The organism is Paenibacillus sp. FSL W7-1287, assembly GCF_038004245.1.
GTDB lineage: Bacteria > Bacillota > Bacilli > Paenibacillales > Paenibacillaceae > Pristimantibacillus > Pristimantibacillus camelliae.
This window is the reverse complement of sequence record NZ_JBBORD010000001.1, coordinates 1,777,402-1,834,661: the sequence shown is the minus strand read 5'-3', so window position 1 is coordinate 1,834,661 and position 57,260 is coordinate 1,777,402. Positions and strand designations below refer to the sequence as shown.

Annotated in this window: 66 protein-coding genes, 1 other RNA gene and 1 riboswitch (2 of these 68 only partly in view); of the genes, 18 read left to right on the top strand and 49 right to left on the bottom strand. The window is 43.1% G+C overall.

From position 1 onward, the window contains the following. Together NSQ99_RS08190 and NSQ99_RS08185 are read right to left on the bottom strand one after the other, a co-directional pair. A protein-coding gene (locus NSQ99_RS08190) for a GTP pyrophosphokinase (protein WP_251670497.1) crosses the window boundary here: on the bottom strand, window positions 1-551 show its 5' portion. The gene continues 253 nt to the left of window position 1, outside the view; only the first 551 of its 804 coding nucleotides appear in the window; it begins with the start codon at window positions 549-551; its stop codon lies off the left edge, out of view. Window positions 552-574: 23 nt separating this feature from the next. Continuing rightward, window positions 575-1,672 carry a quinone-dependent dihydroorotate dehydrogenase gene (locus tag NSQ99_RS08185; protein WP_340838763.1) on the bottom strand — a complete coding sequence of 366 codons (1,098 nt, stop codon included), beginning with the start codon at window positions 1,670-1,672 and terminating at the stop codon, window positions 575-577. A 173-nt stretch (window positions 1,673-1,845) separates the two neighbouring features. Between NSQ99_RS08185 and NSQ99_RS08180 the strand changes: the two genes are divergently transcribed. Beyond that, window positions 1,846-1,986, top strand: a complete 141-nt coding sequence (locus NSQ99_RS08180; RefSeq protein WP_251670496.1) for a hypothetical protein — start codon at window positions 1,846-1,848, stop codon at window positions 1,984-1,986. 262 nt (window positions 1,987-2,248) lie between these two features. On the opposite strand, the gene NSQ99_RS08175 is transcribed toward NSQ99_RS08180, so the two are convergent. Then, a complete protein-coding gene (locus NSQ99_RS08175) occupies window positions 2,249-2,488 on the bottom strand; it encodes a ferredoxin (RefSeq protein ID WP_251670492.1) in 240 nt (79 codons plus the stop codon). 113 nt (window positions 2,489-2,601) lie between these two features. Next, window positions 2,602-3,882, bottom strand: a complete 1,281-nt coding sequence (locus tag NSQ99_RS08170; protein WP_251670491.1) for a DNA polymerase IV — start codon at window positions 3,880-3,882, stop codon at window positions 2,602-2,604. Window positions 3,883-4,125: 243 nt separating this feature from the next. Here NSQ99_RS08170 and cimA point away from each other — a divergent pair, with 243 nt between their 5' ends. Beyond that, a complete protein-coding gene (gene cimA / locus NSQ99_RS08165) occupies window positions 4,126-5,745 on the top strand; it encodes a citramalate synthase (protein ID WP_340836115.1) in 1,620 nt (539 codons plus the stop codon). A gap of 111 nt (window positions 5,746-5,856) precedes the next feature. Here cimA and NSQ99_RS08160 read toward each other — a convergent pair whose 3' ends face one another. Further along, window positions 5,857-6,414 (bottom strand): TlpA family protein disulfide reductase, encoded by a 558-nt coding sequence (locus NSQ99_RS08160; protein ID WP_340836113.1) that lies wholly within the window; start codon window positions 6,412-6,414, stop codon window positions 5,857-5,859. Window positions 6,415-6,593: 179 nt separating this feature from the next. On the opposite strand from NSQ99_RS08160, the gene NSQ99_RS08155 reads away from it, so the two are divergent. Beyond that, a complete protein-coding gene (locus NSQ99_RS08155; protein ID WP_340838762.1) occupies window positions 6,594-7,031 on the top strand; it encodes a M67 family metallopeptidase in 438 nt (145 codons plus the stop codon). Here the strand turns inward: NSQ99_RS08155 and NSQ99_RS08150 are convergent. The 3 genes from NSQ99_RS08150 to NSQ99_RS08140 all read right to left on the bottom strand — a co-directional run bounded on the left by NSQ99_RS08150 (window position 7,017) and on the right by NSQ99_RS08140 (window position 10,305). Continuing rightward, window positions 7,017-7,757: an exonuclease domain-containing protein gene (locus NSQ99_RS08150; RefSeq protein WP_251670483.1), complete on the bottom strand. Its 741-nt coding sequence runs from the start codon at window positions 7,755-7,757 to the stop codon at window positions 7,017-7,019. The two genes, NSQ99_RS08155 and NSQ99_RS08150, sit on opposite strands and share 15 nt — an antisense overlap. Before the next feature lie 13 nt (window positions 7,758-7,770). Continuing rightward, window positions 7,771-8,877 carry a DUF294 nucleotidyltransferase-like domain-containing protein gene (locus tag NSQ99_RS08145; protein WP_340836112.1) on the bottom strand — a complete coding sequence of 369 codons (1,107 nt, stop codon included), beginning with the start codon at window positions 8,875-8,877 and terminating at the stop codon, window positions 7,771-7,773. 75 nt (window positions 8,878-8,952) lie between these two features. Beyond that, window positions 8,953-10,305, bottom strand: a complete 1,353-nt coding sequence (locus tag NSQ99_RS08140) for an ammonium transporter (protein WP_251670479.1) — start codon at window positions 10,303-10,305, stop codon at window positions 8,953-8,955. A gap of 271 nt (window positions 10,306-10,576) precedes the next feature. Here NSQ99_RS08140 and NSQ99_RS08135 point away from each other — a divergent pair, with 271 nt between their 5' ends. Beyond that, window positions 10,577-11,017 (top strand): MerR family transcriptional regulator, encoded by a 441-nt coding sequence (locus NSQ99_RS08135; RefSeq protein ID WP_251670477.1) that lies wholly within the window; start codon window positions 10,577-10,579, stop codon window positions 11,015-11,017. Window positions 11,018-11,092: 75 nt separating this feature from the next. Continuing rightward, a complete protein-coding gene (locus tag NSQ99_RS08130) occupies window positions 11,093-11,761 on the top strand; it encodes a zinc metallopeptidase (protein ID WP_251670469.1) in 669 nt (222 codons plus the stop codon). A 48-nt stretch (window positions 11,762-11,809) separates the two neighbouring features. On the opposite strand, the gene NSQ99_RS08125 is transcribed toward NSQ99_RS08130, so the two are convergent. Together NSQ99_RS08125 and NSQ99_RS08120 are read right to left on the bottom strand one after the other, a co-directional pair. Further along, on the bottom strand, window positions 11,810-12,709 hold the full coding sequence (locus NSQ99_RS08125; protein WP_251670467.1) for a LysR family transcriptional regulator: 900 nt from the start codon (window positions 12,707-12,709) through the stop codon (window positions 11,810-11,812). A 28-nt stretch (window positions 12,710-12,737) separates the two neighbouring features. Continuing rightward, a complete protein-coding gene (locus NSQ99_RS08120; RefSeq protein WP_251670465.1) occupies window positions 12,738-13,370 on the bottom strand; it encodes a rhomboid family intramembrane serine protease in 633 nt (210 codons plus the stop codon). A gap of 87 nt (window positions 13,371-13,457) precedes the next feature. Here NSQ99_RS08120 and tpx point away from each other — a divergent pair, with 87 nt between their 5' ends. Further along, window positions 13,458-13,976, top strand: coding sequence for a thiol peroxidase (gene tpx / locus NSQ99_RS08115; protein WP_251670464.1), 519 nt, complete (start codon window positions 13,458-13,460; stop codon window positions 13,974-13,976). Between the two features lie 44 nt (window positions 13,977-14,020). Here the strand turns inward: tpx and NSQ99_RS08110 are convergent, their stop codons facing one another. From NSQ99_RS08110 to NSQ99_RS08100, 3 genes are all read right to left on the bottom strand, one after another. Continuing rightward, complete coding sequence (locus NSQ99_RS08110) at window positions 14,021-14,413, bottom strand: DUF1499 domain-containing protein (protein ID WP_251670455.1); 393 nt, start codon at window positions 14,411-14,413, stop codon at window positions 14,021-14,023. 107 nt (window positions 14,414-14,520) lie between these two features. Then, window positions 14,521-14,702: non-coding RNA, 6S RNA (gene ssrS / locus NSQ99_RS08105), on the bottom strand. 51 nt (window positions 14,703-14,753) lie between these two features. Further along, entirely contained in the window at window positions 14,754-15,563 is an 810-nt protein-coding gene (locus NSQ99_RS08100; protein WP_340836107.1) for a YesL family protein, read from the bottom strand. A 144-nt stretch (window positions 15,564-15,707) separates the two neighbouring features. Between NSQ99_RS08100 and NSQ99_RS08095 the strand changes: the two genes are divergently transcribed. Further along, window positions 15,708-15,833, top strand: coding sequence for a sporulation protein YjcZ (locus NSQ99_RS08095; RefSeq protein ID WP_251670451.1), 126 nt, complete (start codon window positions 15,708-15,710; stop codon window positions 15,831-15,833). A 78-nt stretch (window positions 15,834-15,911) separates the two neighbouring features. On the opposite strand, the gene NSQ99_RS08090 is transcribed toward NSQ99_RS08095, so the two are convergent. Then, on the bottom strand, window positions 15,912-17,468 hold the full coding sequence (locus NSQ99_RS08090; protein WP_340836105.1) for a DEAD/DEAH box helicase: 1,557 nt from the start codon (window positions 17,466-17,468) through the stop codon (window positions 15,912-15,914). A 150-nt stretch (window positions 17,469-17,618) separates the two neighbouring features. On the opposite strand from NSQ99_RS08090, the gene NSQ99_RS08085 reads away from it, so the two are divergent. Then, entirely contained in the window at window positions 17,619-18,464 is an 846-nt protein-coding gene (locus tag NSQ99_RS08085) for a YitT family protein (protein WP_445670493.1), read from the top strand. Window positions 18,465-18,596: 132 nt separating this feature from the next. Continuing rightward, window positions 18,597-18,785: a hypothetical protein gene (locus tag NSQ99_RS08080; protein WP_432806959.1), complete on the top strand. Its 189-nt coding sequence runs from the start codon at window positions 18,597-18,599 to the stop codon at window positions 18,783-18,785. 134 nt (window positions 18,786-18,919) lie between these two features. Here the strand turns inward: NSQ99_RS08080 and pfkA are convergent, their stop codons facing one another. The 3 genes from pfkA to NSQ99_RS08065 form a co-directional block, all read right to left on the bottom strand. After that, on the bottom strand, window positions 18,920-19,888 hold the full coding sequence (gene pfkA / locus NSQ99_RS08075) for a 6-phosphofructokinase (RefSeq protein WP_251670445.1): 969 nt from the start codon (window positions 19,886-19,888) through the stop codon (window positions 18,920-18,922). 36 nt (window positions 19,889-19,924) lie between these two features. Beyond that, window positions 19,925-21,004, bottom strand: coding sequence for a tetraprenyl-beta-curcumene synthase family protein (locus NSQ99_RS08070; RefSeq protein ID WP_340836104.1), 1,080 nt, complete (start codon window positions 21,002-21,004; stop codon window positions 19,925-19,927). 258 nt (window positions 21,005-21,262) lie between these two features. Beyond that, on the bottom strand, window positions 21,263-21,460 hold the full coding sequence (locus NSQ99_RS08065; RefSeq protein WP_251670441.1) for a cold shock domain-containing protein: 198 nt from the start codon (window positions 21,458-21,460) through the stop codon (window positions 21,263-21,265). A 406-nt stretch (window positions 21,461-21,866) separates the two neighbouring features. On the opposite strand from NSQ99_RS08065, the gene NSQ99_RS08060 reads away from it, so the two are divergent. The 3 genes from NSQ99_RS08060 to pepF all read left to right on the top strand — a co-directional run bounded on the left by NSQ99_RS08060 (window position 21,867) and on the right by pepF (window position 24,305). After that, entirely contained in the window at window positions 21,867-22,085 is a 219-nt protein-coding gene (locus tag NSQ99_RS08060; RefSeq protein ID WP_445670492.1) for a hypothetical protein, read from the top strand. 43 nt (window positions 22,086-22,128) lie between these two features. Further along, window positions 22,129-22,308, top strand: coding sequence for a hypothetical protein (locus NSQ99_RS08055; RefSeq protein WP_251670438.1), 180 nt, complete (start codon window positions 22,129-22,131; stop codon window positions 22,306-22,308). A 206-nt stretch (window positions 22,309-22,514) separates the two neighbouring features. After that, window positions 22,515-24,305: an oligoendopeptidase F gene (gene pepF, locus NSQ99_RS08050; protein ID WP_251670436.1), complete on the top strand. Its 1,791-nt coding sequence runs from the start codon at window positions 22,515-22,517 to the stop codon at window positions 24,303-24,305. A 262-nt stretch (window positions 24,306-24,567) separates the two neighbouring features. On the opposite strand, the gene NSQ99_RS08045 is transcribed toward pepF, so the two are convergent. From NSQ99_RS08045 to hemE, 5 genes are all read right to left on the bottom strand, one after another. After that, window positions 24,568-25,389: a DUF92 domain-containing protein gene (locus NSQ99_RS08045; RefSeq protein ID WP_340836098.1), complete on the bottom strand. Its 822-nt coding sequence runs from the start codon at window positions 25,387-25,389 to the stop codon at window positions 24,568-24,570. 49 nt (window positions 25,390-25,438) lie between these two features. Beyond that, entirely contained in the window at window positions 25,439-26,824 is a 1,386-nt protein-coding gene (locus NSQ99_RS08040; protein ID WP_340836096.1) for a CapA family protein, read from the bottom strand. A gap of 227 nt (window positions 26,825-27,051) precedes the next feature. Continuing rightward, window positions 27,052-28,479, bottom strand: a complete 1,428-nt coding sequence (hemY, locus tag NSQ99_RS08035) for a protoporphyrinogen oxidase (RefSeq protein WP_340836094.1) — start codon at window positions 28,477-28,479, stop codon at window positions 27,052-27,054. Between the two features lie 4 nt (window positions 28,480-28,483). Further along, complete coding sequence (gene hemH, locus NSQ99_RS08030) at window positions 28,484-29,428, bottom strand: ferrochelatase (protein WP_340836092.1); 945 nt, start codon at window positions 29,426-29,428, stop codon at window positions 28,484-28,486. Then, window positions 29,428-30,492, bottom strand: coding sequence for a uroporphyrinogen decarboxylase (gene hemE, locus NSQ99_RS08025; protein ID WP_340836091.1), 1,065 nt, complete (start codon window positions 30,490-30,492; stop codon window positions 29,428-29,430). Before hemE ends, hemH begins: the two co-directional genes overlap by 1 nt. A gap of 159 nt (window positions 30,493-30,651) precedes the next feature. On the opposite strand from hemE, the gene NSQ99_RS08020 reads away from it, so the two are divergent. Continuing rightward, entirely contained in the window at window positions 30,652-31,878 is a 1,227-nt protein-coding gene (locus tag NSQ99_RS08020) for an MFS transporter (RefSeq protein ID WP_251670424.1), read from the top strand. A gap of 119 nt (window positions 31,879-31,997) precedes the next feature. Here the strand turns inward: NSQ99_RS08020 and NSQ99_RS08015 are convergent, their stop codons facing one another. Beyond that, on the bottom strand, window positions 31,998-32,627 hold the full coding sequence (locus NSQ99_RS08015; RefSeq protein ID WP_340836088.1) for an O-methyltransferase: 630 nt from the start codon (window positions 32,625-32,627) through the stop codon (window positions 31,998-32,000). Between the two features lie 194 nt (window positions 32,628-32,821). On the opposite strand from NSQ99_RS08015, the gene NSQ99_RS08010 reads away from it, so the two are divergent. Then, the gene (locus NSQ99_RS08010; RefSeq protein WP_251670421.1) at window positions 32,822-33,961 is read left to right on the top strand and encodes a THUMP domain-containing class I SAM-dependent RNA methyltransferase; all 1,140 of its coding nucleotides are present in this window, start codon (window positions 32,822-32,824) and stop codon (window positions 33,959-33,961) included. Between the two features lie 121 nt (window positions 33,962-34,082). Here NSQ99_RS08010 and NSQ99_RS08005 read toward each other — a convergent pair whose 3' ends face one another. The 18 genes from NSQ99_RS08005 to NSQ99_RS07920 all read right to left on the bottom strand — a co-directional run bounded on the left by NSQ99_RS08005 (window position 34,083) and on the right by NSQ99_RS07920 (window position 45,204). Continuing rightward, entirely contained in the window at window positions 34,083-35,447 is a 1,365-nt protein-coding gene (locus NSQ99_RS08005; RefSeq protein ID WP_340836086.1) for a PDZ domain-containing protein, read from the bottom strand. A 72-nt stretch (window positions 35,448-35,519) separates the two neighbouring features. Continuing rightward, on the bottom strand, window positions 35,520-35,747 hold the full coding sequence (locus tag NSQ99_RS08000) for a DUF1450 domain-containing protein (RefSeq protein ID WP_251670417.1): 228 nt from the start codon (window positions 35,745-35,747) through the stop codon (window positions 35,520-35,522). A gap of 35 nt (window positions 35,748-35,782) precedes the next feature. Next, complete coding sequence (locus NSQ99_RS07995) at window positions 35,783-36,085, bottom strand: iron-sulfur cluster assembly accessory protein (protein ID WP_251670415.1); 303 nt, start codon at window positions 36,083-36,085, stop codon at window positions 35,783-35,785. Window positions 36,086-36,116: 31 nt separating this feature from the next. Then, entirely contained in the window at window positions 36,117-36,356 is a 240-nt protein-coding gene (locus NSQ99_RS07990) for a hypothetical protein (RefSeq protein WP_251670413.1), read from the bottom strand. Window positions 36,357-36,505: 149 nt separating this feature from the next. Further along, on the bottom strand, window positions 36,506-37,336 hold the full coding sequence (gene racE, locus NSQ99_RS07985) for a glutamate racemase (protein ID WP_340836085.1): 831 nt from the start codon (window positions 37,334-37,336) through the stop codon (window positions 36,506-36,508). Between the two features lie 88 nt (window positions 37,337-37,424). Next, window positions 37,425-37,913, bottom strand: coding sequence for a YtxH domain-containing protein (locus tag NSQ99_RS07980; protein ID WP_340836084.1), 489 nt, complete (start codon window positions 37,911-37,913; stop codon window positions 37,425-37,427). Between the two features lie 16 nt (window positions 37,914-37,929). After that, window positions 37,930-38,361, bottom strand: coding sequence for a DUF948 domain-containing protein (locus NSQ99_RS07975; protein ID WP_340836083.1), 432 nt, complete (start codon window positions 38,359-38,361; stop codon window positions 37,930-37,932). Between the two features lie 146 nt (window positions 38,362-38,507). Continuing rightward, window positions 38,508-39,140 (bottom strand): helix-turn-helix transcriptional regulator, encoded by a 633-nt coding sequence (locus NSQ99_RS07970; protein ID WP_251670405.1) that lies wholly within the window; start codon window positions 39,138-39,140, stop codon window positions 38,508-38,510. A gap of 17 nt (window positions 39,141-39,157) precedes the next feature. After that, the gene (locus NSQ99_RS07965; protein ID WP_251670403.1) at window positions 39,158-39,580 is read right to left on the bottom strand and encodes a DUF86 domain-containing protein; all 423 of its coding nucleotides are present in this window, start codon (window positions 39,578-39,580) and stop codon (window positions 39,158-39,160) included. 25 nt (window positions 39,581-39,605) lie between these two features. After that, complete coding sequence (locus NSQ99_RS07960; RefSeq protein WP_285855803.1) at window positions 39,606-39,740, bottom strand: hypothetical protein; 135 nt, start codon at window positions 39,738-39,740, stop codon at window positions 39,606-39,608. Window positions 39,741-39,754: 14 nt separating this feature from the next. Then, window positions 39,755-40,042, bottom strand: a complete 288-nt coding sequence (locus NSQ99_RS07955) for a Dabb family protein (RefSeq protein WP_251670401.1) — start codon at window positions 40,040-40,042, stop codon at window positions 39,755-39,757. Between the two features lie 174 nt (window positions 40,043-40,216). Then, window positions 40,217-40,606, bottom strand: a complete 390-nt coding sequence (locus NSQ99_RS07950) for a cytochrome C oxidase subunit II (RefSeq protein WP_251670399.1) — start codon at window positions 40,604-40,606, stop codon at window positions 40,217-40,219. 134 nt (window positions 40,607-40,740) lie between these two features. Further along, window positions 40,741-41,160, bottom strand: a complete 420-nt coding sequence (locus NSQ99_RS07945) for a hypothetical protein (RefSeq protein ID WP_251670397.1) — start codon at window positions 41,158-41,160, stop codon at window positions 40,741-40,743. Window positions 41,161-41,978: 818 nt separating this feature from the next. Next, the gene (queF, locus tag NSQ99_RS07940) at window positions 41,979-42,476 is read right to left on the bottom strand and encodes a preQ(1) synthase (RefSeq protein ID WP_251670395.1); all 498 of its coding nucleotides are present in this window, start codon (window positions 42,474-42,476) and stop codon (window positions 41,979-41,981) included. Window positions 42,477-42,514: 38 nt separating this feature from the next. Further along, entirely contained in the window at window positions 42,515-43,276 is a 762-nt protein-coding gene (queE, locus tag NSQ99_RS07935; RefSeq protein ID WP_340836081.1) for a 7-carboxy-7-deazaguanine synthase QueE, read from the bottom strand. Next, window positions 43,276-43,734: a 6-carboxytetrahydropterin synthase QueD gene (gene queD, locus NSQ99_RS07930; RefSeq protein WP_251670570.1), complete on the bottom strand. Its 459-nt coding sequence runs from the start codon at window positions 43,732-43,734 to the stop codon at window positions 43,276-43,278. Before queD ends, queE begins: the two co-directional genes overlap by 1 nt. A gap of 2 nt (window positions 43,735-43,736) precedes the next feature. Further along, window positions 43,737-44,390 (bottom strand): 7-cyano-7-deazaguanine synthase QueC, encoded by a 654-nt coding sequence (gene queC, locus NSQ99_RS07925; RefSeq protein ID WP_251670568.1) that lies wholly within the window; start codon window positions 44,388-44,390, stop codon window positions 43,737-43,739. 155 nt (window positions 44,391-44,545) lie between these two features. Beyond that, window positions 44,546-44,589: riboswitch (PreQ1 riboswitch) on the bottom strand. 48 nt (window positions 44,590-44,637) lie between these two features. Next, window positions 44,638-45,204 carry a hypothetical protein gene (locus NSQ99_RS07920; protein WP_340836080.1) on the bottom strand — a complete coding sequence of 189 codons (567 nt, stop codon included), beginning with the start codon at window positions 45,202-45,204 and terminating at the stop codon, window positions 44,638-44,640. A 241-nt stretch (window positions 45,205-45,445) separates the two neighbouring features. On the opposite strand from NSQ99_RS07920, the gene NSQ99_RS07915 reads away from it, so the two are divergent. Further along, window positions 45,446-46,372 carry a hypothetical protein gene (locus tag NSQ99_RS07915; protein WP_340836079.1) on the top strand — a complete coding sequence of 309 codons (927 nt, stop codon included), beginning with the start codon at window positions 45,446-45,448 and terminating at the stop codon, window positions 46,370-46,372. A 118-nt stretch (window positions 46,373-46,490) separates the two neighbouring features. On the opposite strand, the gene NSQ99_RS07910 is transcribed toward NSQ99_RS07915, so the two are convergent. From NSQ99_RS07910 to NSQ99_RS07890, 5 genes are all read right to left on the bottom strand, one after another. After that, window positions 46,491-49,781 carry an OmpL47-type beta-barrel domain-containing protein gene (locus NSQ99_RS07910; RefSeq protein WP_445670491.1) on the bottom strand — a complete coding sequence of 1,097 codons (3,291 nt, stop codon included), beginning with the start codon at window positions 49,779-49,781 and terminating at the stop codon, window positions 46,491-46,493. A 286-nt stretch (window positions 49,782-50,067) separates the two neighbouring features. Next, window positions 50,068-50,475 carry a VOC family protein gene (locus tag NSQ99_RS07905; RefSeq protein WP_251670388.1) on the bottom strand — a complete coding sequence of 136 codons (408 nt, stop codon included), beginning with the start codon at window positions 50,473-50,475 and terminating at the stop codon, window positions 50,068-50,070. Between the two features lie 78 nt (window positions 50,476-50,553). Beyond that, a complete protein-coding gene (locus NSQ99_RS07900) occupies window positions 50,554-51,153 on the bottom strand; it encodes a TetR/AcrR family transcriptional regulator (protein ID WP_340836078.1) in 600 nt (199 codons plus the stop codon). 45 nt (window positions 51,154-51,198) lie between these two features. After that, window positions 51,199-51,978, bottom strand: a complete 780-nt coding sequence (locus NSQ99_RS07895) for a DNA alkylation repair protein (protein ID WP_340836077.1) — start codon at window positions 51,976-51,978, stop codon at window positions 51,199-51,201. 10 nt (window positions 51,979-51,988) lie between these two features. Beyond that, window positions 51,989-52,417: a VOC family protein gene (locus tag NSQ99_RS07890; protein WP_340836075.1), complete on the bottom strand. Its 429-nt coding sequence runs from the start codon at window positions 52,415-52,417 to the stop codon at window positions 51,989-51,991. 253 nt (window positions 52,418-52,670) lie between these two features. Between NSQ99_RS07890 and NSQ99_RS07885 the strand changes: the two genes are divergently transcribed. The 3 genes from NSQ99_RS07885 to NSQ99_RS07875 all read left to right on the top strand — a co-directional run bounded on the left by NSQ99_RS07885 (window position 52,671) and on the right by NSQ99_RS07875 (window position 56,268). Then, complete coding sequence (locus NSQ99_RS07885; RefSeq protein ID WP_340836073.1) at window positions 52,671-53,243, top strand: TetR/AcrR family transcriptional regulator; 573 nt, start codon at window positions 52,671-52,673, stop codon at window positions 53,241-53,243. A 2-nt stretch (window positions 53,244-53,245) separates the two neighbouring features. Then, entirely contained in the window at window positions 53,246-54,289 is a 1,044-nt protein-coding gene (locus NSQ99_RS07880) for a serine hydrolase domain-containing protein (protein ID WP_340836072.1), read from the top strand. A gap of 236 nt (window positions 54,290-54,525) precedes the next feature. Further along, complete coding sequence (locus NSQ99_RS07875) at window positions 54,526-56,268, top strand: ABC transporter ATP-binding protein (RefSeq protein ID WP_340836071.1); 1,743 nt, start codon at window positions 54,526-54,528, stop codon at window positions 56,266-56,268. A 39-nt stretch (window positions 56,269-56,307) separates the two neighbouring features. On the opposite strand, the gene NSQ99_RS07870 is transcribed toward NSQ99_RS07875, so the two are convergent. The 3 genes in view from NSQ99_RS07870 to NSQ99_RS07860 are tightly spaced (at most 11 nt apart) and all read right to left on the bottom strand, a layout consistent with a single transcriptional unit that may run on beyond the window. Next, entirely contained in the window at window positions 56,308-56,658 is a 351-nt protein-coding gene (locus tag NSQ99_RS07870) for a DUF1048 domain-containing protein (protein WP_251670373.1), read from the bottom strand. Between the two features lie 11 nt (window positions 56,659-56,669). After that, window positions 56,670-57,017 carry a DUF1048 domain-containing protein gene (locus NSQ99_RS07865; RefSeq protein WP_251670371.1) on the bottom strand — a complete coding sequence of 116 codons (348 nt, stop codon included), beginning with the start codon at window positions 57,015-57,017 and terminating at the stop codon, window positions 56,670-56,672. A 2-nt stretch (window positions 57,018-57,019) separates the two neighbouring features. Continuing rightward, a protein-coding gene (locus NSQ99_RS07860; protein WP_285855802.1) for a PadR family transcriptional regulator crosses the window boundary here: on the bottom strand, window positions 57,020-57,260 show its 3' portion. Its footprint extends 86 nt past the window's final position; only the last 241 of its 327 coding nucleotides appear in the window; its start codon lies beyond the right edge, outside the window; the stop codon is at window positions 57,020-57,022.

The following is a 57,260-nucleotide window of genomic DNA, read 5'->3' as shown; positions in this document are numbered from 1 at the left end:
AACAAATTCGCTGCTTCTGCTGCCTTCTGCAGTCGATCCTTAACATCCTCTGGCAAATCCTTCTTATATTTGTAATTTAACGAATGCTCAATCGTTGCCCAAAAATTCATGGCCAGCGTTCTAATTTGGATCTCTGCTAAAATTAATGTATGACCTAATGCGGTTTGAACAGGATACTCAATAATCATATGATAGCTGCGATAACCGCTTTCCTTATAATTAGTTATATAATCCTTCTCATAAACTAGCTTTAAATCCTTGCGCATACGAATGAGAGATGCCACTCGGTAAATATCATCTACAAACTGACACATAATACGTATACCAGCAATGTCCTCGATCCCTAGATGCAATCGATCGTCGCTGACATTTAATCGTTTTGCTTTATCTAAAATACTTGAAATTCGCTTTACTCGACCGGTAACAAATTCAATCGGCGCATAGTCTTCGCGACTTTTAAGCTCAGTTCGCATTGTCTTGAATTTAACCTTAAGCTCTTCAACTGCCTGTTCGTATGGCTGCAAAAATAGACTCCAATCTCTACCGTCCATTTGGCCGCCTCCTGTATTCATCTTTATTTATGATCTGCACCGATTGCTTCCATAATATTAGAGAAGCCGTCTTTACGCATGCATTCCTTTAGCCCTGAAGTAAGCTCTTGAAGCAATGCTGGTCCCTTATAAATTAATGCAGTATAAACCTCAACCATCGATGCTCCTGCTCGAATTTTATCGTATGCATCTTGAGCAGTAAAGATTCCACCTGAGCCGATGATTGGAAGTTTTCCTTCTGTAAGCTTGTACACGCTGCGGATGACCTCTGTAGAACGCTCTCTCAACGGCACTCCGCTCAGACCACCTGTCTCTCCTTGGTTTGGATGGGATAGTCCTTCCCTTGATAGTGTCGTATTCGTTGCAATAATTCCGTTGATATTACTGTCTTTAATCGTTTGTACGGTATGCTCTAGCTGATCATCCGACATATCAGGAGCAATCTTCACAAAGATTGGCTTTATCTTTGCTTGACGCTGATCTGCTTGGATTTCCATTTCTTCACAAACATGTACGAGCAAATTATGTAGCTCATTCCCATGCTGCAGGTCGCGAAGACCTTGCGTATTGGGAGAGCTTATATTGACGACAAAAAAATCACCATGATCATATAATGTTCTTATGCAAGAGCGATAATCCTCATAGGCAAGCTCATTAGCTGTTATTTTATTTTTTCCGATGTTGACAGCTACTGGAATACTGCGATTCTTTCGACGCTGCAGTGCTTTTGCCATCTCCTCGGCACCATAATTATTAAAGCCCATTCGATTAATCAATGCCTCATCTGGTGGCAAGCGAAATAGCCGCGGCTGCTCATTACCAGGCTGCGGCTTAGGTGTTACTGTACCAGCTTCTACAAATGCAAAGCCAATATTTGAAAATCCATCCGTAGCCACTCCATTCTTATCCAAGCCTGCGGCTAAACCAATCGGATGCATAAACTCCATATCCAATAGCTTGACCTTAAGCTCTGCTGATGGCTTTACTCCATACATCCCATTCATTACTGACAACCCACCGGGAACCTTCCCTGCCATAGATAACCCATCGATAACGAGATGATGTGCTTTCTCTGGATCCATTTTGAAGAAAAATGGCTTTAAAATTTTTCTATATAACAACATGTCCACTCCGTTTCAAGTAAATAATCTCTATCTTTCAGTTTATCGTTTTTGCTCATAAAAAGAAAGTATTGTTCTTCCATTCATGTTAGCGCCTTCATATTGCCAGTCCTATGGAAAACCATTACAATAAGCCTATAGAGACAAATTTGCGATAGAAAGGTTGATTAAATATGAGCGCACCAAAACGCAAGCCAGCAACAATGAAACAAAAGCAACAAGAAGAAGTGAATAAAAAAGCGATATATTGGACAGCGGGCGTAGCTGGAGCTGTCATCGTCATCCTTGCTGCTCTCATTATTATCTTCTCATAATATTAAGCATAAGAAAGCTGCGTGATCAGCCCCTAACAAGAGACAGGTCATGCAGCTTTTTATAACTTATTCCTTTTTGTCATACAAACTAAGCCCAAGCATTATAATAAACGAAATGATGTAGTCTCGCTTGCGAAAATTGCTCATCGTACCACCTCTGATAATCAGGCATACTTCAGCTTACAATAATATCCAATATTTGTAAACAAAAAAACAGCATAGACGTAACATACGCAACATCTACACTGCCTCTTAAGCTTTATTATTCTTCGTTAAACGGTTCGTCCGAAATGTGGATAGAGTCTGTTGGACATCCGTCACAAGCATCCTGCATATCTTCGTACATATCTTCAGGGATTTCTGTAATCCCTCTATTGTTATCTCCATTAAAAATCACTTCGGCTAGCCCTTCATCATCATAGTCATAGATGTCTGGTGCAGTAGCCCCACATGCACCACATGCGATGCAAGTGTCTTTTTCTACCCATGTAAATTTAGCCAACGCTATTCCCTCCTAGTTCTATCACAACAAAAAAACATGTAACCATGAATTCTGTATATATACCAAAAGTTATTATATCACAAAATACAGGCGATTGTGTACTACGTACCAACTTATTCTAAATAATCCCGATCTAATTTTTCCAATGATGTTCCCCGTATTTTTTTATTGCGAATCAGACTGGAAGGGTCATCGCTTAACATTCCAGCCGTTAGAACGGCATGTTCACCAAATTTATCTCTTAGCTGATCCATTACTTTAGTTAGTGCTTCCTTCTTAGGCTCTTCCTCATAATTAAATAAATCAAGCTGAATCGCTGCTTCATACTCAGCCTTTAGGTTCTGCAGCGTAACGCCTAACAATCTGACGGGTTCGCCGATCACCCAATGCTTTTCAAACAGCTGCTGAGCATGCTTATACACTTGTTCTAAATTATGCGTGGGGACAGGCATCGTATAAGAACGGGTAATTGTCGACATATCTGGCCTACGAATCGTAATTTGTACGGTCGAAGCAACTAATCGCTGACGCCTTAATCTGCGAGTTGTTTGATCGGACAGGTTTAGTAATACGCGATTTATATCGTCGATATTCGTTAGATCAACTGGTAAAGTTGTTGTATGTCCGATTGATTTACTTGCTTCTTGTTCAGATTTCACTTCGCTATCGTCGATTCCATTGGCAGCTGCCTTCATCCAGCCACCTATCACCCCAAAGGACTTCAAAAGCAGCTGATCATCAGCGGCAGCAAGCTCTCCTATTGTGTTGATATGAAGCTTTTTAAGCTTCTCAGCCGTCTTCGCACCGATCCCGAAAAGCTCCTGACAAGGCTTATTCCACAGTAGCTTAGGAACATCTCTTTTTCGTAGAACCGTTATACCGTTAGGTTTTTTCATATCAGATGCCATTTTTGCCAGCAGCTTATTCGGTGCAATTCCGATAGAGCATGGCAATGAAAGCTCCTGAGCAATTCTCTGCTGAATTGTATGAGCAATATCTAATGGCGTGCCGAATATCTTAGAGCCAGTTATATCGAGATAGCACTCATCAATGGAAACCTGCTCGATAACTGGTGTATATTGATAAGCAATTTTCATAAATTGCTTCGAGTATTGACGATATAGATCAAAATTAGGTGAGATAAAGATTAAATCAGGCGCAATTCTTTGAGCCTCTCTTACATTCATCCCCGTACGAATACCAAGCTTTCTCGCCTCGTAAGAGCATGTAACGATAATTCCTTTTCTTTTCTCCACGCTACCGGAAACAGCCGTTGCCTTTCCTTTATACTGCTGAGGATCATCAGCACTATGCACGGAACAGTAAAAGGCATTCATATCTATATGCAATATTACCCTTCCGTTCGAAGGATAGTAATCTTGAACGTTTGCCAAGCCGCTCACCTCGTCACCATTTGCAACAATTTATGTCTATACTTTGATGTCTCTTCATATAATTATAGCACAAACGTTCGTATGAACCTATCTCTTGCTATACTTGCATAATTCCCCTATGCATAATTCGTACATTGCTACGTATATTTTTACACGATGCTATCACTTTACAGTTATATAGTGATATAATAAACCAATAATGTTTGTGTACTTGCTATCAGAGAAGGAGGCGTCATTTTTTTTATGTCATCGAACATCTTTATTTTTGACACTACGCTGCGTGACGGCACTCAAGGAGAAGGGATCAGCCTGTCCGCAGATGATAAATTAAAAATCGCCAAAAAGCTAGATCAATTAGGCGTTCACTATATTGAAGGCGGCAATCCAGGCAGTAACGGTAAAGATATCGAATTTTTCCAACGTGTAAAATCATTGAATCTAAACGCTAAGCTAACTGCATTCGGAAGCACACGTCGGAAAAATAGTATTGCTGAGCACGATACGAGCCTCTTAAAAATTGTTGAATCAGGCGTTCCGGCAGCTACCCTTGTAGGTAAGGCATGGGATTTCCATGTACATATCGCTCTCCAAACGACGCTGGAAGAGAATTTAGCGATGATTCAAGATTCATTTGCATTTTTGAAGCGTAACGGAATTGAAGCGATGTACGATGCTGAGCATTTTTTTGACGGCTACAAAAACAATCCCGAGTACGCTCTTGCAGCCTTACATGCAGCCAAGCAAGGCGGTGCGGACTGGCTTGTATTATGTGATACGAATGGCGGTACTATGCCTAATGAAATTGCGGATATTGTGCAGCGCGTCAAGGAAGAACTGGACATGCCTATCGGCATTCATACACACAATGACTGTGAGCTTGCGGTTGCCAATACGCTAGCTGCTGTAAATGCGGGTGCAACACAAGTACAAGGAACGATTAATGGGTATGGCGAGCGTTGTGGTAACGCAAATCTATGCTCGATCATTCCTAACCTTCAATTAAAAATGAACCATAATGTTCTGCCACCAGAAAAACTAGCTATGCTGACGAATACCGCTCGCTATATTAGTGAGGTGGCTAACGTTCATATGCCAGTAGGGCAGCCTTATGTTGGAAATGCGGCATTTGCTCATAAAGGCGGCATCCATGTATCTGCCATCATGAAGGATTCTTCGACGTATGAGCATATTGTTCCTGAGCTGGTCGGTAATAAGCAGCGCGTGCTTGTTTCTGAGCTTGCAGGACAAAGCAACATTATTTCAAAAGCTAGTGCACTTGGACTTAACGTGAATACGAATAACGAAAAAACGAAAAAAATTATGGATCATATTAAACAGTTAGAGCATGAAGGCTATCAGTTTGAAGCTGCAGACGCTTCACTAGAGCTTCTGCTTCGCAAAGCTTTCGGGGATTGGAAGCCGGCATTCCAGGTGGAATCCTATAAAGTCCATACGGAAAGCAAGCAGGATCAGATTATCTCTGAGGCTGTAGTAAAGATCAATATTGATGGCAAGCAAATTTATACGGTTGCTGAAGGAAATGGGCCAGTTAACGCACTTGACACTGCATTACGCAAGGCTTTAGCTCAGCATTATCCAGATATCGAGCATGTTTATCTTACTGACTATAAAGTACGTGTTATCGATGAAACAGATGCTACGGCTGCGAAGGTACGTGTGCTCGTTGAATCAACCGGTAAACAGCATAGCTGGAATACTGTCGGTCTGTCAGGCAACGTGATTGACGCTAGCTGGGATGCTATTGTGGACAGCCTACATTACGCTCTCCTCAGTTTGCAGAAGGTCAATATTGATGCACCTGCACAAGTTTCACAAGATTTTGTTGGATTAACGAACATTTAACTTTGTCGAGCAATACTTGCTTTTCTGCAAAATAATAAGGCGTGTATTACAGATTGCTGTTACCGACTATAGAGTCCGTACAGCTTCCGTAATACACGCCTTTAAACATATTTATAAATTTATTAGATGTGAGTCTATGATCTTTTCCCACTGCTCAAGCGTAATGACTCCATTGATTCTTTCTTTTATTACGCCCTCATCATCGATGATGAAGCTTGTAGGAAATGTATTCACGCGGTACAGCTTCGTAATATCGCCATCGCGATCAAACAGTACCTCGAAGGTGAAGCCAAAATCGTCTACAAATTTTCTCGCTTGTCTTTCATTATCTGTATCCGTCGCATTCACACCGAACATCGCAAGCTTATCACCATACTTCTGATGCAGCTTCTGTAAATCCGGCGCCTCAAGTTCACAAGGACCACACCAGGAAGCCCAGAAATTGATGAGCTGAAGCTTGCCCTCTTGCTCTCCGCCAAAGCTAATTGGAACATCATTAAGATTAGGCAGCTCATTAGTAAATGAAAGCTCCCCTGCCTTCGGCTTAAACGTCTGCATGGCTATCGATTGTGCACTAGTTGAGGATTGCTTGCCTGATTGAACAAACTCGTAAATTGCAAATCCGCCAAGTAGTAATGCAATAACAAGAATAGAAGAAATCTTTTTCATAGTCTGCCCTTTCCTCTGTCTATACTATAGTTAATACTATCATGGAAGCGATAAGCGCTTCAAGCTTCGCTTCGAATCCGTATAGTATTAGTGTATGCAATCGTTAATTTTGCTATACTTGGCTAATAGAGGCCCCCTCTACTGTTCATCAGTTCAATTCTATATGAAGGGAGAGGACTATCATCAGTACGAGCAATAACAGAGTTTCATCTATTACGAAAAGCTGTACAAAGCGAATCATTGACTATTGTGCACAGCAGCTACCATACGAGGCCTGCGGCTTGCTGCTCGCTGCGACTGATAGCGACATGATTATAGATTTCCAGCCGATTGTGAATCGTCACGAAGCCGCTGAACAGGCCTTTCTGTTCGATGCTGAGCAGTGGGTGCATCATTATTTTTCGGCGATACAGTCCGGTCACCATGTCGTTGGCATCTTCCATTCCCATCCAGCTGAAGAAGCTAGTCCATCTCAAGCAGATATCGAAGGCTTTATCGATCACCAATTAATTTATGCGATTGTTAGTTTAAAACAAATAGACAGACCACAGCTTCAATTCTACCGCTTTGATCATGCGGCAAATCGATTCTGGGACTGTCCACTAATGCTGGCTTAAATATGCATACAAATCTCCTAACGTATTGATGTTTGGTTTCTTCTCTTTAATTGCTTGGATATAGTTTAGCCACAGATGGGCAGTCATCCAAGCATCGGAGTACGCATGATGACGATTGTGGATAGGAATTTGGTGCCTTTGTAGTAAGGAATCCAGATCATATTGGGGCAAAGACGGCTCTAACCATTTAGCAAGCATCATCGTATCAATTACGCGGTGATTAAGGCTTGTTTTTGACGTTTTCCACAGCGCTTGATTAAGGAATTTTTTATCATGACCTGATGCATGAGCAACAAGCACCCGTTTGCCAACAAACTGCATAAATGCGCTGAGTACATCAATCAGCTCCTCTGCCTGTTGAGCCATTTCGTTCGTTATCCCTGTCAGCTCCGTTATCGTTGAAGGAATGGATCGTTTAGGATTCACTAATGAATAAAAGCTCTCCTCTTCCCTTATACAACCATCTCTCACTGCAACTGCACCGAACGATATGATGGCATCGCCATTCGTTACACTAAAGCCTGTCGTTTCTAAATCAAAAACAACGATGTCAAGCTCAGTCAGCTTTTTATCCCAAGCGTTTGTCTTCTGCTGCAAACGGTTCAAGCTTCTTATTTGTGCCATCTGCTGAGCATGGTTAGCGCCTAGAACGGAAGCAATGGCGGGTGTAATTCCACCTAGCTTATACAAATTCCACATTTTCCCTATCCCGCTTGGTTCCTTCATCTATAGCACCATCCTACTTATATGCTGCAAATTTCATCAATACGAGCCTCTGCATCTTCTTCCCCAGCTTTAAATTATGCTTCAGTTTTCTTTTTTCTCTTTTATCTATTTTGCTCAGATATAGCTTGCTATTCCCTTTATATTGATTATTCTCGGTGTGAAAGCCCGCCATTAGCCTAAGTGCGAGTATTTGTAGAAAAGCATCACGATACGAGAAGTAATCATTCTCTGTTATAATGCCTTGCTGATACAATTGCTCCAATCTGGATAGCGTTGACGTTTCTCTTATGTTTGCTCTCAATGCTAACCACCGGATTGAATTTACCATTGGAATATAGGCGCCATACTTTACATCAATGCTGCCGGCTGCCTCTCCGTATCGATCGGTAATAAATTGTCCTAGCATCCCTAGAAGCACTTTATGATGTAGCGTATTATCGATCATACGCTCAAGTATAGGAGGATGCTGAATAATCCCTTGTTCATAGCTCGCTCTAACACGTTCTTGCAGCAAGCTGCTTCCAGCAATACTACGGCCATCTGCTACGATCAATAAATAGCGCACTGATTCCCAGCTGGCATCAGAAAACCAATGATTAAGCTGGTCGATCCATTCTGTCTCTGATTGGCACCATAAACGTTGATCACTTTGGACCTTACCTTCACAAGGTGGATAACCAAGCTCAGTCAGCATCGTTACGATTTTTTGAGCGAAAGCTAAAAAATACATCTTCACTTCATCAGCTGATTCATGATCTGCATAGATGAGTGCACTGTCTTGATCACTTGCGAGCGTTTGCTCACTTCGCCCAGCACTGCCAAGCAATAAGTAGCAATAAGAGACAGGAGGAGGACCGAGTCCTTCTCCTGTCATGCTGCGTTCTGCAATCTTAATGGTTCTAGAGATCAGCGCGTCGTGAAGTTCATTAATACAAGCGTTATATTGTGCAACGCTGCTGCTCTCACTCCATGTTTGCTCCGCTGGCTGTATTGCGTGCTGGAATCGATCTCTTATGCGCCGCAGCTGAAGGAGCTGATCAGCCTGTATAATATTATCTTTAAGCTCTGCATAGTAACCAGCATCCAACGCGATCGACTCCCAGCATATTTTAATGAACAACCTATATCTCTCTACTAACCGCAATACAATAACATAAGCTAAACATAATTAGAGGCAGAGATGACCACCGACAGCCTATACTTTTTCAGTCTTACTCATTTGTTCAGGGTATCCATAGACACCATGCTCTGATAGGTCAAGCCCGATAATTTCTTGCTCTTCAGTAACACGGAAGCCCATAATCGCCTTCATTACACCTAGTACGATAAAGGATGCAACGGCAACAAATACTCCTGCAAATACGACTGACTCGATTTGTACCCACAGCTGTTTGAAGCTTCCTGTGTCGATTAAGCCGCCTTGACCAACTCCAACTTTTTCTGCAAGCTCTTGTGTTGCGAAAATACCGTTAGCAAGCGTACCCCAAATCCCTGCCATACCATGAACGGAAAGCGCGTAAATTGGATCGTCAATTTTAAGCTTCTCGAACAGCTTCACACTGTAAAACACTAGCACGCCAGCAATTAGACCGATAACGACTGCAGCCCACGGATCAACAAATGCACAGGAAGCTGTAATAGCTACCAAACCAGCAAGCACACCATTCAACATTGTCGTAATATCTGCTTTACCTCCAACAATCCAAGAGATAAGCATTGCAGCAACACCACCAGCACCAGCCGCAAGCATCGTAGTAAAGCCTACGTAAGCAAAAAATCCATCGTCAATCGCAACCGTCGAGCCTGCGTTAAATCCAAACCAACCAACCCATAGCAGTAGCACGGATAAAGCAGTATATACTTGGTTATGTCCTAAAATTTCATTAGGTGATCCATCTTTGTTAAATTTACCTATACGAGGCTTAAGAAGGATCGTAGCAACGAGCGCTGCTACTGCACCTGATAAATGTACAACGGTAGAGCCTGCAAAATCTTGCGCACCATGATCAGCTAACCAGCCGCCACCCCAGATCCAATGTGCAACGATCGGGTAGATAAAGGAAACATAAAACAATGTAAATACGATATAAGAGCCGAGCTTAGCTCTTTCAGCAAAACCTCCCCAAGCAATGGATAATGAGATTGCTGCAAACGCTAATTGAAATAAGAAAAATACTGCAGCTGGGAAGCTCTCCCCTTCTAAAGCTGCCTTAGCCGGGTTAAAGAAAAACTCTCCCCATCCTATAAATGCATTTAGATCACTTGTACCGAATGCAATGCCATAGCCAATTGCCCAATATACTAACGCTGCTAATCCAACCGTCAGTAAAGTTTTACCAGCTACGTGACCTGCATTTTTCATCCGTGTTGAACCAGCCTCTAATAAGATGAAGCCGCCTTGCATAAGTAGAACTAGAATAAATGCGAGCATAACCCATAATGAATCGAGACCCATCGTTAGCTTCGCCAGTTCTGCCTCTGACGCATAAGCTGCAAAAGGAAAAACCATTGAAAGCAGACCCAAAGCTAGTAATGTTTTCTTAACCATAATCACCACTCCAATTTTGTAAGGTATACTGACATCAAAAGAAAGATTTAATGTCATTATATCCGTGATGGCGACGGTATTGAATTGATTATTTGTATTTTAATTTGCATTCCAATGCATATCTTCCTATTCAATTGATAGCTTTCACTAAGCTGACATATAGTTCAATTGGCTAGTAACAAGGTGCTGAAATACCTATATACATATTTGACGAGCAACACTCTTTCCTATTAAAATAATAAAGATACGTTAGAAAGGACGGTGAACAATATTGACAGAGGCAACGCTTCTACGCATCGGAGAATTGGCCGAACGCGCGAATATAAGCTCACGGACGATTGATTATTATACCTCGATTGGACTGATCATGCCTGCAAAACGGTCAAAAGTTAATTATCGTCTATATAATGTTGAAACCTTAGAGCGATTAGAACGTATTGAATCATTAAAAAAAGACAAATATACGTTAGACGAGATTAAGAACATTTTGGAGCAATGGGATCATATCTCTCCGAAGAAAGAGATCAAGCAAAAGCTTTCTGAGCTGGAGAAACAGTTGCATGCCTTGCAGCGTGAAGTGAAGGAGCTAGAACCTGTATTGGATCAGCTAAAGCCGAAGCAAGCGAAGCATCTTTATTCCCGTCTTCTCCCACAAACAGCCGCTTGTATGGAGGCATTAATGATCCTCATTAACAAAGGGTCAATTATATAGTTAACGTTCCCACTTACATGATCCTTGTACGATTTCTCGACTGCGTCTATTAACATCTTATGGAGGAATGTAATTATGATCTACATATTGTTAATTTTGGCTTTCGGATTGACAATTTGGGCACAGTTCAAAGTTAAAGGAACATTTAAGAAATGGTCCGACGTAGAGGCATCAAGCGGCTTAACGGGATATCAAGCTGCAAGAAGAATGCTGGACAACAATGGTCTACAGCATATCCCGATCGAACCAGTAGCAGGCGCTCTTACTGACCACTACGATCCAATCAATCGTGTTGTACGCTTATCAGAGCCTGTATATTATGAGCGTTCAATTAGCGCGATATCCGTTGCTTGTCACGAAATCGGGCATGCGATTCAGCACAAGGAATCCTATCCATTCCTGGTAGCTCGTCATAAAATTTTCCCAATTGTGAATTTTGCATCGGGGATTGCACCGTTTCTTCTACTTGCCGGTTTCTTATTTAATATGTTTGGTCTTGCACAAATCGGTGTTATCTTCTTCGCTATCACCGTTCTATTCCAGCTCATTACATTGCCAGTTGAGTTCAATGCAAGTAATCGAGCAAGAGATTTAATGGTAGCTGAAGGCTTTATCCGCAGTGATGAAGAGCGCGGTGTTGCAAAAGTGCTTAACTCCGCAGCGTTGACTTATGTAGCTGCTGCACTGTTGTCTTTAATCGAGCTTATTCGATTCGTTTTAATCCTTACGCAAAATCGTGAATAATGAAAAGGCGAGTATGAACATCAACATAGATGTTCACACTCGCCTTTATTATTGCTTTGTATACTTTGCAAAGTAATCTAATAAAAAATTGTAAAATACCTTTGCTACTAGCGGCAGCTTTTCATTCGTTCGATGGATGAGCCCGATATTTCTTGTAACGACAGGATCAACAACCTTAACAATCGAGATCGGAAGCGGCGATATATATTCAACAGCAAGCTTAGGAAGCAAGCTTACCCCCATTCCAGCCGCTACAAGCCCCCGAATCGTCTCGGTCTCTTCCCCCTCGAATGCAATATTCGGTTTAAACCCAGCCTGCTCACAAGCGTTAATAACAAGCGAACGCAGAGAGTACCCTTCACTAAACATAATGAACGGATCAGTCTTCAGCTCCTCTAGTCGAACCTGTTCCCTGCGGGCCAACGGATGATTACTAGGAAGAATTGCAAATAACTCCTCTGTAATAAGTACCTTACCTGTTACTTGCTCGATATCGTTCGGCACTGGTGAAATAAATGCAAGATCAATTTCTCCTTTAACCAGGTCACGAATTAATGAAGGGTACATCCCTTGTTTAAACCTAAAGCGAACATCAGGATTATGACTTCGGAAGGCAGCCACAACCTGAGGAACGAGTGATATTCCGAGACTATGCGGAAACCCTAGGCGGATCTCGCCTTTTTCCGGGTCAAGAAATTCATGAATTTCCTGCACTGCACGCTCAAGATCCTTTAATATTTCATCGGCTCTGCGTAGAAATAGCTGACCAACTGGTGTTAACTGCAGGTTTCTTCCCTTTTGCACGAAAAGCTTTACACCTAGCTCCTCTTCCAGCTGATGTATCTGCCTACTTACCGCTGATTGCGCGACATGAAGCTCTTCAGCAGCTTGCGTAACATGCTCTTTCTTCGCCACCTTTACAAAATAATAAAGCTGTCGCAGTTCCATATCATTAATTCTCTCCTACTCCTACTATTTATCTATTTTTTAGCTTGTTCATTTGCAGCTGATCAAAAAAACGGTACAGCATAAAGCCGGTAATAAATCCGCCAATATGACCCCATACATCAATCATCGGTGTGACGAAGGTTGTAATTAAGCTTATTACTAAAATAATATAGATCGTTCTAATCGATGCTGTATCTAATAGCTGCTTACGAAACATTGCAAGGAAGAAATATGCACCAAACACTCCGAAAATAGCTCCTGAAGCGCCTAGAGATAGATGATAGCCATCTCCTTGTATATTACTCATTACGGCTGAGAGAGCATTTCCCCCAATTCCGCACAGCAAGTAGAACCATACATAACGCCGACTCTTCATCACAAACTCGAGAGGTGGAGCAAATATAATGAGCATCATCATATTTTTAAATAAGTGACCGAAATCCGCATGCAGGAACACAGATGTGACGTAGCGCCACGGCTCTGTTAGTCCCATTGGATCAATGCCAGTGATAGCTACGAACATTCCAAAGCTGTAAGCTTTATTTCCCCAAGCAGGAATTAACGTAATTATAAAACAAACAATGCATAAAAATGCAATGGCAGCCGTAATCGGATAACTCCGTAAATACCCTTTAAAGCTTTCGTAACGTATGAAAATCATAGCATTACCTCCTCTTGTGATTGGACATCCCTAAATCGTAACGTTATAATATGTACGTAATGCATCTTATTTAAGGAGGTTTTTTTCATGACTCAAGAACGCACTGGTGTTGCTACTTTAAAGGGCAATCCGATTACATTAGTTGGTCCAGAATTAAACGTAGGAGATAAAGCTCCGGACTTCACCCTATGCAAATCATTGGGTGAATATGTATCGTTACAGGATTATGCAGGTAAAGTTAAGCTTATTAGTGTTATCCCTTCCATTGACACGGGTGTATGTGAAGCTCAAACCCGTAAATTCAATGAAGCTGCATCCAGCCTAGGAGACAATGTCGTCGTACTAACAGTTAGCGTCGACACACCTTTCGCTCAGGCTCGCTGGTGCGGTGCAGCCGGTGTAGATCGCGTCGTGATGCTGTCTGATTATAAGGACAACAACTTCGGCCTTTCCTACGGCGTATACATAAAGGAATTTGCACTGGATATGCGCTCTATTTTCATCCTAGATGAAAACAACGAAATAAAATACGTTGAGTACTTGTCAGAAATGTCTAACCATCCTAATTATGACGCTGCGATTGCAGCTGTTAAAGAGCTGGTATAACTGGAAACAAAGCGAGTGAAGGATAGCCCTTCCTCGCTTTTTCTTTAAACATTATTCAGCTTGTATGCAGAAAGCTTTTTGTCTAGCACGCGATAAATGTCTAATATAACTCGATAATTAGAGCCTAGATCTCCTAGAGAGCCTCTCGATGCCGAATAAATATCTACGGCGGATCTCAATGGATCCACACCAATGACAGAGACCGTAATATCCATCGTTCTTCCGAATATCGTCCGCTTTTCTAGAACGATCTCGCCAACGCTTTGTACCTCATGCAGAAGCTTATATCCTTGCATCTTCTTTAAAGTAGACACGACTTCCTCCCAAGCTTTATCTTTGGATAGCTTGTAGACGTGTGATTTTAATGCAGGATCCTTTGCCTTGTCCCCTGTTCCCTCAAAGCTTCGTATTAACCCAACTAAGGTGCGTTTTAACAACAGTGATCTCCCCCTCTGTGTCCTAACTCTCTACATGATAACATGATTCTATGTATGAAAAAAGAGCTTTCACCAGCTTGCACCGGTAATCGCTCTCGATCTACGTATGACAACCCGCATATGCCGTTCAGCTCAAAATGTTTCTGAACCCGCTCTCGCAGGTGGGTGTCCGCATTTATGCATTTGAAGTCCCTGTAGAAGGGCAGGTCAGCTGCATAAAGATTTGAACTCCCGTGAAACAGCCATTGGTTCAAAACAACGCTGAGCGTTACGTACATCGCAGGATGTAATGTCATTATAGACCGATTTAGGGCAAATGTAAACGAATTTGCCTCTGTAATTATTTGGTATCTTTATAATCTGACTTTACGAGATCCTCACGATCCATCTCCGCAGCAATTTCGACCTCTTCTTCTTCATTCTTCTTCATATCCTCGAGCTGCTGCTGCAGTTTAGTATAAATTAGATTAAAATTCCAGTAAGCAACAGCCGCGATCATGCTCCCAGTAAAGAAAGGAAGTAGCCATGTAAATTGAGTGAAGCTTAAAAACAATACAAACCCAACTAATATTGCTGTCGTAATCGAGCGTAACGGCTTACCAATGGTAATAAGCACTGAGTTTTTAATTAATTGGAACGTCTTCATATGATAATGTACGAGCATAGAGAAGAAATTAAGTAATGAAACTAAAGCAAGTACGATTAATCCAATGAAAATACCTGAAACAATTTGTCCGCTGCCGCTGTTTGCGAAGAAGTAATAATCGACAACAAGAACAATAATAAGAATCGTATAGATAATGCCACCGAGCATACTTTGCTTAAAGTTATCCTTATATCCCTTAAAGAAGGTTTTGAACATCGGTACATCACCTTCACCCGTAACCCACTTACGAGCAACAGAGAACATCGCAGCCGTTGAAGGGAAGAATGTGAATGGTGCTAAGACTCCTAAGGTTAAACAAGCGGTCTGGATGAAGCTCAACATTTGATCTTCAGGCACTTGTCCATTTACAAGAGATATAAAGCTCATAAAGAAGAACACAAAAAACGGCGCGCCGCACAATATCCATAATAGATTAATAACCGATAGCCTCATTATCCACTCTGTAAGTCGGTAAATCCCACCCATAACACCTCTAGGTTCCATTGAATACGCCTCCATTTTCAAAAAAGTACAGAAGAGAAAATAGCCCAAAATCACATTATCTGGGTATTGGTCTAAACCAACGATAAGCTACAGCATAGTATATGGTATGTTCCCCAACAAGAAAACTTAAAGGAGGTTGCTAATATGGGCAACGCATCATACAACAACTGTGGATACGGTGGTAATTACGCTGCATGGGTTTTAGTACTATTCATTCTTCTAGTTATCATTGTTGCAACATTTGGCTTCGGTAACGGTTACGGTTACTAATACGTTAATCGATTGAACAAATAAGTAAATATGTAGAAAAAGTCCGTGTTGCCCGCAGGCAACACGGACTTTTCATGTTTACTCGCTTTTGGAGTAGGAGTTGGAACGAGGGCGTCTATCAGAGCGGCCTTCGTAGCTGCGTCCTTCACTTTTTTTCGAGTAGCTTCGACCGTTACCATCCCCACTTCCGCTGCTGCGGTTGTTGCCGTAGCGACGATCACGCGAGCTATTGTTACCGCCGCGATAATTGCTGCCACCACCACCACGCTGGAATGGGCGTCCACTGGAACGTACATCAGGTCTGCGTTTTTTTGCACGAAGCGGCTCTTCAGGAGTAAGCTCAATTTCAACTTCCTTCTTATCACCTGTTAGCAGCTTCAATGATGCTGCAAGCAACTGAACTGAATCATATTGCTCAAGCATTTGAATAGCAAGTCCTTTATATTCGGCAAATTCACCATGTTCCACAATATCAATGATACGCTCAGCTGTAATGCGTTGTTTACCCTCGATAGCTTCAGTTAAGCTAGGCAACGGCTTACGCACCATGCGTTGACGTGTAATACGCTCGATAAAATGTAAATGGTCAATTTCACGAGGTGTAACAAATGACCACGCCTTACCTTCTTTACCTGCACGCCCAGTACGACCGATACGGTGTACGTAGCTTTCAGGATCCTGTGGAAGGTCAAAGTTGATAACATGTGTGACACCTGATACATCTAGTCCACGTGCAGCTACATCTGTAGCTACAAGAACATCGATGCTTCCGTCGCGGAATTTACGCATAACGGTATCTCGTTGATTCTGAGACAAATCACCATGCAAACCATCTGCACTGTAGCCACGTTTTTGCAACGCTTCGCTCAGTTCATCAACACGACGCTTCGTGCGTCCAAAAATAATCGCAAGCTCTGGAGACTCCATATCAAGCAAACGGCTAAGTGCTTCGAACTTTTGACGTTCATGCACTTCGATGTAAGATTGCTCAATAGATGGTGCAGTAACCTGTTTAGGGATAACAGATACATGCGCAGGCTCTTTCAAGAACTGCTGTGCTAGGCGTTGAATGTTAGCTGGCATTGTTGCAGAGAACAACATCGTTTGGCGCTCTTCTGGAACCTGCTTCAAAATATTTTGAATATCTTCCATAAAGCCCATATCCAGCATTTCATCCGCTTCATCAAGTACAACAGTTTGTACATCTTCAAGACGAATCGTTTTACGATTAATATGGTCTAGAAGACGTCCAGGTGTTCCAATAATAATTTGCGGCTTCTTTTTCAGTGCACGAATTTGACGGCCAATCTCTTGTCCACCATAAATTGGCAATGAACGAAGTCCTTTGTATCTCGTAAGCTTACCGATTTCTTCTGAAACTTGAATAGCCAGCTCACGTGTTGGAGTCATAATAAGCGCTACAATGCGCTCCTCGCTAACCGGGATTTTATTAATTAGCGGTATCCCGAACGCCGCAGTCTTACCCGTACCAGTTTGAGCTTGGCCAATCAAGTCTTGTCCAGTTAATGCAATCGGAATCGCTTTATCTTGTATCGGTGTAGATTCCTCAAAACCAAGCTCTGTAATTGCTTGCAACACCTTAGGTTCCAAGCCAAATTCAGCAAATGTTTTCAAACTTTTCTCATACTCCTTCTATTTTAAAGCCTCTAAAAAAACGTCTTACCTATTATACCACAGTTTTACATGTGAATACTAGCTAACGTTTATCATAATACTATAGTAATAATAAGCCGTCTTAATTATACATAGGAGTGATTAGTAAAAATGCGTAATCTTTTGCTCAGCAAAAAACAGATTGTTTTTCGCTTTATTATGATGACTGTCAGCTCCTTACTGCTAGCTTTTGGATTTAATATGCTGCTTGTACCGCTGCAGCTGTTAAGTGGTGGTATATCTGGTGTTGCGATGGTCATTGGTTACATTACAAAAAGCAATATTGGCTGGCTGTACCTATTATTAAATTTACCAGTACTGATCTGGGGCTGGTTCGTATTAGGTAAACAGATTGTCATTTGGAGTATATTTTCAGTAGCAACTTCAACACTGTTTATGCAATTAATACCGGTGTATCAGCTAGCACACGATGAGCTTCTAGGAGCAGTTTACGGTGGCATCGCGGTTGGCTTAGCTAGTGGTATTGCCCTTCGCTGCGGAGGATCGACTGGTGGATTCGATATTATTGCGTCGATCGTAACGTTAAAAAAAGATTTGCCGCTCGGTGTTATTCTTTCAACATTAAACGGTCTCGTTATTACACTACATATTTTATTCACTTGGGATTTTGAGCTTGCGATGTACTCCCTTGTATCCATCTTTGTCGCTGGGAAAATTATCGATGTCATTCACATTAAGCACTTAAAGGTAACCGTGTTTATTATTACGACGGAAACTGATGCCATGCTCAAACAGCTGTTGAACCACCCAAGAGGAATTACCATCATTAAAACCCGCGGAGCCTTTACGTCCAATGATCGAGATATGCTTATGACCGTTCGGACAAGATACGAGCTTGCAGGGCTAAAAAAAGAAATACAGAGCATTGACCAACACGCTTTTGTTAATATTGTTGAGACGGTCAGCGTCATCGGGCAATTTAGAAAACTTACATGAAAACTAAATGCGAAAATGTGTTATCTTTGTTCTTTTGTGGTATAATAAAAATGTTCCATAGCAACGTTGTAACGATGTTTTTTTCCTCTCTTTAACACTTTAAACTTTGGGATTGGGGTGTTGTTGATGGATATGGAAACAGTTAAACTTGCAACAATTGTTGAACGTCTAGCGCCTGAAATGTTTCATTTTTTAACGTCAGAGGAACTCGACACCAAAATTGTGCTTCGAGATGGAATAGAGCTTCTCGAGCCTTCTGATGCACTGGAAATCGTTCAATTCAGCATCTGTCGGGGACAGCTAGGAACAATACTGCATTAACAGGTAATCGGGTAATATCGCCTCACTTTAATATTTTTAAAGCCTTTGCCACGTGGCAAAGGCTTTTTATTATCCATCTATAAAAAAGAGATCGTGAAGCCGTTTATTGCCTCACCATCCCTCATTTTTATACATTATTGAGATAAACGCAATGCCAGATTGTACATATCCATGTTGAATGGACGTTTCGTTGTCGTAACGACTTCAATATCTGTTGTCGTGAGCTCACCGTTCACAACACCGCAGCCTTTACCAGAATTTCCTTCCATTAGCTGTCGAACAGCGAAGTCGCCTAGTCTGCTTGCTAACACTCGATCCTGAGCTGTCGGCGTTCCACCACGTTGAATATGTCCAAGTACGGTAACACGCGCTTCGATACCGCTAAGCTCAGTAAGTTTATTAGCAACATCCTCGCCCTTACCTGCCCCTTCAGCTACGATAATAATACTATGACGCTTTCCTTTTTCGAAATTGTGCTTCATACGGTCTGCAACTTCATTAATATCGTACGGTACTTCAGGTACGATAATCGTTTCTGCACCACTAGCTAGACCTGCATACAGCGCTATATCTCCGCAGTGACGACCCATAACTTCGACGACTGACGTACGCTCATGGGAAGACATCGTATCACGAATTTTATTGATCGCATCAACTACGATGCCAACAGCTGTATCAAAGCCTATTGTAAAGTCAGTGTAAGGAATATCGTTATCAATCGTTCCTGGAATCCCCATTGTCTTGATGCCAAGCTTGCTCAGCTTATTCGCTCCTTGATAAGAGCCATCTCCACCGATGACAACTAGACCATCAATACCTCTCGCACGCAAGATGTTTGCACCCTTCTCTTGTCCTTCTGGCGTCGTAAACTCTTTACAACGAGCAGTTTGGAGAATTGTACCTCCGCGTTGAATAATATCGCCAACACTGCGTAGATCCATTGGACGCAGGTCGTCATTCAATAAGCCTTGATATCCTCGTTGTACCCCATAAACCTCAATTCCATGGAAAATCGCACTACGGACTACCGCGCGTACAGCAGCATTCATCCCTTGAGAATCCCCACCGCTAGTTAATACTGCAATTTTTTTCACTGATGACATTGTTAGTTCCTCGCTTTCAAAATTTCAATATATATATTAAGCCTGCTGCTTTCGTATCCACATGCTATTCATTAAAAAAAACAAACGAGTTATCGGGCTTCTTTTCATCAATTGCTTAGAGACCTTACGTACATCAGACTGCTGCTGTACTTTAGGGTCAGATAAATATAAAGCTAATAATCCTTCAATGATTAAACGATGAAAACCAGATTCGGGAAGATGCTGTACATCCTCTCTTGCCCGATTCACAATCATAGCGATACGTTCTACAAGACTTGCTTCATCCTTGTAGTAGCTGCAGAAATTCAAATCACCACCAGCCTTATCTTCCGCCTGGTCAATTAAGTAATCAAGCAAAATATGTAAGGCACATACATGAGGGAAATAAATATCTTTAAATGCTTGCCCCTCTTGCTCAGTCAACTCAGGGTCAGTTGCGTTGAGAAACAACATAAACATACCAAGCGTTGATCCTGTTGCAGCAGCAAACTCATTCCATTGTAACTGAGGATACTTATTCTGGTGAAGCCTCCACCATGAAAGCAGTTTTTCCTCACGTTGATCCTTCGCAATATGCTTGTACACCTGCAAATCACAATATAATGATACAAGCTCATGAACATGAGGCTGTACCTTATCATATGCAGGAAGCTTTCTAATTTGTGTCTGACATTGCTGTACTAGACCGTGCAAATACCCGTTGTCATCTTTTTCCGTACGGTAAGCGTAATAATCCTGCAGCTCAGCTGTCGGATTAATGGCATCGAGCATAGACTGATGAAGCATACGAAAATCATCTGCATCAAGAGACGTACTTCGATCACACAAATTATCTAAATAATCACTAATCGTTTGCAGAGCGACAATTAGTGAAATTAACACTTCATGATATTGTAAATTAGCAGCAGCGTATACTCCACCGCCTTGGCAATGAAACTTCTTATCCCTAATACTGTTCAAAGCTTGCTGCCTTAATTCGGGATCCGGAATATGTTGTGCTTTTTCCTTCAACTTTGCCAACTCAGCATCTACACTTGGCAATACATACTTGTACACCCGATGCATTAGTCGGATAGCACCCGTCGGAGCCTGTTTGCTCCTTTTGGCTATGATCATATGAATGTACCTCCTGGATCGCAGTGACCATCCGTGCAGATGAATAGTGCAAATCTGATCTCAAATCATCTACAACCTAATGTAACATAATTCGCCCATAATAATCTAGCATTTAACTATTACAGTTTCATGATTTGTGAAAATCACCTTACTCTTCACTTCATAATATGTATAAAATTATACAAAAATCATTCACAAAAAAGAGGGCTTGTCTGCAACATCAGTGCAAACAAACCCTCTTTGGCTTAGCTCATTTATTTATAGCTTCTGAACATTCGCAGCTTGTGAACCACGATTACCTTCAGTAATGTCAAATTCAACTGACTGTCCTTCATCTAAAGACTTAAAGCCATCGCCAAGAATTGCAGAGAAATGTACGAAAACATCTTCACCATTTTCTGCTTGAATAAAACCATAACCTTTTTCTGCATTAAACCATTTTACTGTACCTTTCAAATTACACTACCTCCTAAAATTGACCACCGCCTAAGCAGTGAATACAAACATTATAAATTTAATTCAATTAAATTGCAATTTTTACAATTATTGAATATGTTTTATTATATGGGGCATTATTAATAATTATGCCTTTTAATTAAAATAATATTTTTCCAATCTTAGTTAATGTCACGAATGCCGCACAATTTCAGTTATATTCAACAACTGTTATGTTTATGCGCGCATTACATGCCAACTTTTCACATATAGGAGAAACAAATACGAGCATACTTATTAATACTAATGAAATTATTACGAATGAAAAAATCTACTTGCTCGGTTGATTAGCGAATTAATTATAGCTATGATGGTACTATTAACCATAAACAATATAGAAAGTGTGATGAGTTTGTTCAAAAAACATGTGATTTACAAGCAGGATAAATACAATATGCTTACGGTAGAAGAGCAAGGAAAAACACTTGTTGTTCGACACATTTCAGATCAATGGGGAGAAGAAGGCTTCCAGTTTATAAGTCGTGCTGAGCTGCTTCATTGGGCTGACAACTTCTTTCGTAAAGAGGACTTCATTGGCCGTGAGGACGAGCTCGAGCAGATCATGAGTAATCTACGCAGCATTTAAAGGAAGTTTTGATTAGCTCGGTCTTAGTCTGGAGGTGATTCGTATGGACAGCACAATTAGCATTGTTTTTATTATCGTTGCATTTTGTTTAGGTGTAGTTCTTATTATGAAGAAGGATACGATACCTCCTCCGTTGAAGAAGTGGATGGCTATCTCTTCGATTGTGATGATTTTGTTCGCATTTTTCATAATCGTATATTCTTTATTCAGCCTAGGAACATAATCTAACGTATACAGACCAGCTTAAGAATGAACGAAGCACGCTTGGGGAAAGATAAATTGAAAACTTTCTCAAGAGGTGCAATGATGAACACGGCTGTAAAGAAATGGCTATGTCTTTTCCTGATAACCGCTCTCTCTAGCTCAGCTAACCTACATGCTGCAGCTGAGAAGCCGTATATCAAACAAAATGAAATAAGGAGGAATACGATGACTACTGTAAAAAAACGCGAGGAAATGGATACTCAATATCAATGGAAGCTGGAAGATATTTTTGCTACAGAAAAACAATGGGATGAAGAATTCGAAAAAGCTAAAGGCTTGATTCCTAAATTCGAGGCCTACAGAGGCAAGCTGAATTCAGCCCAAGAAGTGCTAAGCTGCTTCGAGCTGGAAGATGAGCTGTCTAAGCATTTAGAGCGACTTTATGTTTATGCCAACATGCGTTTGCATCAAAATATGGCTAATACCAAATATCAAGCTTTATCGGATAAAGCGCGCAAACTAAACGTTGATGCAAATGAGGCATTATCCTTTATTACTCCAGAAATTCTGTCCTTGTCTAATGAAGAACTGGACCGCTTAATTGCAGATCCATCCCTTAGCGACTATAAGCATGCTTTGACGGAAATGAAACGCTCCAAGGCGCATATTCTAACTCAAGCAGAAGAGGCTCTACTTGCTCAGGTTGGCAATATTAGCTCTGCACCGAGCAATGTGTTCAGCATGTTGAACAATGCTGATATGAAATTCCCGAAAGTAAAAAATGAGAACGGTGAGGAAGTCGAGCTTACGCACGGCACTTATATTCAATTCCTTGAAAGCAAAAACCGTGATGTACGTCGTGAAGCATTTCAAGCCGTTTATGCTACATACAAGAAGTTCAGCAACACACTTGGGGCTACATTTACAGCGAATATTAATAAGAACCTATTCTATACGAAGACTCGCAAGTACAATTCAGTGCTAGAAAATGCCCTTTACGGCGACAATGTGCCAACTGATGTTTACAATAACCTAATCGATACGATTCACGAGCATTTGCCGTTGATGTACCGTTACATGGAGCTTCGTAAAAAGCTGCTTGGCGTAGATGAGCTGCATATGTACGATTTATTTGCTCCACTTGTTGAAGAGTTCGACATGAATATTACATATGATCAGGCAAAGGACATCGTAACGGAAAGCTTGCAGCCACTAGGCGATGATTACCTAACCGTTTTAAAGCAAGGCTTTAATGATGGCTGGATTGACGTTTACGAGAACGAAGGCAAGCGCAGCGGTGCGTATAGCTGGGGAGCCTATGGAACGCATCCATATGTACTGCTCAACCATAAGGATAATCTGAATAGCATGTTCACATTGACGCATGAGATGGGTCATGCGCTGCATTCCTATTATTCTGACGAGGCTCAAAACTACCGCAATGCTCAGTACCCGATCTTCCTTGCTGAAGTTGCATCGACTCTGAACGAAGCATTGCTGATGGATTACTTGCTGAAAAAATCAACTGATCCGAAAGAAAAGCTTTATCTGTTGACGTATTATGCGGACCAATTCCGTACAACGGTGTTCCGTCAGACGATGTTCGCGGAGTTTGAGAAAATTGTTCATGAGCGTTCTGAGAAAGGTGAATCGTTAACACCTGAAGATTACAGTGAAATTTACTATAATCTGAATAAACTATATTACGGCGATGGTGTCGTTGTAGATGAGGATATTGCGATGGAATGGGCACGCATCCCTCATTTCTACACTAGCTTCTATGTGTACAAATACGCAACAGGCTTCTCTGCTGCAACTAGCTTCTCGAAGCAAATACTGGATGAAGGCGCTCCGGCTGTAGAACGCTATCTCAGCTTCTTAAAAAGCGGGGGCAGCGACTATCCAATAGATATTTTGAAGCGCGCAGGTGTGGATATGTCATCCCCTGAGCCAATTAAGCAAGCGATGAGCGTATTTGGAGAGCTTATTGAGCAGATGGAGCAATTAGTGAAGTAGCGAGCGCAGTTTTAGCACATTCACGGTCGCTTCGATAATGGCGTGGCTTCAATTGCTGTTGATTCCACGCCGTGTATGCTGCAAGCCTTATCGTCATCAAAGTCGAAACTACAAAAACCGTCTCTTAGTAAATGGAAGGATGACCTAACCATTTACAAGGAGACGGTTTTTCTGTACATGGACCAATATATTTCACTTGTATATAAGCATTGCTCCATTTTCCTATAAGACATGTAGAGGTTCGCTCTACACCATAACCATACTAAGTCATGATCAGTATCGATAGTATGAAAGCAATCAGTCCGGCGATGATGCTCGATAGCATGTTCACTCGATCATTGTTTAACCAAGCAGCGCCCCGTATCGAGGTCGTTCTCTGCTTACAATGCGAGGTTCGTTCTGTTTCCTTGCCGCACACGACGCAGCGATACATCGCCTGCCACTTTGCACCAAGCCATGAATCTGCAAGAGAGCCTAGTAATCCTGTCAGCGCTCCAATCCAAATGGCATGCAGTAAGGACGAATCCATAATATAAGCAGTTATACCAATCAGCAATCCACCTGCTGTAGATGCCGCTAATCCAAGAGCTGTCACTCCACCACTTGTTCCAGGTTGAACAGGTTTAAGCGTTATGACCGAGCGTGGCTGACGTTTGCTTAATGCACCAATCTCGGTTGCCCACGTATCTGCTGTGACAGCTGCCATTACGCCAACATAGGCTAGCAGCAGACCTTGCAGCTCCGTCGCAGCATAGACTACGCATAGCAAGAGACCGACTCCACCATTCGCCCATACCTGACCTGCATCACGCTGACTTCCCTTCTCGTACAATTGTTCCGCATTCTGCTTCGCTTTAGAAGACTTTCGCCATTTGGACCAAAAGCTTGAGCTTATGAAAAATACGATGAGTAATGTAAACCAGATTGGCTCTCCAAAAAGTATGAAGCTCGTTCCCATGACGATAGCAGACATCATCCCTGACTGTGACAATGACCTTGCGCGGTATGCTGCATATCCCATCAGGCCGCTTCCTACTAAACCTATTAGCAGCCGCAGCCACCATTCTGATACAATTGCAACCATTCTTTACTGCCTCTTTTCTATATTGGCCACTGCAATACTACATGATTGGCTATTGCGAAGCCGATAAATTACCTCTCTCGTCAATTCTAACATCGAACGAAACCTCTTCTAAGAAATCAAACAGCTGCTGTGATGCCTCGCCTTCAATCGGTGTCGGCTGAGCGTTAACAATTTTCATCGGTGCGAATTGCGCCTCACACTCTGCTTGTGCATTGCAGGTTGCCGTCAACACTCCTGTTTCAGCTTGCCTGCCTTTAGGATGTGCTGCAAATACAAAGTTACCTAATGAATAAGCAATCCACTTTCCGTTATACTGCTCAAAGCCTTGCAGTACGTGCGGGTGACTGCCAATCACTAGATCTGCCCCTGCATCAATATATCTTCTTGCCAAATCCAACTGATATGGCTCAGGAGAATCAGAGCGTTCAATCCCCCAATGTACGAGCACAACAGTAATATGCGCTTCATCCTCTATCTCTTCTATTGCTTGCAGCGTTTGTTCTGGTGCATAGGACTCTGCTAAGCCTGCCTGATAAGGCGTTGCCTTCCAAGTCGTGACGGGAAGCACCCTACTCGTTCCAACAAACGCAACCTTTATACCATTAGACTCCTTGATGACGGGGGCATAGGCTTCTTCTGCATTATTGCCCGCTCCTACATGCGCAATACCGTACTCATCTAGATACTTTCTCGTATCCAGCATACCATCAATCCCATGATCCAGCGTATGATTGTTGGCAAGTGACACGACATCGATGCCAGCATGAACGAGTCCAGTTAATGCTTCTGGCTTTCCTCTAAATATATACGTCTTGTCCTCAGCAGGCTGATCTCTTGTTGTAATAGGCATCTCCAAATTACCTGCAGTTAAGTCAGCTGACGTTAAATGGAATAACGCCTGCTCATAAGGGTAATTGTAGCCTTCCTGCTGCAAATAGCCATCAATATATTCTCCCTGTAATATATCACCAACAAATGCAAGTTGAACGGTCGCATCTATATTAGGCTCAGACGGAGGTGTTACAGGCTCCTGTACACCGTCTTCTCCTGTCCCTGGATGTCCGGTTATCCCACCGCCTTGGCTCCCGTCACCGGAAGCTTCTGTGCCGTCTTGCTCTGACGAAGCAGGCTCCTCAATATCAATCGCGCCTTCCGTTGTCCCGGTCACAGCATCTTGATTGGTTTCTGTTACATTCTCGCTCCAACCTGGCTCAATATCCACAACATTATGTATTATGCGTTCCTCTTTACTAAAGCTATCACTTATCGAGCTTAGCATATCCTTTATACGGTCGTATTGAAATACAAACGCGAGCCCAATAAATAATAATGCGACCAAACTGACCGATATTAATGCTGATCTTTTTCTTTTTTTCCTGTTACCCTGCGTTTGCAATTGCTGCTGTTTTCGAGACTCCACTCTTGATAACGACATGACCGCACCCCTTTGTTAACAGTGTTCATTCTCGTGGCAAGATTTTCTATTCATTATAACTTGTTCTTGAAGTCTTGAGTATCCTATATTTGTATCCTTCAGAAAAATAAAAGGCTGATTCACTACCACTAGATAGTGAAATCAGCCTTTATAATAGAGATTGTTCAAAAGTCCCTCTTTGATCAAAAAGCAGCATTGAATGTTATGCGACATCGAATCTTGTAGCGTTATGATTTATGGGCGATATAGTCCAACATCAATCGCGCAGCTTCTTTCCCTTGACGAATACAATCCGGTAATCCAACGCCGTCAAAGGCTGCTCCAGTTACCCACACGCCAGGCAGCTTTTCATTCAGCTCTGTTCTCAGCTCACGAATTGCTTGCACATGACCGACTGGGTATTGTGGCATCGAACGATTTAAGCGCGTAATCTCCGTGAAAATCGGTGTTGCCTTTAATCCAATGGCCTTCTCAATATCTTCACGAACAGCTGCAACTAACGCTTCATCATCTAGCTTGATCGACTCTTGATCCTCTGAATGCCCTACGTAGCATCGCACTAGCACTTTATCATCAGGAGTGGAATGGAGCCATTTATTAGAAGTCCAGGTACATGCGGTAATACGCAAGCCTTCAGAACGAGGGACTAAAAAGCCAGACCCGTCAAATTGCACATCGATGGTCGATTTATCGAAGGCTAGCACAACATTTGCTACTGAAACATAACGTATCGCTTCTAGCATGCGATTTTCGATATGTTCCTTAAGCAGATCATGGGCAGCATATGCAGGTGTCGTCACGATGACAGCATCTGCTTGCAGCTTTTGACCGTTAGATAGTGACAGCTCATAGCCTCGAGCCTGCGGGTTCAACGCATCTACCTTTACACCTGTATGTATCGTGATTGACTCCAGCTCTTTTTTTAGTGCCTCAACCATCGTTGTTAGGCCTTTTCTAAATGTCATAAAGGTTGCCGGAGGCTTCCCTTTATTCTTCTCTGCCATAAGCGCTCGCTGATGACGCGAGCCTAATATGATGCTGCCATGCTCCTTCTCATACTGTGCAAACTGTGGGAATGTTGCCTGAAGACTTAGCTTGTACAAATCTCCCGCATAGATGCCTGCCAATAGCGGTTCTGCTATATGCTTTACGATCTCATCGCCTATTCTTCTAGCTAAAAATCCGCCCAGCGATTCATCATCATCCTGTGGCTGAGGTCGCTTCCACACATCCGCAAGCGCAGTTAGCTTGCCTTGCCCGCTCACGAGGTCAGACTCTAGAAAGGGCAATATACTCGTAGGGATGCCTAGCACGAGCCCCTTTGGCATTGAATGAAGTTTACCATCCTTCATGATATAGGTTTTTGCAGCTTTCGTATTTGTCGGAACCAGCTCTTCCTCAATCCCAAGATCATGTGCCAGCTCGATGATCGGTAGCTTTCGTGATAGAAACGAATCCGGTCCCTTTTCTATAACAAAGCCATCTCTATGCAGCGTATTAATTTTACCTCCGAGCTGTGGTCCTGCTTCTACTAGCTCGATTTGGATTGATCTTCCTTGCTCCTCCGCCATTTTACGCAAGTAAAAAGCGGAGCTCAGTCCACTGATCCCCCCGCCAATTACGACAATCGTATCAATTGATTCTGCACTCCGCATATACTCAATCCTTTCCTAGCTGTTCACGGACAGTTACAACCGATTCGGCCAACGTTTCCATGTACAGTGGATCTGTGTTTAACATTTCAATTCGATCAAATGCAATGCCAAGCTCTGCTGCCTTTGCCTTTGCTTCAATATCGAGATCATATAGTACTTCCAGATGATCGGACACGAAGCCGATAGGTGCAGACAGAACCGCCTTGTATCCTTCTTGTGCGACCCGTTCCATCGTATCTAGAATATCTGGACCAAGCCATGGCTCGTTGGTACGACCAGCGCTCTGCCATGTAAATTCCCAGTCTTCGATTTCTGTAGCTTCTGCGATTGCCTCGGACGTATTTAACAGCTGCTGCTCGTACGGATCGCCAAGCTCTCTAATTTTTTCTGGTAGGCTATGTGCACTAAATAACACCTTTACCGGCTTCTCTCCACTTAGTGGAAGCAGCTGCTCATGCACCTTGTTGACACGATCGGAAAGCGCACTAACCAGCTTCGGATGCAGATGGTAGGAATGAACGAAGCACATTTTAATACCTAGCTCCGTAGCCTTCACCTGTGCTCGCTTAATATATCCACCGACACTCATCACAGAATAATGCGGTGCAAGTACAATACCAACCGCTTGTGTGATGCCTGCTTTTGCGATTTCCTCTATGCCATCTTCAATAAACGGCTCAGCATGCTTCAAGCCCTGAAAGCATTGATAGCGGCCAGGTGCAATCTCATCCAACTTGGCCTGCAGCCCTGCAACCTGAGCATTCGTATTTTCACGTAAAGGGAATACACCACCTACAATCGCTTCATAGCGATCCTTCAGCTCTTGAAGCTGCTCCTCTGTTGGAGGATGACCTCGGCGAATATGTGTGTAGTATGCTTCGACGTTATCTAGCGATGTCGGCGTGCCATATGACATGACGAGCACACCTATTTTTGATGCTTGCACCATTATGATTTAGCCTCCTGTTTCTGCTTTGCATATGCTTGATCTGAATAGTCATGGATGAATTCGGTTAATGCTTTTAGCTTATCCAGTGATGCCTCAGGGTACAGTCCATGTCCCAAATTAAAGATATAGCCGGGCTCTTGTATACCTTGATCTATGATCTCTGCTGCTCGCTTTTCAATTACATGCTGCGGTGCCTGTAAAATCGTTGGATCTAAATTCCCCTGAACCGCTACTCGATGGTCAAGTCTGCGTCTACCTTCCTCTATGGAGATTCTCCAATCCAGGCCGATCACATTAGCTTGAACGTTCTTCAGTTCAGGGAGCAGCTCTCCGGATGCAACTCCTGGGAAATAAATTTTTGGTTGTGGCAGATCACTCAGCTCTGCAAAGATTCGTTCAATCGTAGGCAGCACAAACGTCTTGAAATCCGCTGGTGTTAGTGCACCTACCCAGCTATCAAACAGCTGAAATGCTTTTCCGCCCGCTGCGATATGTGCTCGCAAATATGTAATAACCATGTCACCAAGCTTATCCATTAATTGAAACCAAACGTCAGGAGCACTATACATGAGCTCCTTCGTGCGGAGATAATTTTTCGATGGCTTGCCTTCTATTAAATAACTAGCAATCGTAAATGGCGCACCCGCAAATGTAATCAGTGGTACCTTGAGCTCGCCTGCTAATATTTTAATCGTCTCAATCACATGCGAAAGATCGCCCTCCACATCAATTGGCTTCAATCTTGCTACATCTTCAGCCGTACGTATCGGGTTGTAGATCACCGGTCCAACATTCGCTACAATATCAAAATCAATACCTAGCGATGCGACAGGGTTCATAATATCTGAATATAGAATTGCAGCATCGACTCCGAGTTTTTTTACTGGCATCATCGTTACTTCTGCCGCTAGCTCAGGCTGCTTGCAAATTTCCAGCAAACTATATTTCTCTTTAATCTTGCGATATTCAGGATCATATCTCCCAGCCTGACGCATATACCATACCGGCACACGTTCAACCTTTTCTTTCATACAAGCGCGTAAAAACAAATCATTGTATGTCATGAAGACCCTCTTCTCACTTTATATTCATTTCTTACTCATTATGCCCCATTTCACTTGGTACTAACAACTCATCGTTGCAGATTCCTTTGACAATCCAATGACATTTGAGTTAAATGCAGCGTATAAAATATTGTTTTGCAAACATGCTATAATAATAGTATGGAACAATGGAAAAAGAATCTTATCGTCTTATGGTTTGGTCAGTTTCTAGTAATGTCTGGCATGACTATGATTATGCCATTTTTGACCCTATATTTGCAAACTGATCTAGGCCTGAGTGATCCCCATGCAATCGGGATATGGGCTGGAGCGATTTTTGCCAGTAACTTTGTTACCGCCTTTTTATTCCAGCCGTTATGGGGTAAACTGTCCGAACGCTATGGCCGTAAGCTTATGCTACTGCGTTCAGGCTTCGGTATGGCGATTGTCATGTGCTTGATGGGCTTTGCCGCAACACCGCTCCATTTACTGCTGCTGCGATTGCTCAACGGTGTCATCTCAGGCTTTAACCCTGCTTCAGTAGCTCTTGTCTCTGCCACAACACCTAAAGAAAAGCTTGGATTCGCTATGGGAACGCTGCAATCTGGAGGAATTGCTGGTACGATTCTTGGTCCGCTTATAGGTGGAATTCTTGCAGATGCGATAGGCTATCGTTTTATATTTTATATTACAGGTGCCTCGATCTTTATTGCGACAATGATCGTTTTATTCGTCGTAAAGGAGCGCTTTAATCGCAAGGAAGCGTCTAACACTGAGCAAATGTCCGTGCTAGCCGGATTCAAGCAAATCATCGCAGTGCCTCAGATTATGGCATTGTTTATGATTACGGTTTTGATTCAATTTGCTAATATGAGCCCTATGTCGTTAATACCGCTCTACATACAGGAGCTTAATCCTGAATTAGTCAATATCGCTTTCTTCGCAGGGCTTGTAAGCTCGGCCACCGGGCTTTCCAATATGCTCGCCTCACCCGTGCTTGGCAAAATTGGTGATCGCATTGGTGCAGAAAAAATATTGCTCATCAGTCTAGTTGGAGCAGCAGTCAGCTTTATTCCCCAAGCCGTCGCTTCAGATGTTTGGCATTTATTAATTGCCCGCTTCTGTCTCGGTTTTTTCCTAGGAGGTCTCGTGCCGACAGTCAACGCTTTGCTTGGCCAATACTCTCCTAGAGGTATGGAGACGCGGACCTACAGCTTCAATAGCAGCTTTATTAGTCTAGGCAATGTGATTGCCCCCGTTGCTGGCGGTGTTGTATCTGGCTGGATTGGTATCGATGGACTATTTATTATTTCAGCTGTATTAATGCTGGTCAATGGAATTTGGGCTTGGTACTCCTTGATAAACCAGCGAGCTAAGCTAAAACTAAAAAGGCAGGAAAAGCACTAGCTCGAAGCTGCCACTACCCTTAACCCTTTAACAGCTAAGCCTGCTGTGCCGATAAGCGCACAACTTGCTTAGCTGTTTCACGTTTATAAGTTAGAATAATCTATCCTCGCTAGTCTGTACTAAAGCACACGCGCGATTGCCAATCCGTCATAGCCTGGCAATATCGTGCTCTGCAAGCGAGCGTCCCTTACAATCGTTTCGTTGAACGAACGTACAGCTTGAACAGCAGGTCCTTGCTTGTTCTCATTAATGGTACGACCGCGGAGCAATATATTGTCTGCTACGATGATCGCACCTGGATCAGCCAATCGAATGGCATATTCTAAGTAAGCTGGATACCCTTCCTTATCCGCATCGATAAAGAAAAATTGAAAGCGTTCATTCCGCTCGACAAGCTGCTCTAGGCTAAGCTTAGCGTCACCAATCATATAATCAATCTGCTCTCCAAAGCCTGCCTTTGTTACATTGGTTTTTGCCACCTCTGCAAACTGTGGCAGCAGCTCTAGGCACGTTAATCGTCCTCCCTGCTGCAAGCCACGCGCGATGCATACTCCGCTGTATCCGCCTAGGGCACCGATTTCTAGCGCATTCGTTACGTTGTTCATACTGACTAGCATCGTAAGCAAGCGTCCATAGCCTTGAGCCACTGCTATATCAGGCATTCCTGCTGCGCTCGTTGCTTCACGAATGTTCTCTAGGATTTCATCTTGTTCAAATAAACTGTCGATATATTGTTCTTCATTCGTCACGTTAGCGATTCCTCTCATTCTGCACTTTGTCGATTTTCCACAAATATCTATCATTAGTCTAACGTTTATTGTATGATTTTATAGTCGCTGTGACAACATTACTGAATCAAGCTTTGTTATTTGAGCAAGATACAGTAAAATAGCATTTAGCATAGAAGTTCGATCTACTTTATAAAGAAATGAGTGTTGCATATATGGCTGAATTGAATTTAATTGCTACAGCTCCAATGGGACTTGAATCGATTGTTGCTCGTGAGCTGAAGGAGCTTGGATATACGGATACCGTTACCGAAAACGGTCGAGTGAACTTTAAAGGTGATTTCATCGATATTGCACGTGCTAACCTATGGCTGCGTACCGCTGGACGTGTACTCATTAATATGGGCCGGTTCAAAGCGACAACCTTTGATGATTTGTTTGAAGGTGTAAAGGCGCTAAACTGGGAGGACTGGATTCCCGCTGATGCAGAATTTCCGGTAAATGGTCGCTCTCATAAATCCCAGCTTACAAGTGTGCCTGCTGTGCAAGGTGTCGTAAAAAAAGCGATCGTTGAAAAGCTTAAGGAGAAGCACGGCGTTGAATGGTTTTCTGAGGATGGTCCTCTCTATGTTATTGAGATAACCCTTCTTAACGATGAAGCGTTGCTGACAATTGATACTTCTGGCTCAGGATTACATAAGCGCGGCTATCGTAAAGCCGCAACAGAAGCTCCGCTTCGTGAAACGATGGCTTCTGCTATTGTTCAGTTATCTCGCTGGAAGCCAGATCGACCGCTTTATGATCCTTTCTGCGGCTCAGGCACAATTCTCATTGAAGCAGCTATGCTGGGATGGAACATCGCTCCTGGACTGCGCCGCAGCTTCGATTCCGAAAATTGGCAGCTTGTTCCTGCCGAGCTATGGGACAGAGCACGTGATGAAGCCTATGATTCAGTAAAGGATGATATCCCACTAAACATCATGGGCTCGGATATCGATCCTAATGCAATCGAAATCGCGCAGCAAGCGATTCGTCGTGCTGGCTTTGGCAAGGAAATTAAGCTGCAGGTGCTGCCTGTTTCTAAGATTAGGCCTCAAGGAGATTACGGCGTAGTCATTACGAATCCACCATACGGTGAGCGCTTAGGTGATGAGACAGAAGCTGAGCTAGCGATGCGTCAGCTCGGTAAAGTGACGCTATACTATCCAACATGGTCTTACTTTATCTTTAGTCCATCAACAGATGTCGAGCATTATATGGGCAAGGTTGCGGATAAGAAACGCAAGCTGTACAACGGACGAATTCAATGTAACCTCAACATGTTCTTCGGACCGCTTCCACCGCGTACCCCATAGGCTTGTGTCATACCCGATAAGCTTGTGTTAATGGTACTCTAACACTAATAAAGGATGCTTCCGTCAACGGCTGTGACGGGAGCATCCTTTTCTATTTGCACACTTTTTGGTAATAATCTAGCTAGTGCTGTTCAATCCAGCTTAGTACATCTTCAAAGTGCTCTACGCCAACGATATTGAGATGCGGAGCTGCGGCTTTAGCTGCTTCCATTCCAGCCAGCGGGACAAAAAATACATCTGCATCCGTACGTCCTACAGCATAGGCCTTTTGCGGAATTCCACCAACCATTCCTATACTTCCATCTACCTCAATTGTACCTGTTCCCGCTATATGTAACCCCTTCGTCACATCAGCTGAAGTCAATTGATCATACAACGCCAAAGTTAGCATTGCACCATGAGAGGGCCCGCCAGCGTGCGCAATATACGCTGCAAGACTAATATCGAGCTCCAAATCGATATGATAAGCATCCTGTACTGCTATGCCTAATACCGGGCGCTGCTCATCTTCACTTGCCGGCATCGTACCAACGACAACCTTTTTACGCTCGTTCTGTCTTAGCAGCTGCAGCTCGACTTCCTCACCAGGCCTTACATATCCAGACATATACTCCAGCAGTTCATCGCGGTGCACAATTTCTACCTGATTCACTGCCGTAATAATATCACCAGCCTCTAATACTCCATCTGCAGGTGACTGTGTCATAATGGCTGCAACCTGTACTCCATCATAGTAGATGGCTTGGCCTTTGCCTGCTTGCTGCCAAGCAACAGCTGCAGCCAATTCGTTAGCGTTGTTTTTCATTTGTACGACTTGACGATAGGTTTCGTTAATGCTCGGTTCATTCTCAGCAGCTTTTTCCACCACGATCTGCTGTAAAAGCTTCTCATACAGCCAATCAATCGGAAAAGCTGGACGTTCAAATACAAGAACACCATCGATCCACCCATTCGTACGCTCATCCTGAGCTAGCTGCAGCTGTGCATAGCTATTCATATTCATCGTCATGCCAGGATAGGTTACGTTATACCCTGTCGGGCACAGCAATACAAGCAGGGCTAGAGCGTAAGCTAATCCGCGCCATAATAATCTTTTTACGCCTAGCCTGTAATAAAGCGTTAAGCCTATGGCCAGTATAACGATCGCGAGCAATATAGCAGCAGCTGCTAAATATTGCAGTGGCTGTGACAGCAGTACAATCAATGCTGCAGATCCTGCCATAATTATGATCTGCAAGAAGCTGTTTACTTCCCTTTTTGCCGTTTGCTCATTTTTCGTCTGGCGCCACGATAGCCAAGCGCCGATAAGCCAGCACAGTGGAATGAGCAGCAGCACATAATATAGCCAGTTAATAACCTCAATCCATTCCAGCTGTGCGGACATAACATATGGAGCTGGAAGCCATATCAATTGAAAGGCAATTACAGCGACCAATAGTCCAATCAAGCCGCTGTAATACCAACGATTGCTTTGTTTACTCATCATTACCTGCACTTTCATTTGAAAAAAGCCCTTCAGCTTATGGCATGCCGTAAGTGAAGGACTTTTCTCGAGCTATTATTTTTTTACGTACGTCATTGCTTTTTCAATGGCTTCATCTTCCGTTGCGCCCTTCACATATCGACCGTTTACAAATACAAACGCAGTACGCTTACAAGGACCGCAATACGATTTACAGCCTATCTTAATTTCAGTGCCAGGAACTAGCTTTTCAAGCTTGGCTACTGTTCTCTTCATCTGCATATGTCTGCATTTATCGCAAACTCGTATATCATTTGTCGCCATGTTTCCTCTTCCCATTCTGTCCATCTTTTTGCTAATTAATGATCCCCGTGGTTTCCTTTTGAAGGGTTTGTAATAACAAAGCCTTCTTCTGGTAAGTAAAAGTAATCGACGCGTACGCCATCTAAAAATTCATTGCCTTTTTCAAGAATAACATCAATTCCACTATCCGTCGATACGACAACATCAGCTTCCGTAGGATTGTCTACTCCTAGACCATAGTGTGCATGGTCACCGTGCGCATGGGTAACAAATACACGCAGCAGCTTGCCTTCACTTTCTGGCTTGTCCAGCTCAGTTTTTATCACTTTCGCTGCATTTCTTGAGATTTTGCATTTCATAGCTTGTCCGCTCCTTATTCTTCTGTCTCTGTTACGTTCTAGTTATATTATACTTCTTAGCCATTCTGCTAGCAAACGCTTCTGCAATAATCATTGTGAAAGCAATATCGTCCACTGGTATAAACGGCATAATATCCGGACTAATCCAATAAACAGCAACAGGAATGAGAAACAACAGCTTTTCCCATAAAGCTACGCGACGTGAAGTAATTAGCTTATAAATTAATGAGAATGTTGATCTCCAATGTCTTAGAGAAAATAGCTTTTTCATTGTCTTTCACTCCTTAGCGTCGTTGTTGTATATATTTGTTGCCATTATATATCAACCACAACTTCACATACACTAGACTTCGATCCTCTATACAACAACGGTCAGCCTCTGCATTTGAAACTGACCGTTGGTTGGGTAATATACATTCATTAAGCAGAATGATCGACTCTACTGTACGTTCTTTTTCTCGCGCCTAGCTCTGCTGCCAGCCATTCCTCTACAATAGCTTGAAATGAGTCCACATTACCACTACATAAAAAATGATGAATGATCTTCGTAGATCCATGTATTATTGCTTTTGCTTGATCCTCAGCCTCATTTTCGGCTACGAGCTTTTGTGCTTGACGCGCAGTTTCCTCTGCAGAATGAATAAGCCTTACGTTTTCGCCCATCACTTCAGCAATAGTATCTGCAAGAAATGGGTAGTGTGTACATCCTAAGATTAAACAATCTATTGGGTATGAGCGCATATGTCCAATTGCTTCATATACAACGTGATATGCCTTTGTACTATGATACTCTCGTTTCTCAACTAATGGCACAAATGCCGGACATGCTTGCGTAACAATTTGAATATCCTTCGTATAGGCAAGCAATGCCTGATCATACGCCTTACTCTTTATGGTGCCCTCCGTACCTATTACACCGATGTAACCGGTTTGGGTAGCTTGCAGTGCAGCTTTAGCTCCTGGCTCGATTACACCAATAATTGGAACGTTTAGTGAGCGTTTTAGTTTATCCAATGCGGCGGCAGTTGCTGTATTACATGCGATAATGATTAATTTCGGGTCATATCGAAGCAGCTTATTTACTATTTCTTCTGTAAAGCTAACAACCTCTTCCGTTGGTCTAGGTCCATACGGAGCTCTTGCTGTATCACCATAATATACAATCATTTCCTGCGGCAGCTGCTTAAGCAGCTCCTTCACTACTGTCAATCCACCTACGCCAGAATCCAACACCGCTATCGGACGTTGCACAACCCCACCACTTTCTTCTTAACTCTGCCCTGTAAGTAGTATTCAACATTCCGAGTTGCATTGCAAGCCCAATTATAGAAGACTTGTTTTACTGGACAACAGCTAGTTTCTGCTTCGGTTCGTCGGATTGTTCTGAAGCTGTTGTCGCTTCCAGCTCTGCTTCTTTTGCTTCAGTCGTTTGCGTCTCTGCATGCACTTCAGCAGCTGTTTCATTTAGCTCATTATTATCCGTTTCTGCTTCTGTCGTACTAGCTTCATTAGCTACCACATCTTCTGTATTGATTTCATTTGTTTTACCGCCTTTAACATAGGCTACAGCCTGCTGAACGCCTTGCTTCGTATTCTCAACTAATTTCACAGCGCGGTCTTCAACCTTTTTACTTACCTCGTAAACTGTTTCGGAAACATGATCAATCGCTTCAGAGCCTGCTTCCACCACTTTTGCTGTACCAGCCTTAATATCACCGCGAAGCTCTTTCCCGCTTTTAGGTGCTAACAGCAATGCTGTCACACTACCTACAACAGTACCTGCTACCGCACCTACAATAAATGCAACACCTTTGTTTTTGAAAGCCATATTTATTTCTCCCTTCTCACTTTTCACTTTTTGTACGACCATCCTGCCAAAGCTGCCATGCCGACATTGCAAGCTCTGCCCATTGCATCACATCGTCCAGCTGTTTATTTTCTTTCTCTACATACATGGTAGCTCGCTTTGCAAACTTATCACTTACTTTTCTAACTGAAACGGCCGTTTGCTCCATGCTCTGTCCTATCGTTTTAGCTGCCTCTGCTACATGATTTACCGCTGAAACGGTCTTTCCAATCTCTTTGACGGTATAATCTGTCGTTTCAATCAACGTGCTGCATTCCGTAGCTAATCGATTCAAATCACGCTGCATCTCGGTGGTTCTTCTCATGATGACACTTAACCTTAACACAAGCATACGCAGCGTAATGATGACCGCACAAACAGCGATGACAACAGCTGCTGCTATAATTAGCAAGCTATGCTCTATCGGCATGACTACTCCTCCCTTGCAGAAACTTTACTAGACATCTGCCCAGTCGCGTACCACATTATAATCAGATTGGGCTTGTCCTGACACAATATTCCACAAAAAAAACGCATGGCGGTTACCGCCATGCGTTCTTAATGATTACTGCTCTATTATGCTTTTGTAGATATCGGTATACGATAATTGCATTTAGTACCGCCCTTGGACAAGCACTCCACCCGCTCCACCGGAGCATCCAACAGCTCTTGGAACAATTCCAGCTCACATTGACATGCTTGGTAGTATTGGTCAGCCACACCTTTTATCGGGCAATTATATTCTTCGATATAATAGTAAAGCTCATCCTGCTTCATTTCTGCCATATAGCCGCCTGCCTGCTGAATCACTGTTAATGCTTCAACCTTACTAGCCAGGTCCTTGCGCTTCATGCTTGCGGCATAGCGCTGCTTAAGCTTTTGCTTTCTGCCCTGGAACATGCGATCGATATAAGGCTTCGTATCTGGATCATCCTCCAGCTCACGAAGCAAATCAACAGCAAGCAGCTGATAATTTCTAGGAAACAGCTCCTCTGCCTTTGCGGTTAGCTCATAAGCATGAAGCGGTCTTCCCATTGCTTGCTTGATCGAAATAATGTCTACATAGCCTTGTTTCGAGAGCTCATGCATATGTCTGCGAATAGCCATTTCAGTTAATCCGAGCTGGTGAGCTATTGCGCTGATCTGCATTCGTCCTTGACTACGCAGCTTGTAAATAATGGCGTCTCGAGTCGAACCAGTTTGCTTCATGATAGCTCACCCTCATCCTATACTAACTCTGATGCTACATATTGCTCGACCGCTGCTTTAAAATCATTGAGCAGCTGTGGGAGCTGTTTGACTAACGGATGCAGCTCATCAGACTGCCATTCATAATACTCTTGGACTAGCGGACGACGTAAGCGAACAAGTTCAAGTAATACTTCCTTCATACCGTCTGGATATACACCTTCACCAGCTGTAATCTCTACAATATCCTCATAGCTGGAAGCATCACGCATAAGAAATCCATCAATAAGATAGCTGCCTACATCCGTAACAACCTCGATCGCGATATGCAATGCACGTTCCTGAGCCAGACGCTCAATCGCAGAGCCTGTCCAATTTTGCTGCAGCATATTCATCGTATCCGTTAAAGCGGGTATTACAGCTAAACGTATCGATATCTGCTCTTGATTTACGTAATACACGAATTTATCGCCACCTTTTCCGCTGCTATTGCTTTTCAGACCGTTCTTTCTGTTCTTGCTGTTCTTTCTTCTTTCCTTTGCGCTTTAACCATACTCCCATCACTATGCAGCTTACAATGATGAGTACAAGATAGGTCGCCATTTCATAAACTTCACGCATCGTTCTGCTTCCTCTTAGCTTTCGTAGTCTACTGCAACAGAGGATTCACGTACTACAGACATATGCTCGATCACTTTTTGATGTACAGGATGCACTTGATACGCATCAAGATCAGCCATCGAATCGAATTTCGTAATTAACGCTATATCATAAGAGCGCTCAGAATGCAGAATATCTACACCAACCTCGATATATTTTAATTGCTCGATCTTACCTTCCATATTACGCAGCACTTGTGCTGTTTCTTCAACTTTTGCTGGACTGTTGTCCTTTAATTTGAAAAATACAATATGTGTGATCAATGAGATTTCCTCCTACTATTCACTTAAAATGCACTGCTTCAATCTTTCTTAATGATACCCTAGTCGCCATTTTACGACAACTATAATCTCATTTTCGCTAACTCATTGCCACATGAGCTAGCAGGTGAGCTGTACAAAAGAAAAAAGAGCCCCGAAAGGCTCTTTTATAATCTACTATGCTGCTGTTACAATGAGCTTCGCAGTCATTGTAGCGTGTCCAGGTCCACATGGGATGTTACAAACAATCAAATATTCGCCTGGCTCTGTAAACGTATGCTCTGTTTCCGCGTTATCCTTGTCCAAACTAATTCCTAATTCTTCAATATCAATTCCATGAATTCCGCTTTTGTTAGAGAAACGCATAATGACAGTATCGCCAACGTTAGCAGTAAACTCCTCTTCATTAAAGGTAAAGTCATTTGATGCGATGATCTTCATCAAAGATACACCTTCAGGTAATGAAGCGGATTCATCTACAGGCTTATCCGGTAATCCGAAAGCCAATAGACATACAGCCATTACAGACGCAATCGATACTAAAGTAAACATAATCCATTTCTGCATTACAATGTGCTCCCCTTCTATATCATAATGTCTATTTCCTATATTACCTAACAAAGCCCAATTTTCTCAACCATTAACTAATTAAATTAGATAAGTTTTTCATCTTTATGACAAAATGATGAACATTTCTTGAATTATGCAGACATATATTGCTTCAGTACGCGTTCACATTCTACTTTTATAAAGCCCCACAGCATAAACAGCTGGTGGTGGTAGCCCCTGCACACGTATTTGGCAAGCAGCCCTTCCTTTTCCTGCAGCTCTTCATAAATTTTAATGCCATTCTTGCGGAACATGCGCCTTAGATCAGCCATATCAAGCAGAACACGATCCTGAACTCCACGAAGAATGGATTCGTACAAACGCGGCAGCTTAATTTTCGAATTGCCTATTGCCTTTACATCATGATCGATAATGCGCAGCACCATCTCAAGCAGTACATACTGTTTTATCGCATCTGACTCATATTGCTCCTGAAGCGGTATAGCTGGTGCAGAACTTGTCTTGCCCTCTGCTGCTAGTCTATGCTCACTTTTCGTATTAATGATACTCATTTTCGTACCTCCCTACAAGCTCCCGTTACCAACAGCGTTCCCCTCGTTTTCATTTACTATAACACGAACATATGTTCTTATTATATGCAGGAAGTGTGTAAAGATGCAACCATTTTTCAGCACTACGCAGACCGTACTCGGTTACACGGGCTTTTGCACGCTACGCAGACCGTACTCGGTTACACGGGCTTTTACACGCTACGCAGACCGTACTCGGTTACACGGGCTTTTGTGACCCGTTTTGTGGAATGATAACTTTAGTGGTACAAAACGGGTCACAAGGCCCGGCGCTGGCGCTTTCCACCGAGCAGGTTGCTCCGCTTGGAGCTCTTTGTGGGTATTCAGGGAGGCAATACATATGAAGCTTCCCTATGTACAAAGCGGGGTACAGGCCCAACGCTGGCGCTTTCCACTGAGCAGGTTGCCGCTTGGAGCTCTTTGTGGGTGGTTCAGGGAGGCAGAAATATATGAGGCTTCCCTATGTACTACAAAACGGGGCACAAGGCCCGACGCTGGCGCTTTCCACCGAGTAGGTTGCTCCGCTTGGAGCTCTTTGTGGGTGGTTCAGGGAGGCAGAAATATATGAGGCTTCCCTATGTACAAAGCAGGGTACAAGCGCAGCGCTGACGCTTTCCACTAAGCAGGTTGCCGCTTGGAGCTTGTGTATGAGTGGATCAGGGAGGCAGTGCCTTGAGGGCGTTATACGATGTAGAAAAAACCAGCATCGGTGGTGCACGCTTTAACAGGCGCGATTACCGATGCTGGCTTAGATATTTAAGTCACGTATTTATAATAATAATAATAAATAATTGCTATGCTTATCGATTATCGATTTTTTCTGGGTACAAATCATGATTCATGAGGCGGTAATCAGCCATTTGCTCATATTTTGTACCAGGACGTCCCCAGTTTGTGTACGGGTCGATAGAGATTCCACCACGAGGGGTGAATTTGCCCCATACTTCAATATAACGTGGATTCATAAGCTTAATTAAATCGTTCATAATAATGTTCATGCAGTCCTCGTGAAAATCTCCATGGTTACGGAAGCTGAATAAATATAGCTTCAACGACTTGCTTTCCACCATTTTCACATCAGGAATATAAGAAATATAGATCGTCGCAAAATCTGGCTGGCCTGTAATCGGACATAGACTAGTGAATTCTGGACAGTTAAATTTAACAAAGTAATCACGATTTGGATGCTTGTTGTCAAATGTCTCAAGCAGCTCTGGCGCATAGTCGAACGGGTACTTAGTCCCTTGGTTGCCAAGCAATGTAATTCCTGTAAGTTCTTCTTGTTTTCTACCTTCCATCTGATACTCTTCCTTCCTACTCAACATATTAAGGGCTACTATACCCCTTTTTTATTGCCCCACACCCACGTATGAAGCTGCGGCAGCACATAAACCGAATTCAGTTCCGCATCTGCCATCGTACGGTCAATTAGCCATTCATAGCGTTCAAGCAAATAAGGCAGCAATCGTGCAGCTTCCTGCTCCGCCAGCTCATCATTACCGGCTTGTACATAAAAAGGCACTTTCGGATACCGCTGATGCACCCGCTTCGCATAGGCTAAATCCTCTTCATTGAAGACGACAACCTTGAGGCAAAATTGAGACTGATGCTTTACTAATTTTTCGACAATATCATCCAGCTTCTCCCAGTTTGTATCCATCTTAGAGCTCGGAGGTTTAGGCGAGATCGTCAGATCATCAATTAACAGGAACCAATCCTGCCAACGGCTGCCTTGGGTTTCCAGTGCAACCTGCTTGCCTCTAGCATGAAGCTGCTCGATGAGCTCTCCAAGCTGCGACAGCAGCGCAGGATTCCCCCCAGAAAGCGTCACGTGATCATAGCAATCCTGACCAAGCGCATCGAGCTCAGCAATAATTTGAGCGGACGTAAGCATTCTAATATCATCCTTCGCACTTCCGTCCCAAGTGAATGCAGAGTCGCACCAAGCACAGCGATAATCACAGCCTGCCGTACGGACAAACATCGTTTTTCGTCCGATGACCATCCCTTCTCCTTGCACTGTTGGTCCAAAAACCTCTAGCACTGGAATCGCGCGAGCTGTTGTAGCTTCACTCGGCTTCACTTCAACAGCTTCCATTAGCGGCTCCCTCCTTGCAGCTCGCGAAGCAGCTCAACTGGACGATATAAGCAATAGCTTGTTGGTGTTTCACGCAAAAACACTTGAAGGCACATCGGCTTATTGTCAGTCGTTGCCAAGTAATTCGCAATAATCTCGTAAATCGTCCGAGCTACAACCTCAGTAGTTGGAAAAAAATCAGGCTGCTCATCATTAAAGGTATCGTTATGCTCATTAAGTAGCGTATGATCGAAACGATCATGTATCAGCTGCTTAATCGTTGCAAAGTTCACTAAAAATCCAGTATCATCCAGCTCATTGCCGGCTACAGTAACGTTAGCGAAATACGTATGTCCATGCACTCGCTGGCATTTTCCAGCTTTTGAAGAGGGAACATAGTGTGCAGCTGCAAACTGAAAATCCTTGTTAAGCTCATAGGCAAAAGGATGCTGAACCTGCGGATAGAGCTGTTGTAGCATCATTAGCCCTCCCGTCTTTCCAAGTATTGTTCAAGTCCTCGGCGACGTAGCTGACAAGCAGGACACTCCCCGCAGCCATCCGCAACGATGCCGTTATAGCACGTTAGTGTTCGCTCACGAACGAAATCAAATGCCCCCAAATCATCTGCTAGACGCCATGTTTCTGCTTTATCTAGCCACATAAGTGGTGTATCTATAACGAACGAATAGTCCATCGCCAAATTTAATGTTACATTTAATGACTTTACAAAAATGTCACGGCAATCTGGATAACCGCTAAAATCAGTCTCGCAAACACCGGTTACAATATGCTTTGCTCCGATTCCTTTAGCAAGCACGGCTGCAAAGGAAAGAAACAACAAATTACGTCCTTCCACGAAGGTTGTAGGAACTTCGCCATCCTTCGCTTCAATTTCAATATCAGAGCGCGTGAGTGCATTAGGGGCAAGCTGATTAAGCAATCCCATATCGAGCACATGGTGCTTTACACCAAGCTCCTTCGCGATACTAGCAGCACAATCAAGCTCTTGGGCATGGCGCTGTCCATAATGAAACGTTACCGTTTCTACCTCGGCAAAGTTTTTTAACGCCCAAAATAAACAAGTGGTGCTATCCTGACCACCACTAAAAACTACGACTGCTTTTTCTTGCTGCAGCATAGATACTCCTCCTGACCAATAATGATCAATCGATAACAAATCCAAGCAACGTACGCCCCAGCTATCCAACAAAAAACGGTGAGCATTGCTAGAAGCAATACTCACCGAACACAAAACAACGATACCGTACTATACATTGATAGCGGCTATCGTTCCGTTTAGTTTTTTATAGAGGGAGTTCGCGAACCTCTCCTGAGACTACATGAGTAGCTGCTCAGAACTTTTGTTCAATTGTCAACTGTTACTATAGCATAATCTTGTCTAAAGCTTCAAGCGTTCGAATCGTATGCTCGATCAATGACTCTAAATCCTCCATCTGATCCTCATTAATTCGGCGATTGAACGGTAGAAGAATTTCATTTTCATAGTAGCGTGGGACCCACAGCTCAGCCCCTTCAATAGGATAGGCATGATCGCCAAAGGTTGCTGTTAACCGCTGAACGGGGATTAAATCTCGATTCCAGGCTTCCTCAATCACTCGCTCGATTTGCGGACAATCGACCGTCGGCTGCTCAACACTGCCTGTAAATTTCAATAGCAGGCTGCAGGCTGGATTTGTACCTGAACGTTCAAGTAGTTCATCGGATAAATCCTCGATCGAGGTGGATAATATAATTTCAGCCTTAACCGCACAGCTTTGCTCGCGATCAGGCAGCATAAAGCCAAGAGACCACCGCCTTGACATAACAGCCATATCCAAAATATCTGTACGACTTGTTATGACGATTCTTTGGTCCAAATTATCAAGATCATACAGCTGATTTTCGAAGGCTACCTTTAAATTTTCAAATACGACAGGATCGTACAACAACGACAACCATTCCTTTCACTAATAAAACCACTTACCATCGGTGTAATGATAATAATGCAACCAACATTATTTTGCACCGTACAATAATAGCATAAACTATATAAAACGATTACATTTTCAGACATCCGACAAACATTCTTCAAATAATGCATCCATCGGACTACAAAATATCGTATACTAATCTAGAAACCTTAAACCAATTATAAAATTTGGAAATGAAAATCAATGCAGGGGTGACAGAATGGAAGACATAAAAAAAGCCTATGAAGAGCTAGGTCTTGAACCATTTGCAAGTAAAGGACTCGTTGAACAACGCTATGATCAGGCTTTGCGGAAGCACAGAGCAAGAACAAAGCAAGCTGCCCTAGGTCAAACACTACCTGATGATGGTTTTGATTTTGATAAGATTACGGCAGCGTATCGAGCGATCTTAGATTATGAAACGAAACAATATACAGAAGCTTTTGAGCAAGAGGAATACGGTAAATACAAAAAAATGGCTGGACAAGCAAAGAAGCTTGATCATTTTTGGCGCTATTATAAAATTCATACCTTCGTAGCAATCGGGCTCGTTATAGCGCTCATTTACGGTATCGTTGCTTTTATCGATCGTCAAGAGGAAAAGCGCTATCTTGCAAGCTTGCCACCAATTGACTTATCTATTTCATTTATCGGTAACTACTTTGATACGACTGATGATAAAAACTTTGAAACAACGAATGAGAAATTTTTAACTGATTTCCCAGAGTTTCAGCGTGTCGTAACGGAAATGATTTATGTCCCTGATGATCCTTCGATGCAATATGCATATTTGCAAAAGGCGATGGTCATGCTGATGACAGAAACACCTGATCTTTATATCGCAGACGAGGCCATGAAGGATTGGACTTTCCAGCAGGCAGGAATGTATATTGAGCTAGACAACGTAGAGTCATTATCACATCTTGTAGATAGCAAGTACGCTGTCAAGGGAGCCGTACAGGAGGATAATGAACCGATCGGGCCAGAGCACGTCTATATGATCGATCTAACCGAAAGCGATCTAGCGAAGGATCTGCCAATTGCTCACACCAAATTGCTTGTTGGCATTCGCGCGAATGCGCCAAATGCAGAAAAAGCACTGCAGTTTATTGAGCACTACGCAGCTACACTTCCATCTGAACAATAAAACAAAGCGACTCAGGTGACTATGCGTCATAGCCACCTGAGTCGCATTATTTTGAATAACTTACAGCTAAGAAGCAAGGAGCGCGTGGAATGTCCACGTGCTCCTTGCTTCTCCTTTATTATGCTGCTTGTCTGGATTGCTTAACGGTAACGGTAATCGTCTTGCTGAATGTAGAACCAGCCGAGTTAACGAGCTCACAACGATACTCATATACTCCTGGCGCGCGACCGGACACCACTGTAACGGCATTTTGTGCTGTCGGCGTCGCTTCCGTCAAGCTTTGAGTGTCGATTAGCTCGCCATTTTCGTACAAGCGATATTCACTAGCGTTTGTCCCCCACCACATGTTCATTGAGATGTTGTAGCTGCCATCGCCATCCCAGTTATTGTGAGATAATACCGATAGACCAGGAGCAGCATCCTTCACCGTTACGGTAAGCGGAGCACTTACTGTTGTACCATGGCTGTTAGACAATTCCGCTACATAGGTATAGCTGCCATTCCCCTTGCCTGATACGTCCACCTTCACTGTTTGTGCTGAAGGAGACGCATCGGTCAGCTTCGTTGTATAGATCAGCTCGCCATCCTCATACAGCTTATAGACGGAGCCGTTATTGCCCCACCACATATTCATCGTTACGGTGAAGCTGCCAGCTAGCAGCCCGTTAGCATGACCATTGTTATGGCTTAGCACAGGCTTACCCGGAGCTGCTGTGGAAAGCTCCTCTACTACCGTAAATGCTGCACTTCCCTCTGTTAGATGACCAGCTATGTCAGTAACGACATAGCTAACCACATGCTCACCGACACCTAGATCAGCTGCTGAAAGCTCCGTACCGGTTACGAGTGACTCCCCGTCCAGCAGCAGCTCAGCAGAAGCAATGCCAGATTGACTATCTGAGGCAGCAAGCTCGAAGCTGACTGTCTCCTTGACTGAGACGTCTTCAAGCTGTCCACCAGCTTGCGTCAGCACGGCAGTTGGCGCTGTTAGATCAAGCTTAATAAGAAGACTGCTTGCTTCTTCTTCGTTCCCTGCTTGGTCGATAGAATAATAGGATAGATAATTAATTCCTTCATTACTTAATTGAATTGGAGCAGTATACGTAAGCGTTTCGCTCCCATTCAACACGTAGTAAGTCGTTATAGGCCCCTCTGAATTATCAGTAGCCGATAATGTAACAGTTACAGCTTCTTTATGCCAGCCTTCTGCAGCAGGAGCTGGTTGCTCTGACAATACTGCGCTAGTCACTGGTGCGAGCACGTCTAAGGAGGCTGCAGCCTCCGCAAAATCCTCCAAGCCTCTCGGCTTAAGCTGATACACATCTTTAAAAATGGCTGATATGCCCGTAATATCTACAATATCTCCTTCCTCGAAAGGAAAGTTTGTCAATGATAAGCTGGTACGCCCATCAACACGCACATGGCTGGTGTGGCTACCGCTAACGGCATCAAATTCAAAGGATCCAGCTGGAGCTGCCTCAATTATGTTCTCAATCGTCACATTACGCAGCACAACCAGCTGAGCTTGATTCGCGTCATCAATAGACTCAGCTTCGGCTGCTGTCGGTAGCTCCGCGGTGCCAGTCTTTTCAATCGCAACGATATCCGTCAATTCCAGCTCTGTGTTAAAGAGCGTCAGTGGAGCTGTAATCTTCACCTTATCCCCTTGATGAAATCCGCTCTGCGTCTGAAACACGTATATACCAGCTGTCTCATCCTGTACGTAGAACCCCTGAGCACCGAACAAGCCAGGCTCCGTCGTAATAACACCCTCAACGGTAACCGTTGCGCCTACTGACTTGGTACGTGCTTCTTCAATAGAAATCAGTGCAGGGATTGGTCCCTCCTCGCCAGGGAGCTCCTCTGCTGGAACATTAGCCAGCTGAACACTTTGTGTCAATAAATTCGTTCCGTTCTGACGCAAACGAAGATTGGCCGTCGTTGCAGTAGTATTAGGATTAAGGCGAACCGTCAAATCCTTAAACGCACGACCATTACTGTCAGAGGTTACGCTGTATGCCGTACTATAGCCATAGCTAGTCGGCCACGTTCCATCCTCTCGCTGAAACTGAGCAATTTGAGTGCCTCCCGTTAAGTAAATGCCTGTGCTAAAGCCTGACACCGTCGTATTCGGCGGCAAATTCGTTACAACAACTCGAATTTGAAAGATTTGTTGCGTAGGCAGCTGCGACTGATGCAAGAAGCTATACTCCGCTTGTGCAGCAGCTGCAGGTCCACCATAGGAGCCCGGCTTAAATGTCGAGCTGTCATACCATTTATAGCCCGCAGCTGGAGCAGACCAAGGCTCGGATTGAGGCTCCGTTGAAGCAGAAGGTTCCTCCATTGGCAGCAGAACGGTCGGCTGATCAAGCTGCAATCCAGTGACTTGTGCAAGACTCGTATAGTCCTCCTGCTCAGCAAGCCAATCAATAAGATTAAGCAGTAGAACGGCATCATCCTGCTCCTTAAAGCCGTCATAGGTCGTTTTTCTAGCGCCAGTCTCCTCACGCAAATATTTCGGTGATGCGTCCTCAACCGGAGAAGAATCCCCGATAAATGCCGCTTTGCCTTTGCCTTTTTTCGCTACTGCTACATAGGGGCCTTCGGCAATGCCACCGCCGTTGTACACACCTTGGTCAACTGCATTCCCCCATGCTGCATTTGTTTCTGGCACATAGACGATACCTTTCGCCTTTGTCGGATCAGTAATCGCAAGCGTCGATCCAGCATGCATCGCTACAGCCTCTACGCCATCTGTAATGCCAAATGCCTGCTCTGATTCAACAATAACATTCGCTGTTACATCGCCTAGTGCATTATAACGAAAACGAACGCCAAAATTATCACTTAGCCAGTCAGAGCTAACAACACCCTGCATCGCTGCAATTTCTTCTGCATTCATCCCTTTTGTAGGATTATCCCACGCTCCACGTCGGTAACCATTAATCGATTCAGAGCCATCCCAGCGGTTTTTATTTCGATCAGCATTGTAATGGTCGCCGATAAAGAAGATGCTTCCGCCATCCTCTACATATTGCTCCATCGCCTCTTGTTCAGATTGCTTGAACGGAATGTTCGGCTCCGCAACGACAAATACGTCATAATCCTTCAGATCATCATAGGTGAACGGGCTTGACTTACGAAGCTCCTTAACGTAGTAGCCATCCGCCGCAATCGCTTGTCCAAAATCAGAAAATCCTCCGTCAATGACCCAATCCGCTGCACCCGCCGTCTGAGCGTGCGTATTGTCGAATAGCACCTTCTTACCAGCATTCTCGTTCACAACCTTCGCGTTAATGAACGGCGCTGGATCAGCAGGTCCATCTGCCAGTACAACCTGCGCGCTCATCGTCAACGTTAGTGCTGCAAGAGCTGCAGCCAGTAAGCGCTTGTACGGTTTCCAATTCATCACTTGTCCCTCCAACATGATATTTTTATCAGTCATGATGTCGTGGTCTAAGAATGCAGTTTCATTCTATCATCGTAATGAACAAGCTTGGGTTTAGTTTTTGTAAATATAGGGATTTATTGCATTAATTTTCAAAATCTTAACTTAATAAATGTTACGGAGATTATATAGAATTTGTATTTAAAACATGAGAGTCCCGAATCTCTTACTTCACGTAAGTGTTCAGGACTCTCATCTATTAGGCGGGAGTTACCCAGCCTATTTCATATAAAATACGTTCAAATTTTCAGGCTTCATGACTGAATTGCCATTCGATGTTGAATTTATCAGTTAGGCTGCCGTAGCATTTGCTCCATGGTGTCTCCTGCAGCTCCATCATTACACTCACGCTGTCCACCTTTAACTTTTCGAATGCATCTCTTATTGCCTTCTCATCGTTACTTACATAAGCAATTGTAAAGTTAGTCCCCTGCTGAAAAGAAGTTCCTGGTATATTGTCGGAGATCATTAATTTACCACCAGCAATATCTAGGTTCGTGTGCATGATCAAATTCTCGGTTCCCGGGGGTAAGTGCTCTGAATGTACCGATCCGAAGGTCATAAGCTGTGGTTCGGGAAGACCAAATACTTCTGCATAATACAATGCAGCCTCTCGTGCATTTCCGTCGAAAATTAAATATGGATTCAAAGCCAATGTAATCTCTCCTTAAATGGTTGTTTACTAGCCATTTCATTATAACAAAAGGACTCTTGGAATAAAAAATCTCTTATCTTAGGAATGCATCGTACGTTGATTAAAGCCTTCTAAAAACACAGTAAGCATCTTCATAATTTCCTCAGAGGCTTTCAACTGCTCAGATTCGTTGGCAAGCCAAAGAGCAAGCTCATTTAATCCGCCTGAAATAAAATAAGTCGTTGCATCGAGGGGAGTATTCCGAAAAAATCCTTCGTTTTGCATAATTTCAAGCTGACCCTTTAATAGTCGCATGGAATGCTTTTTATCCATCTCTCTCCAAACTTCCCAGCCAAGAATAGACGGACCATCAATTAGCATAATTCTCTTTCTTTGCTCTTCTACGGCTGCCATAATAAACGCGCGGCAACCCAAGTAAAGCTGCTGCCATACATCTTCGCTAGTCGACGCCTCACGCTCCACACGCTCAGCAACCTCTCGTTGAACATCCTCTAGTACGATTCGAAACAGCTCTTTCTTATTGCGAAAATGGTGATAGACTGCGCCCCGTGTTAAGTCCGCTTCAAGAACGATCGCTTCTAATGCTGTATCCGCATAACCATACTTATTAAAGTGGGTTCTAGCCACACTAATAAGCTTTCGAATCGTTTCCGTTGTTTCTTCCTTACTTCTCCTCATGATTGACAAGCTCTCCATTCATCAGACATGTATGCTCCTATATTACTAGAGTCCCTTTACTATTGCCAATGCCTCCTGATCCCCTGACTTCACTAACGATCTTAATGCGTGGCGAACCATGCTTGGAGCGTGATCCCAGCCTATACTTCGTTTATCGTCAATCCACTTTATCGTGACTTGTTTGTAATCCTTCGTCAAATCATTCAAATGATTAGCTACAGAACGTCTAACATAACTAGAGGAGTCATCTAATAACGGCTCAAGCAAAGCGAGATTACGCATAGGATCCCCTCCAAGAGCACTTATCCGTTTAGCCCATGGAAGACGAGGTCGAGTCCCTTCACTGACCAAACGGCGCACATGAGCATTCGAATCGTAAGACCAGACGGTTAATGTTTTAATACAATCCTCAAGATAGTGGTGAAGGTATGGACGAATGGCATATTCCGATGTATGTCGTTTTGTAATTTCATATAGAGCATTCATAGAAATCTGAAATTGCTGCAGCCCATATCTTTCTACAAAGTTTGCTACAGGCATAAGGAAATAGCCCTCTGTGAACATGCCTTGCTCATATTCATTTTCCGGTCCAACAATATTTAATAAAACAGCAAGCTGATCGGAGTATTCCAAAGGTAAATTTCGGTTCAGCTCATCTGCAATCCTTTGCACTCTTGCCTTCAGTTCTAGCTCATTTACATTTTGCTCCACAGCATTAACAAAGCTAGATACCTGAAAACTAGGATAGAAGGGTTTGATTAGCTCAGCTAGCCGAACAGCGAGCTCTTTTCCGAAGTAGTTTTTTAGTGGTGTATAGGATTCCATAACACTCTCCTTATTTCCAGATTTCCTCGATGTATTGGCTATTATAGTCATCTGTGGGAGCAATAACGCTAATGACATCAATTAAGATCCCATTAGGATCGGAGGTGATGAAATGACGCTGTCCAAAATCCTCGCTTCTAATCTCAAGTTCAAGGGGAAGCTTAGCCCCACGAATAAGACGATCGTATTCTGCATCTACATCGTCTACTTCAAAGTTAAGGATCAGCCCGTTTATTTTGCTCCTATAGCCCTCGGGAATCGTCGGATGAGCTGCATCGAGTATAGCCAACTCAAATGGAATTGTATGACTAGACATTCTCAAACTGACATACCAATCTGCCTCGAACACCTTCTCAAATCCAAAATGCTTCGTGTAAAACTCGGCTGTTGTTAACACCTGTTCTGTTAATATAACGGGATAAAAACTGGATACTTTCAAAATAAAACCCCCTTCGTTAATTTAAGGAGATCTTAACATACATACTGTATGTATGTAAACTGGATAATTGGTATGATTTATAAAAAATGACATTAGATGATCTCGCTTGATACGAGCTTTCTTACCTACTGCTAAAAAAACAATCATGATCGTCGTCCAAAACCCCTTTACACAATCGGAAAATATTGTATAATCATCAATATAGATCATATGTTATATATCAAGTGATTTACAATAAAAGGAGCAGCTCATTATGGCACCAAAAAACAAATTTACGAAGGAACAAATTATCGATGCCGCTTTTGAGATCGCATGCATTGAAGGCTTGCAGGGCATAACGATCCGTAAGGTAGCAGACCAATTGGGAAGCTCTATTGCTCCCATCTATGTCAATTTCACAGATATTAATGAGTTAATAAAGGAGGTTGTGAAGAAGGTTTCGGAGATCAGCAAGCAATATTTATCGGAAATTAACAGTGGGAACCCTTTCCACGATATTGGAGTAGCTAGCGTTCGATTTGCCAAGGATTACAGTGTACTATTCAGAGATCTCGTAATGAGACCTAACGACCATCTTCAAGATTATGATGAAAATATGGGTAACGACCTTGTAGAGATGATGAAGGAAGATGCGGATCTTGAGGGACTTTCTAGCGAGGAACTCAAGCTAATTCTGTTAAAAATGAGAATATTTCAGACAGGTCTATCTGTTATGGTCGCAAACGGACTATTGCCGCACAGTGTTAGTGAAGAACAAATCATAGAATTACTGGACAGCACAGCATCAGATCTCATTGTTGCTGCTCGCTATAGGAGGCAATCATGAATATGGAAATTTCAAAACAAAAATTCCAAAACATTTTCGAAAAGGTTACAAAGAAAAAGCAAATACATGAATCAGTTCTTCTCGTAGAAAACTCCAATGGAGATGTTTCATACAGTATTGGATACGGGGGTAAGAATGTAGATACGCCATTCCTTATTGCAAGTATTACAAAGCTGCTCACAACCACTTGTATTTTTATTTTGAGAGAGCAAGGAAAACTTTCACTGAACGATGCATTAACAAAATATTTAAAAGAAGATACATTAAAGAACCTTCACGTCTACAAAGGTCAAGATTATTCTAATAGACTTACCCTCTCGAACTTATTGTGCCATACAAGTGGGTTGAGGGATGCGATTGAAGAGGGTAGCAATAAGTCGAAGCTACGTGCTCTTTCTAATGATGTGTACATTGAATTTGATGAAACGATAACTAAGACGAAGGAAATAAAACCACACTTTGCACCAGGTATGGGGAAAAGAGCTCATTACGCCAATATAAACTTTGACATCCTCGGAGAAATCATTGAAATTGTTACTAATTCACCATTGGAAGATGTATATAGACAATTAATTTTTGACCCTTTAGAGCTCAAGAATACTTATCTCCCAACGAATGAGGATGATTTTATCCCGAAAGTTTATTATAAGGACACTGCCTATTCCCGTCCCAAATTAATTAGGAGCATTCGGGCAAGTGGCGGTTGTGTTTCTACGGCTCGTGAATTAATGGTATTTATCAAGGCTTTCTTCAAAGGAAAGTTATTTAATAGTACTGTTTTTCATGAACTAAAAGTAAATAACAGGCTGCAGGCTTCTATGTTTCCCATACATTACGGTGCTGGATATATGAGAATTCCACTAAATGGTCTTGCTACTCTTTTTGCGGGGAAAGGCGAGTTAATTGGTCATTCTGGTTCAACAGGTTCCTTAGCATTCTACTATCCCGAAAAGGATATGTTTTTTGTTGGAGATGTCAATCAAATGGAAAACCCAGCAACTCCTATACAGCAGGTGATACGACTTGCCATGTCTATGAAATCATAATTGATTTACGCGTTTGACCCCGCTCTTGGAATTTACTATAAAGTGTTCAATTGTTGGATTATTTTTCTATACACCCTGTACACAATTGCCTATAATGGTGGTATTAACCTATAAGGAGGAATTGACATGAAAAAAATGATGGTATCCGCACAAGCATATAAGGGTGGAACGATCTCTTAACTTGTGAACGGCCCCCCTTATATGTGTCTAAAAACACAAAAAGGGGTTAACGATCCATGCAATTTCCTGTAAAAAGATTTCTTTCTTATTATAAGCCTTATTTATCATTGTTTATTGGAATCATGGCTTGCGTTTTATTGGTATCCTCTCTTAGTCTGGTGTTCCCGCTGCTCGTCAGGCATGTTACGAAGAACATCCTGGAAAGCGATCTTTCGACCGCATTGAGTCAAGTGTACTGGATTGGCGGTCTCATGGTATTGCTGATCGTCATCGAGAAAGTAGGCAACCACTTCATCGACTATAAAGGCCATGAACTCGGCGCTCGCATGGAACGGGATTTGCGCAGTGAGCTGTTTGCTCATATGCAGAAGCTCTCCTTCAGCTTCTACGATAAGCAACGTGTAGGCCAGCTCATGTCTCGCATCACGAACGATTTGCTGCTGCTTTCTGAACTGTATCATCACGGTCCCGAAGACTATATGAGATATTTCATTCGCTCGGTTGGCGCATTCGTCATCCTGTTCTCGATTAACGCACCATTAGCCGTCGTTGTTCTGTGCTTTATGCCTATCCTAGCTGTCTTCACTCTGGTATTTAACAAGAGACTGAACAGAACACTGCGACATAACAAAGAACGAATTTCAGATGTTAACGCGCAAGTGGAGAATAGTCTGTCGGGTATCCGAGTCGTGCAGTCATTCAGTAATGAGCAGATAGAGATCGACAAGTTTAACGCAGAGAATGAACGTTTCCTAGAGAGTCGCAAGAAGACATACTGGGCTGAAGCTCTATTCTACAATGGCTTTCAAATTTTGATCCACCTCATCACCGTTGCGGTGATCATTTACGGAAGTACACACATCATTAATCAGACACTAGATTTATCCGATCTGATTACGTTTTTGCTTTATATAACATTTATGACTGAGCCTTTACGCGCATTGGCTCACATGAGTAGTCAGCTACAAGAAGGCGTAACAGGCTTCCAGCGTTTTATGGAAATAATGAACCTAAAGCCCGCAATCGAGAATAAGCCTAGTACAGTAAACTTGACTGAAGTACGCGGGGAGATAGAATTCAAGAATGTCTACTTCCGCTACGAGGAGCATTTGGACGATGTTCTAGTAAACCTGTCGCTGCATATACAGCCCGGTGAGTATGTAGCGCTAGTTGGTCCGTCTGGCATCGGGAAAACAACGCTGTGCTCACTTGTCCCCCGCTTCTATGATGTAACCGACGGTGAAGTACTGCTGGACGGGATCAATGTTCGTGACCTTGAATTGTCTTCGTTAAGACAATCTATTGGGGTTGTACAGCAGGACGTCTACTTATTTGCAGGAACCGTAATAGATAATATCCGTTACGGCAACCCCTCCGCCACCGAAGAAGAGATTATGGCCGCAGCAAAACAAGCGAACGCTCATGATTTTATCATGAGTCTGCCTAATGGCTACCATTCAGAGGTCGGACAACGAGGCGTGAAGCTCTCTGGGGGCCAGAAGCAGCGGCTAAGCATCGCTCGTGTATTTTTGAAGAATCCGCCTTGCCTCATTCTCGATGAAGCGACCAGTTCGCTAGATAATGAAAGTGAGAGCATCGTTAAGGAATCGCTAGAGATACTGGCCAAAGGGCGGACAACGATCGTTGTTGCTCATCGCCTATCTACGATTCGCAATGCTGGGCGAATTATCGTACTAACGAAAGACGGGATCGCAGAACAGGGTACGCACCAATCACTGCTAGCACGCGACGGTGTATACGCACAGCTGTATGCGAAGCAATTCGAGCACCAAGTATAGAGTGAAACATAACCATCGGCCCTTCCTACGAGGGTCGATTTACTTACTTTTCCCCTTAACCTTGTTCATGGCCTTATTCACTTCCTGATCAACGTATTCTTGATAGATATCAGTGTAGGTCTTCGAATCTTTGATTAAATCGTCACAGAAAGCTGCTACATCATTGCCCGTCACTTCAAGCACACCTTTCCCTAATGCAGCCCCTTCTTCAAATAAATCGACAATCCCCGAGAGCAAACCAATTCCGTTGTTTAATTCAACTGGTCCCACCTTAAAGAAATATTTTTGAATCTCTTTATATACAAACCGATAATCTTCAGGAAGTGCTTTGACACGCGCCATATGCGCGCGCCACTCTTTTTTACCTTGTATCATATCTTGTATGCTCATATTAACCCCTCCTATTTACCTAGTTTTTTTGCGATATTATTGTTCAACTGCTCACGCCACTTATCGCGATAAGACTTTACACCATCCACGCCTAGTAACGCTGAACAGAAGCCCTTAATATCGTCACCCAGAGCATCATGCACACGCTGACCATCCGCCGCCGTTTCTTCGAGCAGGCCAAGCACACCGTCAAGGATCGGCATAAGCTTACGACCAGTGAAATCAGAGTGCTGCCATAGATGAGTATTGATTTGTTCCCATGCCGCTTGATATTCCGCTGGCAGCTTTTTGACACGTGTTTCAAATGCCTTCATTTCTTTAGTTATGTCACTTCCTGTGACTTTTTCCCAAAAGCTCATTATTATTCCCGCTCCTTTAGCTCATTTATTTTGGATGACACAAACTCCCATTTACTCCAGAACCTTTGCAGTTCTTCACGCCCCGCTTCGTTGAGCGAAAAAAACTTTCTAGGCGGTCCCATTTCCGATGGCTTCTTGCTAATCTCTACTAGCTTATTTTTTTCAAGACGAACTAGAATCGTGTACACCGTTCCCTCCACGACATCTTGAAATCCAAGAGCGTTAAGCTGCCGCGTAATTTCA

Coding starts and splice junctions, on each gene's coding strand:
- NSQ99_RS08125 (WP_251670467.1), bottom strand. CDS start 12,709: ATGGAACTGCGACAGCTTTATTATTTTGTAAAGGTGGCGAAGAAAGAG.
- NSQ99_RS08005 (WP_340836086.1), bottom strand. CDS start 35,447: ATGATGAGTAAACAAAGCAATCGTTGGTATTACAGCGGCTTGATTGGA.
- NSQ99_RS07950 (WP_251670399.1), bottom strand. CDS start 40,606: ATGCAGAAATGGATTATGTTTACTTTAGTATCGATTGCGTCTGTAATG.
- queD (WP_251670570.1), bottom strand. CDS start 43,734: ATGCTACAACAGCTCTATCCGCAGGTTCAGCATCCTTTTGCCTATGAG.
- NSQ99_RS07885 (WP_340836073.1), top strand. CDS start 52,671: ATGGCACCAAAAAACAAATTTACGAAGGAACAAATTATCGATGCCGCT.
- NSQ99_RS07870 (WP_251670373.1), bottom strand. CDS start 56,658: ATGAGCATACAAGATATGATACAAGGTAAAAAAGAGTGGCGCGCGCAT.
- hemE (WP_340836091.1), bottom strand. CDS start 30,492: ATGACATACAATGATTTGTTTTTACGCGCTTGTATGAAAGAAAAGGTT.
- NSQ99_RS08040 (WP_340836096.1), bottom strand. CDS start 26,824: ATGTCGTTATCAAGAGTGGAGTCTCGAAAACAGCAGCAATTGCAAACG.
- pepF (WP_251670436.1), top strand. CDS start 22,515: ATGACTACTGTAAAAAAACGCGAGGAAATGGATACTCAATATCAATGG.
- NSQ99_RS07970 (WP_251670405.1), bottom strand. CDS start 39,140: ATGAAGCAAACTGGTTCGACTCGAGACGCCATTATTTACAAGCTGCGT.
- NSQ99_RS07945 (WP_251670397.1), bottom strand. CDS start 41,160: ATGAGTATCATTAATACGAAAAGTGAGCATAGACTAGCAGCAGAGGGC.
- NSQ99_RS07990 (WP_251670413.1), bottom strand. CDS start 36,356: ATGAAAAAGCTATTTTCTCTAAGACATTGGAGATCAACATTCTCATTA.
- hemY (WP_340836094.1), bottom strand. CDS start 28,479: ATGCGGAGTGCAGAATCAATTGATACGATTGTCGTAATTGGCGGGGGG.
- NSQ99_RS08045 (WP_340836098.1), bottom strand. CDS start 25,389: ATGGTTGCAATTGTATCAGAATGGTGGCTGCGGCTGCTAATAGGTTTA.
- NSQ99_RS08140 (WP_251670479.1), bottom strand. CDS start 10,305: ATGGTTAAGAAAACATTACTAGCTTTGGGTCTGCTTTCAATGGTTTTT.
- tpx (WP_251670464.1), top strand. CDS start 13,458: ATGACTCAAGAACGCACTGGTGTTGCTACTTTAAAGGGCAATCCGATT.
- NSQ99_RS08080 (WP_432806959.1), top strand. CDS start 18,597: ATGGAAACAGTTAAACTTGCAACAATTGTTGAACGTCTAGCGCCTGAA.
- NSQ99_RS08070 (WP_340836104.1), bottom strand. CDS start 21,004: ATGATCATAGCCAAAAGGAGCAAACAGGCTCCGACGGGTGCTATCCGA.
- NSQ99_RS08120 (WP_251670465.1), bottom strand. CDS start 13,370: ATGATTTTCATACGTTACGAAAGCTTTAAAGGGTATTTACGGAGTTAT.
- NSQ99_RS07975 (WP_340836083.1), bottom strand. CDS start 38,361: ATGCCGATAGAGCATAGCTTGCTAATTATAGCAGCAGCTGTTGTCATC.
- NSQ99_RS08085 (WP_445670493.1), top strand. CDS start 17,619: ATGCGTAATCTTTTGCTCAGCAAAAAACAGATTGTTTTTCGCTTTATT.
- NSQ99_RS08150 (WP_251670483.1), bottom strand. CDS start 7,757: ATGAAGGAACCAAGCGGGATAGGGAAAATGTGGAATTTGTATAAGCTA.
- NSQ99_RS07880 (WP_340836072.1), top strand. CDS start 53,246: ATGGAAATTTCAAAACAAAAATTCCAAAACATTTTCGAAAAGGTTACA.
- NSQ99_RS08130 (WP_251670469.1), top strand. CDS start 11,093: ATGATCTACATATTGTTAATTTTGGCTTTCGGATTGACAATTTGGGCA.
- hemH (WP_340836092.1), bottom strand. CDS start 29,428: ATGGTGCAAGCATCAAAAATAGGTGTGCTCGTCATGTCATATGGCACG.
- NSQ99_RS07960 (WP_285855803.1), bottom strand. CDS start 39,740: ATGCGTGAAGTTTATGAAATGGCGACCTATCTTGTACTCATCATTGTA.
- queE (WP_340836081.1), bottom strand. CDS start 43,276: ATGGAAGCTGTTGAAGTGAAGCCGAGTGAAGCTACAACAGCTCGCGCG.
- NSQ99_RS08010 (WP_251670421.1), top strand. CDS start 32,822: ATGGCTGAATTGAATTTAATTGCTACAGCTCCAATGGGACTTGAATCG.
- NSQ99_RS07910 (WP_445670491.1), bottom strand. CDS start 49,781: ATGAATTGGAAACCGTACAAGCGCTTACTGGCTGCAGCTCTTGCAGCA.
- NSQ99_RS08055 (WP_251670438.1), top strand. CDS start 22,129: ATGGACAGCACAATTAGCATTGTTTTTATTATCGTTGCATTTTGTTTA.
- NSQ99_RS07865 (WP_251670371.1), bottom strand. CDS start 57,017: ATGAGCTTTTGGGAAAAAGTCACAGGAAGTGACATAACTAAAGAAATG.
- NSQ99_RS07875 (WP_340836071.1), top strand. CDS start 54,526: ATGCAATTTCCTGTAAAAAGATTTCTTTCTTATTATAAGCCTTATTTA.
- NSQ99_RS08000 (WP_251670417.1), bottom strand. CDS start 35,747: ATGGCGACAAATGATATACGAGTTTGCGATAAATGCAGACATATGCAG.
- NSQ99_RS08180 (WP_251670496.1), top strand. CDS start 1,846: ATGAGCGCACCAAAACGCAAGCCAGCAACAATGAAACAAAAGCAACAA.
- NSQ99_RS08160 (WP_340836113.1), bottom strand. CDS start 6,414: ATGAAAAAGATTTCTTCTATTCTTGTTATTGCATTACTACTTGGCGGA.
- NSQ99_RS07915 (WP_340836079.1), top strand. CDS start 45,446: ATGGAAGACATAAAAAAAGCCTATGAAGAGCTAGGTCTTGAACCATTT.
- NSQ99_RS07995 (WP_251670415.1), bottom strand. CDS start 36,085: ATGAAATGCAAAATCTCAAGAAATGCAGCGAAAGTGATAAAAACTGAG.
- NSQ99_RS08100 (WP_340836107.1), bottom strand. CDS start 15,563: ATGGAACCTAGAGGTGTTATGGGTGGGATTTACCGACTTACAGAGTGG.
- queF (WP_251670395.1), bottom strand. CDS start 42,476: ATGGAAGGTAGAAAACAAGAAGAACTTACAGGAATTACATTGCTTGGC.
- pfkA (WP_251670445.1), bottom strand. CDS start 19,888: ATGTCATCAGTGAAAAAAATTGCAGTATTAACTAGCGGTGGGGATTCT.
- cimA (WP_340836115.1), top strand. CDS start 4,126: ATGTCATCGAACATCTTTATTTTTGACACTACGCTGCGTGACGGCACT.
- NSQ99_RS07900 (WP_340836078.1), bottom strand. CDS start 51,153: ATGAGGAGAAGTAAGGAAGAAACAACGGAAACGATTCGAAAGCTTATT.
- NSQ99_RS08020 (WP_251670424.1), top strand. CDS start 30,652: ATGGAACAATGGAAAAAGAATCTTATCGTCTTATGGTTTGGTCAGTTT.
- NSQ99_RS08095 (WP_251670451.1), top strand. CDS start 15,708: ATGGGCAACGCATCATACAACAACTGTGGATACGGTGGTAATTACGCT.
- NSQ99_RS07980 (WP_340836084.1), bottom strand. CDS start 37,913: ATGGCTTTCAAAAACAAAGGTGTTGCATTTATTGTAGGTGCGGTAGCA.
- NSQ99_RS07895 (WP_340836077.1), bottom strand. CDS start 51,978: ATGGAATCCTATACACCACTAAAAAACTACTTCGGAAAAGAGCTCGCT.